Source organism: Glycomyces sp. NPDC048151 (genome assembly GCF_043202775.1).
GTDB lineage: Bacteria > Actinomycetota > Actinomycetes > Mycobacteriales > Micromonosporaceae > Glycomyces.
This window is the reverse complement of sequence record NZ_JBIDBB010000005.1, coordinates 456763-512441: the sequence shown is the minus strand read 5'-3', so window position 1 is coordinate 512441 and position 55679 is coordinate 456763. Positions and strand designations below refer to the sequence as shown.

At 72.0% G+C, this 55679-nt stretch carries 51 protein-coding genes (2 of these 51 only partly in view); 20 read left to right on the top strand and 31 right to left on the bottom strand.

Going from position 1 to position 55679, the window contains the following annotated elements; all coding sequences use genetic code 11:
• The 4 genes from ACGGCP_RS14865 to ACGGCP_RS14850 form a co-directional block, all read right to left on the bottom strand.
• Positions 1-806, bottom strand: the 5' portion of a protein-coding gene (locus ACGGCP_RS14865; RefSeq protein ID WP_392966178.1) for a helix-turn-helix transcriptional regulator. It extends 64 nt beyond the left edge of the window; 806 of the gene's 870 nt are visible here — the first part of the coding sequence; it begins with the start codon at positions 804-806; its stop codon lies off the left edge, out of view.
• A gap of 167 nt (positions 807-973) precedes the next feature.
• Positions 974-2014: a type III polyketide synthase gene (locus ACGGCP_RS14860; RefSeq protein WP_392966175.1), complete on the bottom strand. Its 1041-nt coding sequence runs from the start codon at positions 2012-2014 to the stop codon at positions 974-976.
• Complete coding sequence (locus tag ACGGCP_RS14855; RefSeq protein ID WP_392966172.1) at positions 2008-3195, bottom strand: acyl-CoA dehydrogenase family protein; 1188 nt, start codon at positions 3193-3195, stop codon at positions 2008-2010. Before ACGGCP_RS14855 ends, ACGGCP_RS14860 begins: the two co-directional genes overlap by 7 nt.
• Before the next feature lie 47 nt (positions 3196-3242).
• A complete protein-coding gene (locus tag ACGGCP_RS14850) occupies positions 3243-4067 on the bottom strand; it encodes a UbiA family prenyltransferase (RefSeq protein WP_392966169.1) in 825 nt (274 codons plus the stop codon).
• A 25-nt stretch (positions 4068-4092) separates the two neighbouring features.
• On the opposite strand from ACGGCP_RS14850, the gene ACGGCP_RS14845 reads away from it, so the two are divergent.
• The 4 genes from ACGGCP_RS14845 to ACGGCP_RS14830 all read left to right on the top strand — a co-directional run bounded on the left by ACGGCP_RS14845 (position 4093) and on the right by ACGGCP_RS14830 (position 8684).
• Positions 4093-4803 (top strand): methyltransferase domain-containing protein, encoded by a 711-nt coding sequence (locus tag ACGGCP_RS14845; protein ID WP_392966167.1) that lies wholly within the window; start codon positions 4093-4095, stop codon positions 4801-4803.
• A 340-nt stretch (positions 4804-5143) separates the two neighbouring features.
• A complete protein-coding gene (locus tag ACGGCP_RS14840; protein ID WP_392966165.1) occupies positions 5144-6814 on the top strand; it encodes an extracellular solute-binding protein in 1671 nt (556 codons plus the stop codon).
• Entirely contained in the window at positions 6811-7797 is a 987-nt protein-coding gene (locus ACGGCP_RS14835) for an ABC transporter permease (RefSeq protein ID WP_392966162.1), read from the top strand. Before ACGGCP_RS14840 ends, ACGGCP_RS14835 begins: the two co-directional genes overlap by 4 nt.
• Positions 7794-8684 carry a carbohydrate ABC transporter permease gene (locus ACGGCP_RS14830; RefSeq protein ID WP_392966160.1) on the top strand — a complete coding sequence of 297 codons (891 nt, stop codon included), beginning with the start codon at positions 7794-7796 and terminating at the stop codon, positions 8682-8684. Before ACGGCP_RS14835 ends, ACGGCP_RS14830 begins: the two co-directional genes overlap by 4 nt.
• Here ACGGCP_RS14830 and ACGGCP_RS14825 read toward each other — a convergent pair.
• The 4 genes from ACGGCP_RS14825 to ACGGCP_RS14810 all read right to left on the bottom strand — a co-directional run bounded on the left by ACGGCP_RS14825 (position 8681) and on the right by ACGGCP_RS14810 (position 12088).
• A complete protein-coding gene (locus tag ACGGCP_RS14825) occupies positions 8681-9082 on the bottom strand; it encodes an arsenate reductase ArsC (protein WP_392966157.1) in 402 nt (133 codons plus the stop codon). The genes ACGGCP_RS14830 and ACGGCP_RS14825 overlap by 4 nt on opposite strands.
• Positions 9075-10151 carry an ACR3 family arsenite efflux transporter gene (gene arsB / locus ACGGCP_RS14820; protein ID WP_392966156.1) on the bottom strand — a complete coding sequence of 359 codons (1077 nt, stop codon included), beginning with the start codon at positions 10149-10151 and terminating at the stop codon, positions 9075-9077. The genes ACGGCP_RS14825 and arsB overlap by 8 nt, the downstream gene beginning before the upstream one ends.
• Positions 10148-10519, bottom strand: a complete 372-nt coding sequence (locus ACGGCP_RS14815) for an ArsR/SmtB family transcription factor (RefSeq protein WP_392966153.1) — start codon at positions 10517-10519, stop codon at positions 10148-10150. The genes arsB and ACGGCP_RS14815 overlap by 4 nt, the downstream gene beginning before the upstream one ends.
• 96 nt (positions 10520-10615) lie before the next feature.
• A complete protein-coding gene (locus tag ACGGCP_RS14810; protein WP_392966150.1) occupies positions 10616-12088 on the bottom strand; it encodes an FAD-dependent oxidoreductase in 1473 nt (490 codons plus the stop codon).
• 103 nt (positions 12089-12191) lie between these two features.
• Here ACGGCP_RS14810 and ACGGCP_RS14805 point away from each other — a divergent pair, with 103 nt between their 5' ends.
• The gene (locus ACGGCP_RS14805; RefSeq protein ID WP_392966148.1) at positions 12192-12545 is read left to right on the top strand and encodes an ArsR/SmtB family transcription factor; all 354 of its coding nucleotides are present in this window, start codon (positions 12192-12194) and stop codon (positions 12543-12545) included.
• Between the two features lie 53 nt (positions 12546-12598).
• Here ACGGCP_RS14805 and ribA read toward each other — a convergent pair whose 3' ends face one another.
• Positions 12599-13231: a GTP cyclohydrolase II gene (ribA, locus tag ACGGCP_RS14800; protein WP_392966145.1), complete on the bottom strand. Its 633-nt coding sequence runs from the start codon at positions 13229-13231 to the stop codon at positions 12599-12601.
• A gap of 92 nt (positions 13232-13323) precedes the next feature.
• On the opposite strand from ribA, the gene ACGGCP_RS14795 reads away from it, so the two are divergent.
• Complete coding sequence (locus ACGGCP_RS14795) at positions 13324-13803, top strand: MarR family winged helix-turn-helix transcriptional regulator (RefSeq protein WP_392966142.1); 480 nt, start codon at positions 13324-13326, stop codon at positions 13801-13803.
• A gap of 156 nt (positions 13804-13959) precedes the next feature.
• Positions 13960-15483 carry an alpha/beta hydrolase gene (locus tag ACGGCP_RS14790; protein WP_392966139.1) on the top strand — a complete coding sequence of 508 codons (1524 nt, stop codon included), beginning with the start codon at positions 13960-13962 and terminating at the stop codon, positions 15481-15483.
• A gap of 49 nt (positions 15484-15532) precedes the next feature.
• Here ACGGCP_RS14790 and ACGGCP_RS14785 read toward each other — a convergent pair whose 3' ends face one another.
• Positions 15533-16588, bottom strand: a complete 1056-nt coding sequence (locus ACGGCP_RS14785) for a glucose 1-dehydrogenase (protein WP_392966137.1) — start codon at positions 16586-16588, stop codon at positions 15533-15535.
• Positions 16589-16689: 101 nt separating this feature from the next.
• On the opposite strand from ACGGCP_RS14785, the gene ACGGCP_RS14780 reads away from it, so the two are divergent.
• Positions 16690-18306, top strand: a complete 1617-nt coding sequence (locus ACGGCP_RS14780; protein WP_392966134.1) for an acyl-CoA dehydrogenase family protein — start codon at positions 16690-16692, stop codon at positions 18304-18306.
• Here ACGGCP_RS14780 and ACGGCP_RS14775 read toward each other — a convergent pair.
• The 3 genes from ACGGCP_RS14775 to ACGGCP_RS14765 are packed head-to-tail and all read right to left on the bottom strand — an operon-like array spanning position 18303 to position 20979.
• The gene (locus ACGGCP_RS14775; protein ID WP_392966131.1) at positions 18303-19232 is read right to left on the bottom strand and encodes an alpha/beta hydrolase; all 930 of its coding nucleotides are present in this window, start codon (positions 19230-19232) and stop codon (positions 18303-18305) included. The genes ACGGCP_RS14780 and ACGGCP_RS14775 overlap by 4 nt on opposite strands.
• A 15-nt stretch (positions 19233-19247) precedes the next feature.
• Positions 19248-20399 (bottom strand): damage-control phosphatase ARMT1 family protein, encoded by a 1152-nt coding sequence (locus tag ACGGCP_RS14770; protein WP_392966127.1) that lies wholly within the window; start codon positions 20397-20399, stop codon positions 19248-19250.
• Positions 20392-20979 carry a TetR family transcriptional regulator gene (locus ACGGCP_RS14765; RefSeq protein WP_392966124.1) on the bottom strand — a complete coding sequence of 196 codons (588 nt, stop codon included), beginning with the start codon at positions 20977-20979 and terminating at the stop codon, positions 20392-20394. Before ACGGCP_RS14765 ends, ACGGCP_RS14770 begins: the two co-directional genes overlap by 8 nt.
• A gap of 98 nt (positions 20980-21077) precedes the next feature.
• On the opposite strand from ACGGCP_RS14765, the gene ACGGCP_RS14760 reads away from it, so the two are divergent.
• Entirely contained in the window at positions 21078-22235 is a 1158-nt protein-coding gene (locus tag ACGGCP_RS14760; protein ID WP_392966121.1) for an FAD-dependent oxidoreductase, read from the top strand.
• Here ACGGCP_RS14760 and ACGGCP_RS14755 read toward each other — a convergent pair.
• A complete protein-coding gene (locus ACGGCP_RS14755; protein ID WP_392966118.1) occupies positions 22232-22771 on the bottom strand; it encodes a TetR/AcrR family transcriptional regulator in 540 nt (179 codons plus the stop codon). The genes ACGGCP_RS14760 and ACGGCP_RS14755 overlap by 4 nt on opposite strands.
• 93 nt (positions 22772-22864) lie before the next feature.
• Between ACGGCP_RS14755 and ACGGCP_RS14750 the strand changes: the two genes are divergently transcribed.
• Entirely contained in the window at positions 22865-24220 is a 1356-nt protein-coding gene (locus ACGGCP_RS14750) for a carotenoid oxygenase family protein (RefSeq protein ID WP_392966115.1), read from the top strand.
• Here the strand turns inward: ACGGCP_RS14750 and ACGGCP_RS14745 are convergent.
• On the bottom strand, positions 24217-24876 hold the full coding sequence (locus tag ACGGCP_RS14745) for a TetR/AcrR family transcriptional regulator (RefSeq protein ID WP_392966113.1): 660 nt from the start codon (positions 24874-24876) through the stop codon (positions 24217-24219). The genes ACGGCP_RS14750 and ACGGCP_RS14745 overlap by 4 nt on opposite strands.
• A gap of 81 nt (positions 24877-24957) precedes the next feature.
• Between ACGGCP_RS14745 and ACGGCP_RS14740 the strand changes: the two genes are divergently transcribed.
• Positions 24958-25932 carry an alpha/beta fold hydrolase gene (locus ACGGCP_RS14740; RefSeq protein WP_392966110.1) on the top strand — a complete coding sequence of 325 codons (975 nt, stop codon included), beginning with the start codon at positions 24958-24960 and terminating at the stop codon, positions 25930-25932.
• A 100-nt stretch (positions 25933-26032) separates the two neighbouring features.
• Here ACGGCP_RS14740 and ACGGCP_RS14735 read toward each other — a convergent pair whose 3' ends face one another.
• The 5 genes from ACGGCP_RS14735 to ACGGCP_RS14715 all read right to left on the bottom strand — a co-directional run bounded on the left by ACGGCP_RS14735 (position 26033) and on the right by ACGGCP_RS14715 (position 33160).
• Positions 26033-27112, bottom strand: a complete 1080-nt coding sequence (locus tag ACGGCP_RS14735; protein ID WP_392966108.1) for a LacI family DNA-binding transcriptional regulator — start codon at positions 27110-27112, stop codon at positions 26033-26035.
• Positions 27113-27221: 109 nt separating this feature from the next.
• Entirely contained in the window at positions 27222-28001 is a 780-nt protein-coding gene (locus ACGGCP_RS14730; RefSeq protein WP_392966105.1) for an SDR family NAD(P)-dependent oxidoreductase, read from the bottom strand.
• Between the two features lie 136 nt (positions 28002-28137).
• Complete coding sequence (locus ACGGCP_RS14725; RefSeq protein ID WP_392966102.1) at positions 28138-29430, bottom strand: ABC transporter substrate-binding protein; 1293 nt, start codon at positions 29428-29430, stop codon at positions 28138-28140.
• 138 nt (positions 29431-29568) lie between these two features.
• Positions 29569-31260, bottom strand: a complete 1692-nt coding sequence (locus tag ACGGCP_RS14720) for a DUF2264 domain-containing protein (RefSeq protein WP_392966099.1) — start codon at positions 31258-31260, stop codon at positions 29569-29571.
• Positions 31261-31318: 58 nt separating this feature from the next.
• Positions 31319-33160 (bottom strand): hypothetical protein, encoded by a 1842-nt coding sequence (locus tag ACGGCP_RS14715; protein ID WP_392966096.1) that lies wholly within the window; start codon positions 33158-33160, stop codon positions 31319-31321.
• A gap of 180 nt (positions 33161-33340) precedes the next feature.
• Between ACGGCP_RS14715 and ACGGCP_RS14710 the strand changes: the two genes are divergently transcribed.
• Complete coding sequence (locus tag ACGGCP_RS14710) at positions 33341-36091, top strand: Tat pathway signal sequence domain protein (protein WP_392966094.1); 2751 nt, start codon at positions 33341-33343, stop codon at positions 36089-36091.
• Positions 36092-36314: 223 nt separating this feature from the next.
• Here the strand turns inward: ACGGCP_RS14710 and ACGGCP_RS14705 are convergent, their stop codons facing one another.
• From ACGGCP_RS14705 to ACGGCP_RS14695, 3 genes are all read right to left on the bottom strand, one after another.
• Positions 36315-36905, bottom strand: coding sequence for a DUF2017 domain-containing protein (locus ACGGCP_RS14705; protein WP_392966091.1), 591 nt, complete (start codon positions 36903-36905; stop codon positions 36315-36317).
• The gene (clpS, locus tag ACGGCP_RS14700; RefSeq protein ID WP_392966331.1) at positions 36905-37207 is read right to left on the bottom strand and encodes an ATP-dependent Clp protease adapter ClpS; all 303 of its coding nucleotides are present in this window, start codon (positions 37205-37207) and stop codon (positions 36905-36907) included. Before clpS ends, ACGGCP_RS14705 begins: the two co-directional genes overlap by 1 nt.
• A 109-nt stretch (positions 37208-37316) precedes the next feature.
• The gene (locus tag ACGGCP_RS14695) at positions 37317-37538 is read right to left on the bottom strand and encodes a YHS domain-containing protein (RefSeq protein ID WP_392966089.1); all 222 of its coding nucleotides are present in this window, start codon (positions 37536-37538) and stop codon (positions 37317-37319) included.
• Between the two features lie 274 nt (positions 37539-37812).
• Here ACGGCP_RS14695 and ACGGCP_RS14690 point away from each other — a divergent pair, with 274 nt between their 5' ends.
• Complete coding sequence (locus tag ACGGCP_RS14690) at positions 37813-39231, top strand: MFS transporter (RefSeq protein WP_392966086.1); 1419 nt, start codon at positions 37813-37815, stop codon at positions 39229-39231.
• Between the two features lie 45 nt (positions 39232-39276).
• Here ACGGCP_RS14690 and ACGGCP_RS14685 read toward each other — a convergent pair whose 3' ends face one another.
• Positions 39277-40023, bottom strand: a complete 747-nt coding sequence (locus tag ACGGCP_RS14685) for an SDR family oxidoreductase (protein ID WP_392966083.1) — start codon at positions 40021-40023, stop codon at positions 39277-39279.
• A gap of 135 nt (positions 40024-40158) precedes the next feature.
• Here ACGGCP_RS14685 and ACGGCP_RS14680 point away from each other — a divergent pair, with 135 nt between their 5' ends.
• Together ACGGCP_RS14680 and aac(3) are read left to right on the top strand one after the other, a co-directional pair.
• Positions 40159-40989 carry a helix-turn-helix domain-containing protein gene (locus ACGGCP_RS14680; RefSeq protein WP_392966080.1) on the top strand — a complete coding sequence of 277 codons (831 nt, stop codon included), beginning with the start codon at positions 40159-40161 and terminating at the stop codon, positions 40987-40989.
• Positions 40986-41789 carry an aminoglycoside 3-N-acetyltransferase gene (aac(3), locus tag ACGGCP_RS14675; protein ID WP_392966077.1) on the top strand — a complete coding sequence of 268 codons (804 nt, stop codon included), beginning with the start codon at positions 40986-40988 and terminating at the stop codon, positions 41787-41789. The genes ACGGCP_RS14680 and aac(3) overlap by 4 nt, the downstream gene beginning before the upstream one ends.
• A 163-nt stretch (positions 41790-41952) precedes the next feature.
• Here aac(3) and ACGGCP_RS14670 read toward each other — a convergent pair whose 3' ends face one another.
• Positions 41953-43734, bottom strand: a complete 1782-nt coding sequence (locus ACGGCP_RS14670; RefSeq protein WP_392966075.1) for an ABC transporter ATP-binding protein — start codon at positions 43732-43734, stop codon at positions 41953-41955.
• Positions 43734-45434: an ABC transporter ATP-binding protein/permease gene (locus ACGGCP_RS14665; RefSeq protein WP_392966073.1), complete on the bottom strand. Its 1701-nt coding sequence runs from the start codon at positions 45432-45434 to the stop codon at positions 43734-43736. Before ACGGCP_RS14665 ends, ACGGCP_RS14670 begins: the two co-directional genes overlap by 1 nt.
• 149 nt (positions 45435-45583) lie before the next feature.
• On the opposite strand from ACGGCP_RS14665, the gene ACGGCP_RS14660 reads away from it, so the two are divergent.
• Genes ACGGCP_RS14660 through ACGGCP_RS14650 form a run of 3 tightly spaced genes read left to right on the top strand, consistent with a single transcriptional unit; the run spans position 45584 to position 48420 of the window.
• Positions 45584-46663 carry a FecCD family ABC transporter permease gene (locus ACGGCP_RS14660; RefSeq protein WP_392966071.1) on the top strand — a complete coding sequence of 360 codons (1080 nt, stop codon included), beginning with the start codon at positions 45584-45586 and terminating at the stop codon, positions 46661-46663.
• A gap of 30 nt (positions 46664-46693) precedes the next feature.
• Positions 46694-47665 (top strand): ABC transporter substrate-binding protein, encoded by a 972-nt coding sequence (locus ACGGCP_RS14655; protein WP_392966069.1) that lies wholly within the window; start codon positions 46694-46696, stop codon positions 47663-47665.
• Positions 47662-48420 (top strand): ABC transporter ATP-binding protein, encoded by a 759-nt coding sequence (locus ACGGCP_RS14650; protein WP_392966066.1) that lies wholly within the window; start codon positions 47662-47664, stop codon positions 48418-48420. Before ACGGCP_RS14655 ends, ACGGCP_RS14650 begins: the two co-directional genes overlap by 4 nt.
• Before the next feature lie 133 nt (positions 48421-48553).
• Here ACGGCP_RS14650 and ACGGCP_RS14645 read toward each other — a convergent pair whose 3' ends face one another.
• The 5 genes from ACGGCP_RS14645 to ACGGCP_RS14625 form a co-directional block, all read right to left on the bottom strand.
• The gene (locus ACGGCP_RS14645) at positions 48554-49333 is read right to left on the bottom strand and encodes a class I SAM-dependent methyltransferase (protein WP_392966065.1); all 780 of its coding nucleotides are present in this window, start codon (positions 49331-49333) and stop codon (positions 48554-48556) included.
• Positions 49334-49455: 122 nt separating this feature from the next.
• The gene (locus tag ACGGCP_RS14640; RefSeq protein WP_392966063.1) at positions 49456-50304 is read right to left on the bottom strand and encodes a class I SAM-dependent methyltransferase; all 849 of its coding nucleotides are present in this window, start codon (positions 50302-50304) and stop codon (positions 49456-49458) included.
• Complete coding sequence (locus ACGGCP_RS14635; protein WP_392966060.1) at positions 50301-51452, bottom strand: GTP-binding protein; 1152 nt, start codon at positions 51450-51452, stop codon at positions 50301-50303. Before ACGGCP_RS14635 ends, ACGGCP_RS14640 begins: the two co-directional genes overlap by 4 nt.
• Positions 51453-51507: 55 nt before the next feature.
• On the bottom strand, positions 51508-52542 hold the full coding sequence (locus ACGGCP_RS14630; RefSeq protein WP_392966056.1) for a CobW family GTP-binding protein: 1035 nt from the start codon (positions 52540-52542) through the stop codon (positions 51508-51510).
• Between the two features lie 30 nt (positions 52543-52572).
• Positions 52573-54432: a heavy metal translocating P-type ATPase gene (locus tag ACGGCP_RS14625; RefSeq protein WP_392966053.1), complete on the bottom strand. Its 1860-nt coding sequence runs from the start codon at positions 54430-54432 to the stop codon at positions 52573-52575.
• A 56-nt stretch (positions 54433-54488) separates the two neighbouring features.
• Here ACGGCP_RS14625 and ACGGCP_RS14620 point away from each other — a divergent pair, with 56 nt between their 5' ends.
• Together ACGGCP_RS14620 and ACGGCP_RS14615 are read left to right on the top strand one after the other, a co-directional pair.
• Complete coding sequence (locus tag ACGGCP_RS14620; protein WP_392966051.1) at positions 54489-54827, top strand: ArsR/SmtB family transcription factor; 339 nt, start codon at positions 54489-54491, stop codon at positions 54825-54827.
• A 170-nt stretch (positions 54828-54997) separates the two neighbouring features.
• Positions 54998-55679 carry the 5' portion of a class I SAM-dependent methyltransferase gene (locus ACGGCP_RS14615; protein ID WP_392966048.1) on the top strand. Its footprint extends 110 nt past the window's final position, so 682 of the gene's 792 nt are visible here — the first part of the coding sequence; its start codon is at positions 54998-55000; its stop codon lies off the right edge, out of view.

The following is a 55679-nucleotide window of genomic DNA, read 5'->3' as shown; positions in this document are numbered from 1 at the left end:
CCGCCGGGCTCGCCGTAGTAGACGACCATGCGCATCCCGGTGCCACCGGCGAGGTCGAAACCCTGGTAGCCCAAGGTGATGTCGCCGATGAGCGGGTGGTGGAAGGACTTGGTCCCGGTCGTGTGGCCCCGCACTTCGTAGCGGTCCCAGAGCTTCGCGAACGCCGGGCTCTTCACCGACAGCTCCCCCACGAGCGACTGCAGGTCAGGCGCGTCCGGCTCCGTCCCGGCCAGCGCCCGCAGGCTCGCCACGCAGCCGCGCACGTGGTTCTCCCAGTCGAGGATCGCGACCTGCGCGTTCGGGTGCAGGAACATGTACCGGGCGACGTTCCGCTTGGTCGCGGGCCAGTCCTCGATCCCCGGGAGCAGGCGCAGCCCGCCGGGGTTGGAGGCGAGCACGTCCATGCTGCGGCTCATCACGTACGCGGGGTTGGGGCGCAGGCGCTCAAGGATCTGCCCGATCCCGGGCGGCAGGGTCCGGCTGGGGGCCTTCGGGGTGTCGGTCGAGCGGCGGGCGGCGCTGGCGGCGAGGTCGCGCAGGTGCTCGTGCTCGGCGTGGTCGAGCTTGAGGGCGCGGGCGAGCGCGTCGACGACCTGCGGGCTCGGGCGGGTCTCCTTGCCGCGTTCGAGGCGCGTGTAGTAGTCGATGCTGACGCCCGCGAGGGTCGCGAGCTCTTCGCGGCGCAGCCCGGGGGTGCGGCGGATGCCGGGGCCGGTGGCGAGGCCGACGTCGGCCGGGGTGATCCCCTCGCGGCGGGCGCGCAGGAACCGCCCGAGCGCGGAGGCGGGCGGCGGCGTGGTGGTCATGCCTCCAGTGTTCCACCGCCGCGACCTGGGCCGCCGCCGCTTGAGGGGCCGCGCTGCACCCCGGGAGGGGCGGGTCCTCGCCGGAACCGGTCATCCGCGCCCAGAACAGTACGGTCGAGGCTGCGAGCGGCGGTCGCCGCACCCTTGCGCAGACGGTGACCCGCGGCTCAGGCGGGTTCGAGGAGCGCCGCGTAGAGGGTGAGGCCGGGGCCGAAGGCCAGGGCCACGACCGGGCCGTCCGGCGGGCCCGCTGCGAGGATCTCCTGCAGGACGAGCAGCACGGTGGCCGAGGAGCAGTTGCCGTGCTCCGCGAGCACGTTGCGGGACCAGGTGAGCGCGGCCGGGTCAAGGTCCAGGCTCTCCTCGACGGCGTCGAGGATGCGCGGGCCGCCGGGGTGGACGGCCCAGGCGGCCACGTCCCCGATGCCGTGGCCGTTGCGGCCGAGGAGGTCCTTGACGAGCGGGCCGACGTGTTCGGCGAGCGCGTCGGGGACTTCCGGCGAGAGGCCCATGCGGAAGCCGAGGTCGGTGATGTCCCAGGTCATCTGGTCGCGGCGGGCGGTGTCGGTGCGGGAGTCGACGTCCACGACGCGCAGGCCGGGCGCGGTGTCGGGGCGCAGGACGACCGCGGCGGCGGCGTCGGCGAAGAGCGCGTGGGAGACCATCTGCTCGGGGTCGATCGAGGCTGGCTGGAGGTGCAGGGACGTGAGTTCGAGGCAGAGCATCGCGGCCGGGCGGCCCTGTGCGGCGACGTAGTCGGCGGCGGTGGCCAGGGCCGGGAGCGCGGCATGGCAGCCCGTGTGTCCTATGAGGATTCTGCGGGCGTCGGCGGGGAGCGGGAGCAGCCGCGCGAGCTCGATGTCGAGGCCGGGCGTGCGGTAGCCGGTGCATGTGACGACGGTGAGGAGCCCGATCTCCTCGGGGTCCGTCCCGGCCGCTTCGAGGGCGGCTCGGACCGCTTGGAGGCCGAGCGGCGGCGCGATCTCGCCGTAGCGGGCCATGCGCTCGGCGGTGGTCCACTCGGCGACGGCCTTGAACTCGGCGGGGTCGGTCGCGGAGTGGCGGGCGCGCACGTCGGAGGCGGTGAAGATGCGCTGGGCGACGCGGCTGCGCGAGAAGTGCCAGCGGAAGACGTCCTCCCACAGGCGGTCCTGGGTGTAGACCGGCGGCAGGCCCGCGCCGATCCCGGCGATGCGGGCGGTCACCATCGCGGGACCTCCGCGTCGTGCTCGGGGTCCTCGCCGAGGGCGGCGACGCCGAGCCAGTCGGCGCAGACGTCCGAAGTGGCCGGTTGGAGGGCGCCGCAGCGGGCGTCGCGGTAGAGGCGTTCGAGGGCGCTGCCGCGCCGGGACGCGGAGGCCCCGGCCGCTTCGAGCAGCGAGGACGCGACCTGGACGGCGGTGTCCCCGGCGGTGAGCTTCGCGCGCCAGACCCACCGGTTGGTCTCGGGATCGCCTGGGGCGCGGTCGATCCGGGCGGCGGCCTCGGCGACGACGAGTTCGGCCGCGGCGGCGGCGTTGTCGGCGCGGCCGAGTCTCGCCCGCGCGGCGGGGAGGCGGCCGAGCCCGCGGGCGCGCAGGTGGTCGGCGGCGGCGTCCACGGCGGCGCGCGCGACGCCCGCGTAGACGGCGGAGTAGGAGGCGACGAGCCACTGCGGCATGGCCTCGGCGATCATGAGCGTGAGTCCCTCGACGCCGCCGAGGAGCGCTCCGGAGTCCACTTCGATGTCGAAGTGGACGTCGTGGCTTCCCGTGGCGCGCATGCCGAGCGAGTCCCAGGTCTCCTCGACCCGGATGCCGTCCCCGGCGGGGACGAGGAAGTAGGACACCTGCGGGTCCTCGGCGTCGGCCTCGCGGGCCGTCACGAGGTAGGCGTCGACGTGCCCGGCGCCCGAGCAGAACGCCTTGCTGCCGGTGATGCGGTACCCGCCGTCGGTGCGGCGGTACTCGGTCTTCGTCAGCGAGAGGCGCGAGCCGGTGCCGCGCTCGCTCATCGCGACGCCGTACAGGGCGCCGCCCGCCGCGGCTTCGAGGGCCTTGTCGCGGGCTTCGAAGGAGCTCTTCGGCGCGCCGAGCAGGCGCATCAGGTCGTCCGGGGTCTGCGCGAGCGCGCCGGTGACCGACGCGTGCATGTTGAAGACGAGCGCAGTGGAGCCCGCGCCGCGCGCGAGCGCGGAGGCCACGCGCGTGTACTCGGCGAACGACGCGCCGAACCCGCCGAGGCGCTCGGGCACCATGAGGCCGTACAGGCCCGCCGCCTGCAGGTCCGCGAAGTCCGCCTTCGGGAACCGGCCGCGCTCGTCGTGGACGCCCGCGCGTTCCGCGAAGCCGGGCGCGAGGTCGCGGGCCAGCGCGAGCGCCCGTTCGCCGGGTCTCTCTGGTGCAGTCATGGGCATCAGTGTCCTCGGAACGACCGGCCCGATCAACCCTCACGCGCCTAAGTCGCGGATATTCCAATATGGAGCAGTAGGGCGACGTCGATCAGGGCCACGAGCATGACGGCGCGGAACGCCGCCCGCGAGCGGGGGCGGTTGTCCAGGAGGAAGCCGACGACGAGGATGCTCACCGCCACCGGGACGGTCGTCAGCGCGAGCGGCGAGGGCGTGCCGTCGGGCCCGAAGACCAGGAGCGTCGAGGTGGCCAGGACGAGCGCGGCGGTCGCGAAGCGGCTCACGGAGGGGCCGAGCCGGTGCGGGAGGCCGCGCACGCCGGTGGCGGCGTCGTCGGCGAGGTCGGGCAGGACGTTGACGAAGTGGGCGGCCGAGCCGAGGGTCGCGGCGGCGGCGACGAGCCACGGTGGCGGGAACGGGTCGCCGTTCGACAGGAACACGGGCAGCAGCCCGAAGGAGAACGCGAACGGGACGACCGAGAACGCCGTGGCTTTGAGTCCGAGGTCGTAGGCCCAGGCCGAGGCGAGGGCCGCGAGGTGCGCGGCGGCCGCGAGCGGGGCCGAGAAGAGCGTGAGGACCACGGCGGCGAGGGCGGCGGCGATGAACGCGGCGCGGACCGCGGCGGGCGGGATCTCCTTGGCGGCCAAGGGCTTGTCGGTGCGGCCGACGCTGGCGTCGCGGGGCGCGTCGACGAGGTCGTTGAGCCAGCCGACGGAGAGCTGCCCGGTGAAGACGGCCGCCGTCGCGAGCACCGCCGACGCGAGCGGGCGGTCCGAGCCGACCGCCAGTCCCGCCGCGACGGCCGTGACCGCGGCGGCGGGCAGCGGGTGGGAGGTCATCACCAGCGCGCGGCTCGCCGTCAACTGCTTCACCGCGCCAGTGTGCCACCCTGGCGGCATGAGCGGAAGCCCCGAAACACCGAACGACCCGGCCCTCTACGACCGGCTGGCGGGCGAATGGTGGCGGCCGAGGGGCGTGTTCGCGATGCTGCACTGGCTCGCGGCGGCACGAGGCGGGTTGGTTCCGGCCGCACAGCGGGAGGGCGCGGTCCTGGTGGACCTCGGCTGCGGCGCGGGCCTGCTCGCGCCGCACCTGGAAGGCAAGGGCTACACGCATGTCGGCGTGGACCTCTCGCGCGAGTCGCTGAAGCTCGCGGCGGCGCACGGGGTCCTCGCGGTCCGGGGCTCGGTGCTCGCGGTGCCGCTGCCCGACGCGTGCGCCGACGTGGTGGCGGCGGGCGAGATCCTCGAGCACGTCACGGACCTGCCTCGGGCGGTCGCCGAGGCGTGCCGCCTCCTGCGGCCGGGCGGACTGCTGGTGATCGACACGCTCGCGGCCACCGCGCTGTGCCGCTTCCTCGCGATCGACGTCGCCGAACGCCTCCCGCGCGTCGCCGTTCGCGGCGTCCACGACCGCGCGCTCCTCGTCGACCGGGCCGTCCTCGTCAAGGAGTGCGCGAAGCACGGTGTGGCCCTTGAGCTTCAGGGCATCCGGCCGTCGCTGTGGGACTTCGCGCTGTGGCTCGCCCGCCGCCGCGACACGGTCCGCATGGTGCCCGTGGCGACGACGGCGGTGCTCTTCCAGGCCCGGGGCCGCCGCGCGGGCTGAGGTCGGTTCGAGCGGGCCTTCGAGTGCTTCCACCGGTCGCTCGAACTGAGACGCCGCGCGCGTCGCTGGGCTCCTTCCCGGCCCGGCCAGAACCGCCGACCACAGGAGGAAGACCGCAGAGCTCAAGCCCTGAGTCACTGTGGATTCCCGGTTCGGGACGGCGCGGCCTGGAGTGCACTTCTGGGAGGGGTGTTGCGCGCGTCTCATCGATGCAGTTATATTTGTTTGGTCATACCTTTAAAGCAACGGCCACGGCAGCCAGCGAATACACCGGCCTTGGCGAAGCTTGCGAGCCATAAATGAACCCGGCAGCCTGTATCCCCCAACGAAAGGCATCGCCATGGGCGACACCTCACGCAACGTCCCCACGTTCCGAATCCAGCGCCGCGGACTCTTCCAGGCGGGCGCGGCAGGCGCGGTCGCCGCGTCGCTCGCCGGATGCGCGGCCCTCGACGAAGGGCCCGAAGGCACGGCGGCGGGATCCGACGAACTGGCCGACCTCCTGCCGACCTACACGCCGTACGACGGCGGCGTCGAGCCCGACCTCCCCGGGCAGCCCGACGGCACCGTCTCCCCCGGCTACCTCTCGCGGCCGGAGTCGCCGGTCCAGGCCGTCGCCGAGGCGCCGATGACCACCGGCGAGGAGATCACCGCGATCACTCCCCTGTGGAACCCGGCCCCGCCCGGTCTGCCCGACAACTCCTACTTCACCGCCGTCAACGAGGCGCTCGGCGGCACCGTCGTCTTCAACATCGCCGACGGCAACAACTACCTCGACAAGATCACGACGACCCTCGCCAGCGGCGACGTTCCCGACATGTTCCAGATCCCCGGCTGGGAGATCATCAAGCTCTCCGACTTCAGCGAGGCCGCGAACGAGCTGTTCGCCGACCTCTCGCCCTACGTCGCCGGGGACAAGGGCGCCGAGTACCCGATGCTCGCCTCCTACCCCACCGCCGCCTGGGCCATGGGCGTCTTCGGCGGCACCCTCCTCGGGATCCCCTGGGAGCGGGCGCCCTACACGAACACCATGTTCGCGCGCCAGGACATCCTCGACGAACTGGGCCTGGAGCACCCCACCAACCTCGAAGAGCTGCTCGCCATCGCCGAGGAGGTGAACGACCCGGCCAAGAACCGCTGGGCGTTCGCGAGCCTCGACCAGACCATCCAGGAGGCCATGGGGGTCCCCACCCTCTGGAAGGTCGAGGACGGCAAGCTGGTGCACAAGTTCGAGACCGAGGCCTTCGCGGCCGCGATCGAGTTCACCCGCACCGTGTTCGACAAGGGCCTCGTGCACCCCGACTACGTCGCCGACCGCTTCACGAACACCAAGGAGATCATCGGCTCCGGCCAAGCGGTGTTCTATGAGGACGGCCTCGGCGCCTGGCACGAGATGCTCGGCACCTACAAGACCGTCGAGGGCTTCGACCTCCAGGCCGTCAACCCGATGGCCCGCGAGGCCGGAGGCACGCCCACCATCTGGCGCGACGACCCGGCCGGCATGTTCACCTTCATCCGCAAGGACCTCTCCGAGGAGCGGATCAAGGAGTGCCTGCGCGTCGCCAACTGGTGCTCGGCCCCTTACGGCACCAAGGAATGGGACCTCGTGTGGGACGGCGTCGAAGGCGTCCACTTCACCGTCGACGCCGAAGGCGTGCCCCAGCGCACCGACCTCGGCCAGGCCGAGGTCGCCAACACCTACCTGTTCCTCTCCGGCCGCGCCAACGCGAACTTCAAGTTCCAGTACCCCGGCCTGGTCGAGGCCCAGCACGCGTGGGAGACCAACGCCGCCGCGTTCCTCGACGACCACACGTTCCAGGGCCTGCGCATCGAGATGCCCTCCGACCTCTCCGCCGAGAACGAGCCCATGACCGACGCCCACCACGAGATCTACCGCGGCCAGCGCGAGGTCGCCGACTGGACGACGCTGGTCGAGGACTGGCGCGCGAAAGTGGGCGACTCCGCCCGCGAGTACTACACCAAGGTCGCAGAGGACAACGACCGCCTGTGACCGCGTTGACCGACAAGGCGTCCCCGGTCGAGCAGGCCGGGGACGCCCCGAAGCGGAAGGCGAAGCCGAAGGCGCACTGGCGGGAGCGGCTGCGCCGCGACTGGCCGCTGCTGGCCATGGCCGCGCCGATGATGCTCCTGGTGTGGGGGTTCTGGTGGATCCCCGCGCTGGGCAACGTGATCGCCTTCCAGGACTACAAGCCGTTCACCGGCGGGATCCTCGAGTCGCGCCTGGTCGGGTTCACGCACTTCCAGATGCTCTTCGGGGACCCCGAGTTCCTGCGGGCCATGGTGAACACGCTGTCGATCACCGCGTTCCAGCTGGTGTTCTACTTCCCGGTGCCGATCGCTCTGGCGCTGCTCATGCACTCGATCGCGTCCGAGCGGCTGCGGTCGATGCTGCAGAGCGTGGTGTACCTGCCGTACTTCTTCTCGTGGGTGCTCGTGGTCGCGATCTTCCAGCAGATGCTGGGCGGGGCGGGCCTGCTCTCGCAGGTGCTGCGCGCCAACGGGTTCGAGGGCGTGGACTGGATGACCGATCCGGACACGTTCATCCTCCTGGTGACGTCGCAGGCGATCTGGAAGGAGGCCGGGTTCGGGGCCATCATCTTCCTCGCGGCGCTGGCCGCGATCGACCCGAACCAGTACGAGGCGGCGGCCGTGGACGGGGCCGGGCGCTGGCGCAGGCTCTGGCACATCACGCTGCCGGGGATCCGGCCGGTGATCGTGCTGCTGCTGATCCTGCGGCTCGGCGACGCGCTGAACGTCGGGTTCGAGCAGTTCTTCCTGCAGCGCAGCGCTGTGGGGTCGCAGGCCTCGGAGGTCTTCGACACGTTCGTGTACTACAGCGGCATCCGCACCGGCGACTTCGACTACGGGGCCGCGGCGGGGCTGTTCAAGGGCGTGGTCGGGCTCGTGCTGATCCTGGCCGCCAACAGGTTCGCCCACATGCTGGGCGAGCGGGGGGTGTATTCGAAGTCATGAGTTCTCCGAAGCGTCCCGCTTGGGAAGAGAAGCCGACCGCCGCGGGGCTGGCCGCCAAGGGCGCGAGCATCGTGGTGATCGCGCTGCTGATCCTGTTCCCGCTGTATACGATCGCGTTGACGAGCCTGTCGAGCGGCGAGACGGTGAACCGGGTCGGCGGGCTGGTGATCTGGCCGGGCGACGGGATCACGTTCAGCGCGTACGAGCAGATGTTCCGCAACCCGGTGGTGCTGCGGTCCCTCGCCGTCTCGCTGGGGATCACGGCGGTGGGGACGGTCATCAGCGTGGTCGTCTCGATCCTGGGCGCGTACTCGCTGTCGCGGCCGGGGTCGTTCGGGCACAAGACGATCCTGTTCTCGGTGCTGCTGATGTTCGTGATCTTCCCGGGCCTCATCCCCGTGTACCTGTGGGTGAGCGCGGTGGGGCTGCGCGACAACTACCTGGCGGTCATCCTGCCGATGGCGGTGTCGGCGTTCAACGTCGTGGTGCTGCGGGCGTTCTTCATGAGCATCCCGCAGGAGCTGTTCGACTCGGCGCGGATCGACGGCGCCGGGGAGTTCCGGGTGCTGTGGCAGATCGTGGCGCCGCTGTCGAAGGCGGTGATCGCGGTGGTCTCGCTGTTCTACGCGGTCGCGTACTGGAACAACTGGTTCAACGCGTTCCTGTACCTGGACGACACGTCGAAGTGGCCGCTCGCGCTGGTGCTGCGCACGTACGTGGTGGAGTCGGCGCCGCTCCCGCAGGCCTCGGGCCTGCAGGACGCGCCGCCGACGCTGGCGGTGAAGATGGCGATCGTGATGATCGCGATCGTCCCGGCGCTGATCATCTACCCGTTCGTGCAGAAGCACTTCAAGAAGGGCGTCATCATCGGCGCGGTGAAGGGCTAGCGCAGCAGTTCCTTGATCAGGCCTTCGACGCGGGTCCTGATCTCGTCGCGGATGACCCGGACGGGCGCGATGCCCTGCCCGGCCGGGTCGTCCAGCGTCCAGTCGAGGTAGCGCTTCCCGGGGAAGACCGGGCAGACGTCGCCGCAGCCCATGGTGATGCACACGTCGGAGGCCTCGACGGCGTCGACAGTGAGGACCTTGGGCGTCTGGTTCGCGATGTCGATGCCGACCTCGAGCATGGCCTCGACGGCGACCGGGTTCACCTGGTCGGCGGGGGCCGACCCGGCGGAGCGGACCTCGATGCGGCCTTCCGAGAGGTGGGCGAGCCACCCGGCGGCCATCTGGGAGCGCCCGGCGTTGTGGACGCACACGAACAGGACGGACGGCTTGTCAGACATTGACGGTGTTCCTTTGCGTTGCGGCGGTGCAGAAGCGGCGGGCCCACAGGCTCACGTAGACGAGGCCGACGAGCACGGGCACCTCGATGAGCGGTCCCACGACTCCGGCCAGGGCCTGGCCGGAGGCGGCGCCGAAGGTCGCGATGGCGACGGCGATGGCGAGTTCGAAGTTGTTGCCGGCTGCGGTGAACGCGAGCGTCGTGGTGCGTTCGTAGCCCAGGCCGACGCCCTTGCCGAGGGCGAAGGACCCGGCCCACATCACGGCGAAGTAGACGAGCAGCGGCAGAGCGATGCGGACGACATCGAGCGGCCGCGCGATGATCGCCTCGCCTTGCAGCGCGAAGAGGACCACGATGGTGAACAGCAGGCCGTAGAGCGCGAACGGGCCGATCCGCGGGAGGAACCGGTCCTCGTACCAGTCGCGGCCTCTGCGGCGTTCGCCGAGCGTGCGGGTCAGGTATCCGGCGGCGAGCGGGACGCCGAGGAAGACGGCGACGTTGCGCGCGATCTCCCAGCCGGAGACGTCCAGGCCCGCGGTGTCGAGGCCGAGCCAGCGCGGGAGGGCGTCGAGATAGAACCAGCCGAGGCCGCCGAAGGCGAGCACCTGGAACACCGAGTTCAGGGCGACCAGGACGGCGGCGGCTTCGCGGTCGCCGCACGCGAGGTCGTTCCAGATGATGACCATGGCGATGCAGCGGGCGAGGCCGACGATGATGAGGCCGGTGCGGAACTCCGGCAGGTCGGGCAGGAAGGCCCAGGCGAGGGCGAACATGAGCGCCGGGCCGACGAGCCAGTTGAGGACGAGCGAGGAGACGAGGAGCCGCTTGTCGCCGGTGACCGAGTCGAGCCGGTCGTAGCGGACCTTCGCGAGGACCGGGTACATCATGAGCAGCAGCCCGGCCGCGATCGGCAGGGAGACGCCGCCGATCTGGACCGCGTCGAGCGCTTCGCCGACGGCGGGCGCGAACCAGCCGAGGGCGAGGCCCGCGAGCATGGCCGCGCCGATCCAGACGGGCAGGTACTTGTCGAGGGTCGAGAGGCGGGCGCGCGTCCCGGTCGCGGCGGTCACGCGGCGGCCTCGGCCGGGGCGGCGAGGAGGCCCGAGAGCAGGTCGAGGGCGGTGCGCTCGGCGCGGTAGTAGACCCAGGTGCCGCGGCGCTCGGCGGTGACCAGGCCGGTGTCCTTGAGCACCTTGAGGTGGTGGGAGATGGTGGGCGCGGTGAGGTCGAACGCGTCGGTCAGGTCGCAGACGCAGACCTCGCCGCCCGCGTGGGAGGCGATGAGCGAGAGCAGGCGCAGCCGCACCGGGTCGCCGAGCGCTTTGAAGGACGGGGCGAGCCGCTCGGCCTGGTCGGCGTTGAGCGGCTCGCTCACGAGGGGGACGCGGCAGTCGTCCAGATCGCCGCGGACGGCGAGGTGAACAGGTTGCTTCGACATGCGCCTATTTTGGCAGACGTCGAATCAAGCGGCAGAGCGGCCCGTTACGCGGCCGACTCAGGCGACGTATCCGGGCCTCTTGCCGGGCCCGGCTGATCAGCCGCAGCAGCTCGACTTCAGTTGCGGCAGTTCGATGAGCTGCCCGGCGCGGCCGTGGAGGACGCCAGTGGCGAGGCCGCGGGACGGCGCGGTCTCGGCCGCAGGGGTGCCGCAGCCCGAGGCCTCGGTGCCGCATCCGGCGTCCGACGCGGTCGTCCCGCAGCAGCCGGAGGACTCCTCGGCGTCGCCGATGCTCGTCGCGTCGAGCGCGCGGCTCGAGGAGCAGACGCCGGTCTCGGGCAGTTCCAGCTCGACCCGGTCGGCGGCCTCGCGGTCCCCGGCCAGCGCGGCGGCGATGGAGCGGACCTGCTCGTAGCCGGTGGCGAGGAGGAACGTCGGGGCGCGGCCGTAGCTCTTGACGCCCGCGATGTAGAAGCCCTCGTCGGGGTGGGCGAGGTCGGCTTCGCCGTGGGCGGGGACGGTGCCGCAGGAGTGGAAGTTCGGGTCGATGAGCGGGGCGAGCTTCACCGGGGCCTCGACGGTGGCGTCGAGGTTGAGGCGCAGTTCGCGCAGCAGTTCGAGGTCGGGGCGGAAGCCGGTGGCGGCGGCGACGCTGTCGGCGTCGATCTGCACGGCGTGGCTGCCGGTCTTGCCGTGGACGGTGACCGATCCGTCTGCGGCCGTGGTGAACGCGTCGATCTGGAAGCCGGTGACGAGTTCGACCCTGCCGGATTCGACGAGGGCCTTGAGGCGGGTGCCGATCGTGCCGCGGGCGGGCAGCGCGTCGGCCGAGCCGCCGCCGTAGACCTTCGCGGCGCTGCGGCCGCGGATGGCCCAGGTGATCGCGGTGCCGGGTTCGGTCTCGGCGAGTTCGGCGAGGAGCAGGAGCGTGTTCGCGGCGGAGTGACCCGCGCCGACGACGAGGGTCCGCTTGCCAGCGAAGCGTTCGCGGTCGCGGCCGAGCACGTCCGGGAGCGGACCGGCCTGCCAGGGGGCGTCGGCGGTCTCGCCCGCGGCGGGTAGGCCGCCTGAGCCGAGCGGGTTGGCGCGGCCCCACACGCCTGAGGCGTCGATGACGGCGTCGGCGACGACATCGGACCATCCTGCGGCGGTGACGGTGCGCAGCAGGTAGGCGCGGCCTTCGCGGCCGAGGCTGTGGGTCTTGTCGGCGCCGAGGCGGGCAACGCCGGTGACGCGGGTGCCGTAGCGGATGTGGGGGGCGAGCGCGGCGGCGAGCGGTTCGAGGTAGTCGCCGACGAGTTCGGCCCCGGTGGGCAGGCCGTCCGCGTCCGGTTCGGTCCAGCCGGTTCCGGCTAGCAGTCGCTTTGCGGCCGAGTCGATGTCGAAGCGCCACGGGGAGAAGAGGCGGATGTGGCCCCACTGGCCGATCGCGGCTCCGGCGCTGGGCCCGGCTTCGAGGACGACGGGGGTGATGCCGCGTTCGCGCAGGTGCGCGGCGGCGGCGAGGCCGACGGGCCCGGCGCCGATCACGGCGACGGTCTTGGAGAGGCGGCGGGTGGCGTGCGACATGGTGACCTCCTGGCGGGTGCTCGCTCCGATCGCGAACACATCAACAGAGATAATTAATACCAGTGATTGCTGTTGATAGCAAATTCCGTGGTTTACTTGTTCCATGAGCCGCCTCATCGAGATCGAGCTGACCGACGTCACCGCCACCTCCGACGAGCACCTGGTCGAACGCGCCCGCGACCTCGCGCCCCAGTTCAAGGCCCTCGCCGACGAGAACCGCCTCGCGATCGTCATGCTCCTGTCCGAGCGCGACCGCACCGTGCGCGAGCTCACCGAGGCGACCGGGCTCGCCCAGACCCTCGTCTCCCACCACCTCGCGCCGCTGCGCGAACTCGGCCTGGTGACCGTGACCCCGAAGGGCCGCAGCAACGTCTACGCCCTGTGCTGCGACGCCTTCACCGGGCCGATGCGGGCGCTGGCCGGGCTCTCGACCTCCGCGGAGTCCAAGGGCTGCTGAGACACGCGAAAGGGCCCCGCATCGAATGATGCGGGGCCCTTCTTTTGTATGCGTCAGGCCGCGACGCCCGCGAGGGCGATCGTGTGGCCGGTGTGCTGGACCTTGGCGCTGAGGTAGCGCACGTTGCTGTCGGTCGCGAACACACCCGTCGGGACCGTGGCGGTCACGTCGGCGCCGAGGTCGCGCAGCTGGCGGGCCTTGTCGGGGTTGTTCGTCAGGAGCTCGAACGGGCCGGTGCCGAGGGCTTCGAGCATCTGGGCGGCGGCGGTGTAGTCGCGGCCGTCCTCGGGCAGGCCCAGGGCGGCGTTGGCCTCGTAGGTGTCGAGGCCGTCGTCCTGCAGGGCGTAGGCGTCGAGCTTGTTGTACAGGCCGATGCCGCGCCCCTCCTGGCGCATGTAGAGGAGGACGCCGCCGCGCTCGCTGATGCGCTCGACGGCCTCGCGCAGCTGGGGGCCGCAGTCGCAGCGGGCCGAGCCGAAGACGTCGCCCGTGAGGCACTCGGAGTGGAGCCGCACGAGCGGCGCTTCGCCGGGGGCGGGGCGGCCGAAGACCATCGCCACGTGCTCCTGGCCGTCGGCGAGGCCCTTGAAGGTGACCGCCTCGGCGGTGGTCTGGTAGCCGTCGGCGAAGGTCAGCGGGATGGTGACGCGGGTGCGGACCGCGGCGGTCGCGTGAACGTGTTCCATGTCGTCTCCGATACTCCTGGCGTTTCAAATTTGAACCGCCTCGACTAAGGTACAGTTGAGTTCAAATTTGAACAAGGAGATAGGCTGGAGGCATGGGTCACACCAATTGGCTGAACGACGAGGAGATGCGGGCGTGGATCGCGTTCGTCTCCTCGGCGACGCTCGTCGACCGCGAGCTCGATCAGCAGCTCAAGGAGGACATGGGCCTCTCGCACCTCCAGTACCAGATCCTCATGGTCCTCAACGGCGCCGAGTCGGGCGCGATGCGCATGACCGAGCTCGCCGAACGGCTCATCAACTCCAAGAGCGGCCTGACCTACCAGATCGGCCAGATGGAGAAGGCCGGGCTCGTCACCCGCCGCCAGTGCGAGTGGAGCAAGAGCGGCGTCCTCGCCGAGATCACCCCCGAGGGCCGCGCGACGCTCGAACGCGCCGCGCCCGGGCACGTGGAGGCCGTGCGGGAGATCCTCATCGACGTGCTCACGCCCGAGGAGCGCAAGGCCCTCGCCGACGGCCTCGGCCGCGTCCGCGACCGCATCGCCGAGCGCAAGCAGGGCGGCACCTGCTGGTAGTCGCGAGACAAGCGATCCCTAAGGGGCGCAGTTGAACGAAAGGGACAAGTCTCGGGAACCCTAGTGGACCAAGACTTTTCATAGAATCACGGGTGGAAACGAACGCCCGGCACGCGTCCGCGCGGCCGGGTTCACTTCAGGCAGAAGGAATCCTGCATGAAAGCATCCACCCGCAATCTGACCGCCGCCGCATCGGCGGCGGTCCTCGCCATCACCCTCCTCGCGGCCGCCCCGGCCGCCGCGGGCAACTCCCACCACGGCATCGACTGGCAGCCGTGCCCCGACGTGGACCCGGCCGAAGCGGTCGAGTGCGCCACCATCGCCGTCCCCCTCGACTACGACCGCCCCTGGGGCGAGAAGATCGAGATCGGCCTCGCCCGCAGGCAGGCCGCGAACCCGGACGAGAAGATCGGCACGATCCTCATGGACCCCGGCGGTCCCGGCGGCTCGGGCGTCGACTCGATCAAGGGCGGCAACCCGCTCACGGGCGAAGCCGCCGAGAAGTTCGACATGGTCGGCTTCGACCCGCGCGGCGTCAACACCAGCACGCAGGTCGTCTGCGGCGCTGAGGCGTTGGACGCGGTGTACTCCGTCGGCATCCCGAGCGACCAGGAGTCGTTCGAGGCCCTCGAAGCGGCCAACGCGGCCCTCACGGAGGACTGCCGCGACCGCACCGGGAAGCTCTTCGACCACGTCTCCAACCTCGAGACGGTCGAGGACATGGAGCGCATCCGCCGCGCCCTCGGCGAGGGGAAGCTCAACTACCTGGGCTACTCGTACGGCACTCTCATGGGCCAGCAGTACGCCGAGGAGTACCCGCGCAAGATCCGCACGATGGTCCTCGACGGGAACATGGACCACAGTCTTGAGTCCACATGGGACTTCATGAGCACGGAGACCGCGGCGGTCGAGGAGAACTTCGGCGCGTTCGCCGCCTGGTGCGAGGCCGAGGCCGAGTGCGCGCTCCACGGCGAGGACGTCGAGACCGTCTACGCCGAGCTCAAGGCGCGCGCCCGCGCGGGGACGCTCACCGATCCCTACCTCGGCGAGCCGCTCGGCTTCTACGGCCTGGCGGAGAACTTCACGTTCAGCGCCAACTTCCCGCAGTTCTGGCCCTTCCTCGCCGACGAGTACGAGGCGATGCGCAACGGCGAGCTGCTCCCCGGCGTCTCGGCGTTCCAGGAGGAAGAGGAGTTCGAGAACCTCTACTACCCGGCGTGGTGCCAGGACTGGGGCTTCGAGATCGACGACTACGCCGAGTTCGACGACCTGCTCGGCGGGCTCGCCGAGGAGTACCCGAACGTCGAGTGGACGCCGTACAACCAGCACGCCCTCACCTGCGTCGGCTCCGGCATCGAGCCCGTCAACGAGCGCGACGAGCTCGACATCGACCACGCGCCGCCGATCGTCTTCATCGGCAACGAGCACGACCCGGCGACGGTGTACGACTGGTCCCTGGCCTCCTCCGAGCAGGCCGGCGGGCACCTCATCACCTACGAGGGGTACTGGCACACGGTCTACGGCGGCCTCTCGGAGTGCATCGACGAGTCCGTGAACGCGTACTTCGTCGACAAGACCGTCCCGGAAGCGGGCCTGAGCTGCCCGAACCTGGACTTCCCGGGTGAGATCGAGGCGCTGTCCGGGCCCCGGGCGCCGCGCACCGGACCCTACTCCTTCTAGACGGCAGGCAGCGGCGGCCGGGCCCCCCAGCCCGGCCGCCGCTTTTCCCTTACCCCCCAGTGAGGTCGATGACGGTCTTCACATCTCCGGGTTGACCTTCGAAGGCCTCTTCAAACCTCTCCAGCGGCACCCGGCGCGTGATGATGCTGCGGAGCCAGCCCCGGTCGGCCTCGGCGAGGTACCGGGCCGCGTCGGCGTAATGGCCGAGGTTCGCGTTCACGGTGCCGAAGACCACGTCGTTCTCCAGCACGATCCGGCGGTTCACGCCGCCCGCGTCGACCGGGACCGAGCGGCCTTCCGGCGAGACGCCCGTCAGGCACGTGATCCCGAAGGCGCCGGTCGCGCTGATCGCGTCGAACACGAGCGAGGAGGCGCCCGTGGCCTCGATGACGATGTCCGGTTCGGCGGCGGCGACCGCCGCCGCCATGCTCTCGGAGTGGTAGGCCGCGCCCAGCTCGGCGACGAGCTTGGGCTTCGGGCCGCTGTCGTTGTGGTCGTAGACGTGCACGTCGAGCCCGCGCCGGGCGCCGATCTCGGCCGCGAGCAGCCCGATCGGGCCAGCGCCGGTGACCAGGACGGTCTTCGGGTCGAACCAGGAGCGGGAGCCGATCCTGTCGATCTGGTCCCAGGCCTTCGCGAGCACGCTCATCGGTTCCATGAGCACGCCCACATCGGACAGCTCCGGGTCGAGCCTGACGGCGTACTCGGCCTCGACGGTCCACAGCTCGCTGGCGTACCCGTCGAGCTGCTTGATGCCGCGCTCCAGGTAGTCGCCGTTGCGGCACGCGTCGAACTCGCCGCGCGCGCACGCGCCGCACGGCAGCGGGTCGGGCCGCCGCACCACGCCCACCACGAGGTCGCCGGGCGCGAAGCCGCTCCCTTCGGGGGCGGACCGGACGCGACCGAGCGACTCGTGGCCGATGACCATCCGCTCGGCGCCGTCGGGCGCCCACCCGTACTCGCCGTTCGCCAGCTCCTTGTCGGTGCCGCACACGCCGAGCGCGATCGCCTCGACCAGCAGCTCGCCCTCGCCGGGCGACGGGTCCTCGATCTCGGCAAGTGCCAAGGTGCCCCCGCTGCCGGGCGCAAAAGTCAAGGCGCGCATCGCGATCCTCTCCGTCTCGTCGGTCGGCGGACGCGATCGACGCTTCCCCGGGCGCGTCATCGGTACTACCATGTGGGATCTGCCGAGCAAGGGAGCGCGCGATGACCGGTGCCGCCGACACCCACACTGTCACGAATCAGGCCCCGCCGCTGGTGGATCGCAACCTGTTCGAGGCGAACGCGCCCCTGCGGGAGGCGGCCGAGTGGGCGGGGGCCGGTGCGATCGCGCCGCGCGCGAGGGCCCTCGGCGACGCCCTCGCGGGCGCCGATGCGGCGCGGTGGGCCGACGAGGCGCACCGCTACCCGCCCGTGCTGCGCACGCACGACCGGTACGGGAACCGCGTCGACGAGGTCGACTTCCACCCGTCGTGGCACCGGTTCATGCGCCTGGCCGTGGAGCACGGCGCGCACGCCATGCCGTGGGCCGAGCCCGGTCCGGGCGCGCACGCCGGGCGCGCGGTGCTCCTGTCGCTCCTCGCGCAGACCGAGCCGGGGCACTGCTGCCCGATCTCGATGACCTACGCGGCCGTCCCGGCGCTGCGCGCCAGCCCGGCGCTCGCGGCCGAGTGGGAGCCGCTCATCACCGCGCCCGAGTACGACCCGGGGCTGCGACCGCCGCAGGAGAAGGCCGGCGTGCTCGTCGGGATGGCCATGACCGAGAAGCAGGGCGGCTCGGACGTGCGCGCCAACACCACGGCCGCAACGCCTTCCGCCGACGGCACCTACACGCTGCGGGGCCACAAGTGGTTCTGCTCCGCGCCGATGAACGACGCGTTCCTCGTGCTCGCCCAGGCGCCCGGCGGGCTCTCGTGCTTCCTGCTCCCCCGCGTCCTGCCCGACGGCACCCGGAACGCGATCCGCTTGCAGCGCTTGAAGGACAAGCTCGGCAACCGCTCGAACGCGTCGGCCGAGATCGAGCTGCACGACGCCGTCGCCCACCTCGTGGGCGAGGAGGGCCGCGGGGTCGCCACGATCATCGAGATGGTCAACCACACCCGGCTCGACTGCGTCATCGCCACCGCCGCGGGGATGCGGCAGAGCACGGCCGAGGCGGTCTGGCACGCGGCGCATCGCAGCGCGTTCGGCGCCGCCCTGATCGACCAGCCGCTCATGACGCAGGTCCTCGCGGACCTCTGCGTGGAGTCCGAGGCGGCCACCGCCACGATGATGCGGCTGGCCGCGGCCTACGACGATCCCGGGCAGGCCGCGTTCCGGCGGCTGGCGACGGCGGTCGCGAAGTACTGGGTGTGCAAGCGCGGCCCGGGGCACGCCGCCGAAGCACTGGAATGCTTGGGCGGCAACGGGTACGTCGAGGAGGCGCCGCTCGCGCGCCGCTACCGGGAACAGCCGCTCCTGTCCATTTGGGAGGGTTCGGGGAACGTGATCTGCCTCGACGTGCTGCGCGCGCTGGCGACCGCTCCCGAGGCCGCCGAAGCGTTCCTCGCCGAGGTCGCACCGGCGGCCGAAGCGGACGCCCGGCTCGGCGCGCACCTCAAGGGGCTCAAGTCGCGCCTCAAGGACGCCGAACCGGCCGGGGCCCGCCGCCTCACCGAGGACCTCGGGCTGGCGCTCCAGGCGTCACTGCTGATCCGCCACTCCCCCGCCGAGGTCGCCGACGCTTTCTGCGCCACGCGCCTCGGTCCCGACCGGGGACTCAACTACGGTGCGGGGCAGCGCAAATCGGCGGCAGCGATCGTCGCCCGGCACCTTCCGGCCTAGGCCTTCAGGCCCTTCGCGAAGAAGTCGAGGGAGTTCGCGACCTCCGGGATGTCGGACGTGTGGTTCATGTGCCCGTGCGTCATGCCGAGGGCCAGGTACGACTCGACCGGGACGCCGACCTCGCGGAGCTGGCGCTCAAGCAGGTCGGCAGAGGCGCGCAGGTCGTCGTACTCGGAGACGACGATGCGGACGGGCGGGAGCCCGTCGAGCCGGGCCGCGCCGGGGAGGGCGTCCGGCGGCACGTCGCTGATGCGGCCCACGTAGTTGCGGACCATCTCCTCGACGCCCTCGGGCTCGAAGCGGAACGGCAGGGCCGCCATCTCGACGCTCATGGCCGGGCTCAGCGACGGGTTCGGGTAGTGCGCGAACGGGTAGGCGAGCAGCAGCACGTCGGCCGCGCGGCCCCCGGTGTCCCTGGTGCGCAACGCGGTCGAGAGGGCGAGCGCGGCTCCGGCGCTCGCGCCGCCGAGGGCGATCGGGCCGTCGGTCCCGGCGTGCGCGGTCCACCAGTCCCACGCGGTGTGCACGTCGTCGATCGGGACCGGGTACTGCACGGTGCCGTCGGCGAGCCGGTAGTCCACTGAGGCCACCGCGACGCCCGCGCGGCGGGCGAGCTCGACGCTCACGCCGTGGCCCTCGAACATGTCGAGGTCGCCGTGGCGGAAGCCGCCGCCGTGGCACCACAGGACCGCGCCGTTGAGCGGGCCTTCAGGACGGTAGAGGCGCACGGGGATCGGTCCGTGCGGGCCGTCGACCACGGTGTCCTCGATGGCGACGCCGTCGCTGTTCCAGGTGGCGAGGGCCTGCTTGGCGTAGGAGTCGGCGGCCGCCCACCCGAGGGCGGCCTTCTCCTCGTCGGTGGTCCCCGCCGCCGCAGCGGCCTCGAGCCGCTGGTGCATCGTGGTGAAGTACTCGTCGACCGGCATCGTCGCCTCCTCGGGTCAGTGCAGCACCTGCATCATCGCGTGCGTGCCGCTGATGCGCCACTGCGGGGAAGCGTTGTCCAACTCGGTGAGACGGGCCGGGTCGATGCCGACCGCGAGGTCCGACTTCGCGGTGCGCAGCGCGGCCACGTCGCCCGGGAAGTAGGAGACGGCCTCGGCGAAGGGGGTCGTGGGGTCCCAGTGCCGGTCGCCGACGAGGCGGCGGTAGTTCAAGTCGCCCTTGAGGATCACGAGCCGCGCGGCCGCGAAGTCGCGGGCGAGGTCGGCCGGGAGCCGCCGGTAGGTCGCGGGCAGCGCGTAGAACCCGTGGGTGCGGACGACGAGGGACTCGTCTCGGATCGCGTCGCGCAGGCGCTGGGCGAGGGCCTGCACGGGCTTGTTCGGGTCGGCGGCCAGCGCGTCGAGGGTGGCGAGGAGGTCGTCTCCGGTGGCGTCGGAGACGAAGTACGGGTGCGGCTTGAGGTGCAGCTCGACCTTGCCGGTCTCCAGGAGCGCGTCGACGAGGGCGAGGTCGGCGGTGAGTTCGCGGCCCGCGTTGTCGGCCACCACGATCACGGGTCCGCTGCCGGGTCCGTCGACGAGGTCCCAGATCGCGGCGCTGTCGTCGGCCACGATGTCGCTCTGCCCCGCGATGGAAGTGGTGGTGCGGAAGCCGAGGTCGGCCTGGTTGCCCCACAGGCTCGCGTGGAGCAGGGCACGGCGGCGCTCGCCCGGCTCGCGGTCGCCGAGCGCGGCGTAGGCGTCGAGGTCGGACCGCAGTTCGTCCCCTGCGAGCTGCGCGCGCTTCTGCGGGCCGAAGAGGTCGACGCCGCGCCAGGGGCTGTCGGCGTCGAAGTACTCGGTCGCCTGGAGCAGGCGGCGGTAGAAGTACGACTCGGCCCACAGGTACGGCAGGCGGCTCCAGGGCGTGCCCGCGCAGGAGGCGATCTCGGCTTCCCAGAACGCGAGGTTGGGGCCGGGCGGGACCTCGCGGGGGACGACGCCGTTCAGGGACTCGTCGAGGAGGCCTTCGAGGCGGGCCCGGATGCGCGGCGGGTACGGGAGGTCGGCCAGGAGGTTGGCGATGAGGACCGGGTGGCGCTCGTGGAAGCAGGCCCGGCTGAAGGAGCCGGGTTCGTCGATGCCGATGCGCGGTGGCAGGTCAGCCATTGCCGCTCCGTTCGTTCGCGGTGGAGCCGACCAGCGCGGTGAGCGCTGGCCGGAGGCGGTCGTCCGGGTCCTCGGCGGTGAGCACCAGGTGGTGGAGGGCGGCGGTGGCGGCCAGCGCGACGGCGCGGGGGTCGGCGGCGGTGCGGCCGAGGCGGCGTTCGGCTTCGAGGTAGTCGGCGGCGGCCTGTTCGACGGCGTCGAGGGCGGTGTCGCCGCCGAGGACGTCGTGGACGCGTTCGGCGAGTTCGGGGCGGAGGACGAGGAGGCGGGCGAGCGCGGCGAGGGCGTCGCGGGGGATGTCGAGGAGGGCGCTCGCGAGGTTGGAGGCGGGGTCGCCGGCGCCCGCTCGTGCGGGGAGGGTCTTCGCGGCGACGGTGACGACGAAGGAGCGGTCGACGGCGTAGGCGGCGAGGAAGTCGTCGAGGTCGGTGAAGTGGGCGTAGAGGAGTCCGGCGGCGACGCGGGCTTCGGCGGTGACGGCGCGGCCGCTGAGTCGGCCTGGGCCGTCGCGGAGTATGACCTGCTCGGCGGCGGTGAACAGCTGCTGGCGCAGCTCGGGTATGGCGACTCCTCTTGGCACGGGGCCAGTGTAACGGGCGGCGGAGGGGGCGCCGCAGGGAGTTTGAGCGATCGTTCATACTCGTGATGAACGCGTGTTCAAACTTTTCTGGAGGGCAGATGGCTGGGAAACGCAAGGCGATCGTGGTCGGCGCGGGGATCGCGGGACTGGCGGCGGCACTGCGGCTGCACCGGGCGGGCTGGGAAGTGGTCGTGGTCGAGCGCGCGCCGGAGCGGCGCAGCAGCGGGTACATGCTGAACCTGCTCGGGAGCGGATACGACGCGGTCGAGGCGCTAGGCCTGTTGCCGGAGTTGGGGAAGCGGGACCTCGGGGCCTTCACGTCGGTGCTCGTGCGGGCGGACGGGTCGGCGAAGTTCACGGTGCCGCAGGCGATCGTCGAGGCCGCGCAGGGCGCGCGGGCGATGTCGGTGTTCCGGGGCGACCTGGAGACGGCCCTGTTCGAGGCGGTCGAAGGCAAGGCGGCGTTCAGGTTCGGCACGACCGTGGACACGATCGCGCAGGAAGGGGACGGTGTCGTCGCGACACTGAGCGACGGCACGACCGAGCGGGCCGACCTGCTCGTCGGCGCGGACGGCCTGCATTCGAGCGTCCGGAGGCTGGTCTTCGGCGACGAAGCGCGGTTCAGGGTCGACCTGGACCACATGGTCGGCGCGTTCCCGCTGCGCCGGTTGCCGGACGGGCTCGCCGAGGGCAGCGGCACCACGTTCATCGGCCCGCACCGGACGGCGGCCGTCGTCAACCTGGGTCCGGGCCGGTCCTCGGCGTTCTTCGCTTATCGCGGTCCTGCGACCGACCTCGAACGCGACCCGGCCGCAGCACTCAGTGAGGCCTTCGAAGATCTGGGCGGCGGCGTCCCGGACGCGTTGGAGCAGTTCCGGAAGGACCCTGGCGGCGCCTATTTCGACTCGGTGAGCCAGATCCGCATGGACGCCTGGAGCAGCGGCCGGGTGGTGCTCCTCGGCGACGCGGCCTGGTGCGTGACGCTGTTCGCCGGTTACGGTGCGGGCCTTGCGCTGTCGGGCGCGGACCGGCTCGGCGCGGCTTTGGAGCAGGGCGATGTCGACGCGGCGCTGGCGGGCTGGGAGGCGGGGATGCGTCCGGAGGTCGTGAAGCGGCAGGCGTTGGCGCGCAAGGGGATCGCCCGGTTCGCGCCGCCCACGCGGTTCCACGTGTGGATGAGCGACGCGATGATGCGCGCCGTCACGCTCCCGGGCGTCAGCGGGATGGTGCGGCGTTCGATCGAGAAGGCGCGCTAGGCGGCGGCGACGGCGCGCAGGCCGCGCACGACCTCCTCGGCGCTGGGGGCCCGGTCGGGGTCGAGGAGGTGCTGGGCCATCACGCCCATGATGAGGGCGTAGTGGATCGAGCCGGCGGCCCGGGAGGCGTCCGCGGCGGTCGGGGTGAGGTGCCTGCCGAGTCCGTCGCGGGCGCGTTCCTGCGTGTCGGCGAGGCTGGTCCGCAGCTCAGGGTCGTGGAGGGTCTGGACGAGGATCTCGAGGTTGGCGCGCCACAGGCCCGGATCGGCCCGGAACGAGGCGATCATGCCCTCCCAGAAGCGGAGCAGGGCCGCCTCGCCGTCGCCGGGGTCGACGGCCATCATCCGCTCGGCGAGTTCGCCGGACATCTCGACCATGGCCTGGAGGAGCAGCTTGTCCTTGGTGCCGTAGTGGTAGCCGATGGAGCCCAGGTTGGTGTGCGACGCCTCGACGATGTCGCGCGCGGTCGTCCTGCTGTAGCCGCGCTCGATGAGGCAGCGCTTCGCGCCTTCGAGCAGGTCCTCTCGGTGTCCCATGCGGTGATCCTAGCGGTCGCCTCGATTTATACATTCGTATGATACGTTTGTATAAATCGACGCGCAGCGCGTCGCAGCAGAGAGGACCCCCTTATGCGCCTTCAGCGGTACACCCGCGGCAACTTCGCCCCCGTCACCGAGGAGGTCACCGCATTCGACCTCCCCGTCACCGGCGCGATCCCGGACGACCTCGACGGCCGGTACCTCCGCATCGGCCCCAACCCCCTCGGGATCGAGGACGCCTCGGCCCACATCTGGACCCTCGGCGAGGGCATGGTCCACGGCGTGCGGCTGCGCGACGGCCGCGCCGAGTGGTACCGGAACCGCTGGGTCCGTTCGGCCTCGGTGGCCGACCGGCTCGGCGAGCCGCGCCGCGGGCGGCCGGTCGACGAGCGGTTCGACTTCGCCCCGAACGTCCAGGTCGCCGGGCACGGCGGCCGCGTCTGGGCCCTCATCGAAGGCGGGCTCGCGCCCTACGAGCTCACCCCCGAGCTCGACACCGTCGGCCCCTCCGACCTCGGCGCGACCCCGGAGGGGTTCTCGGCCAACGCACACACCAAGTTCGACCACCGCACCGGCGAGATGCACTCCCTCGCGTTCCGCTACGGCGTCGACTTCATTCAGCACATCGTCTTCTCCCCCAATGGCGGCGTACAGCGGACCGTGAACGTTCCCGCACCGACGCTGCCGTACATGCACGACTTCGGACTCACCGACCACTACGTGCTGATCTACGCCTCCCCCATGGTGTTCGACCCGCAGCAGCTGGCGACCGGCGTGCCGTTCGGCTGGAACCCGGACCTGCCGACGCAGGTCGGCGTCATGCCCCGCGAAGGCGGCCCCGTGCAGTGGATCGACCTGCCGGAGGGCATGGTCGGGCACACCCTCAACGCCTACGAGGAGGCCGGGACGATCGTGGTCGACGTGGCCTGGCACGCGGGCAGGTTCGACCTCGCCGACATCGGGGCCGGGCGTCCGGTGCTCGAACGCTGGACCCTCGACCTCGCCGCGGGCAAGGCCCGGACCGAGCTCCTGCACGACCGGCCGCAGGACTTCCCGCGCCTCAACGGGCGCTACTCCGGCCGCCCCTACCGGTACGGGTACTCGGCCTCGACGGAGCTCTACGCGGCACCGAGCACTGTGGACGCTGACCGGCCGGACGAGGGCTTCTCGAACGCGGTCCTCAAGCACGACCTGGTGGCGGGCACGACCGAGACCCACGAGTTCGGGCGCGACGCCGCCGCCGGGGAGACCGTGTTCGTGCCGTCCTCAACGGCTGCAAGCGAAGACGACGGGTACAACCTGCTCTACGTCCACAACCCCGAACGCGGCGCGGCCGACCTGGTGATCCTCGCGGCGCAGGACTTCTCCGGCGAACCGCTCGCGCGCGTCCACCTGCCCGCGCGCGTGCCGCTCGGCCTGCACGGCAACTGGATCCCCGAGGCCTAGCGGAGCAGCCCGGACAGCATCGCCGCCAAGGCGGCGACGCGGCGGTCGCGCGGGGACCCCTCGGCCGCCGGAGGGCCGTCGAAGAGGGCGGTGACGCGGGGCCGCTCGCCGCTGGCCGCCACGTGCGCGAGGTAGGCGACGGCCCGCTGCGCGTGGTCCGGCGACGCGAGCTCGTTTCGGGCGAACGCGGCCACAAGCGCGTTGAGGAGGCCGAAGACCTCGAGCTTCGCGGCCCCGTCGCCCGGGTGGTCGGCGAGGACCTCGAGGACGTGGTCGAGGACCCCGACCACGCCGGGGCCCAGCGCCGGGCGCGTGACCACGAGGTCCGGGAGCCACCGGTGGCGCATCATGACCTCGTGCAGGCCCTCGGCCACCGCGACGAGGTCGGCGACCTGGTCACCGGTGGGCGGCTCCAAGCGGCATTCGGCCGCGGTCGAGTCGACCATCAGGTCGAGGAGGTCGTCGCGCCCGGTGACGTAGCGGTAGAGCGAGGCCGCGCCGGTCCCGAGTTCGGCGGCGACGTTGCGCATGGACACCGCGTCGATGCCGCTGCGGTCGGCGAGGCCGATCGCGGCAGCCGTGATCTCGGCGCGGTCATGCACCGCGGGGCGGCCGGTGGCGGCCCGTTCGGGCCGCAGCCAGATCACGTCGGTCATCGCACTCCTCCAGGATTTGCGAACAGTGTACTCGAACGACTATAGTTCGGGAACACTGTTCGCGAACCCCGAGGAGGAGCCATGGGCCAGACCCCTACCGGCTACGCCCGCAACGGACCGGTCAGCCTCGCCTACGAGGACCACGGCGGCGCGGGAGGCGAACCGCTGCTGCTCGTCATGGGCTCGGCCGTCAGCCGCCACTGGTGGCCGCCGGGCCTCATCGCGGCGCTCCTCGGACGGGGATTCCACGTGGCCTCCTTCGACAACCGCGACGCCGGGCAGTCCACGCACTTCCCCGCCGAGACCGCCCACCCGGTGACCGCGCTGTTCCGCAAGCGCGTCCCCGCCTACACCGGCGAGGACCTCGCCGACGACGCCGCCGCCGTCATGGACGCCCTCGGCTGGGGCTCCGCGCACCTCTTCGGGCACTCGAACGGCGGCCTGCGGGCGCAGCGCATCGCCCTGCGCCACCCCGGGCGGGTGCGCAGCCTCGTCTCCTCGGCGGCGGTCTCCAGCGACGCGGGGCCGCTGCAGCTGCTGCGGTACATCAGGTTCGGGACCGTCGCGAAGCTCGCGCGGCTCGAGTTCCCCGAAGGACGCGAAGGCGACCTCGCGCTGTCGATGGCGGTGTCAAGGGCGCTCGCCTCCCCCGGCTACCCGTTCGACGAGGCGGAGACGCTGGCTCGCATCGAGAAGGACGAATCCAGCGCGGTGCGGGACCCGAAGTCCATGGGCCGCCAGCTCGGCGCGCACTGGAGCGGCGGGTCGCTCGCTCGGCTGCGGGTGCCCGCGACGGTCATGCACGGCGAGGCCGACCAGCTACTGCGTCCCTCGGCTGCGCGCGACCTCGCGAAGGACCTTCCCGGGGCCCGGCTCGTCATCGTCCCGGGCGTCGGCCACGACATACCGCCCGCGCTGTGGGGCCGCTACGCGGACGAGATCCGCGCGACCGCCGACAGGGCGCATGACGCGGACATGGCAGCGGGTTTAATCGGCAGCCTCATCGCTTCGTGGGCGCTGGCGGTGCCGCAGTGGGGCAGGTCGGTCGGCGGCTGACGCCGCCGCCGGGGACGTAGGGGGTGCCCCTTACCCACCCGCTCTCCGCCTCCGACCAACCGAAAAGGACCACTCTCCCACGAGGGTCCGACAATCCGGGTCAGCTGGTGACGATCGGGCGGACCGAGCCTCTGAGCACGAGGTGGGTGCCGAGGATCGTGTGCGGGGGCGGGCCGCCTTGGCGGGCGTGTTCGAGGGCGAGGCGCACTGCGGTGCGGCCCAGTTCCTCGTGGGGCTGGTAGACCGTGGTGAGGTCGATGTCGGCTGCCGGGGGCAGGTCGTCGAAGCCGACCATCGAGATGTCCTCGGGCACGCGCAGGCCGTGCTCGAGGAGGGCCTGCCTCGCCCCGGCGGCGATCTGGTCGTTGCCGGAGAAGACCGCCGTGTAGTCGGGCGGCCCGGCGGCCAGGCGCTCCTTCATCATCCGGTAGCCCTCGAACCGCTCGTACGTGCCGTCGACCTCGAGCCCCGGGTCGGGTTCGACGCCGTACGCCGCGAGCGCCTTGCGGTAGCCCTCGATGCGCGCGTCGGCCGTGGTGAACCCCGGACGGCGGCCCAGGTACAGGATCCGCTTGTGGCCGTTGGAGAGCAGGTGGCTCGTCGCGGCGAACGCGCCGCCGGTGTTGTCGTACTCGACGACCACGGCTGGGACGTCGGGGCCGAGCGGCGGCCTGCCGCACAGCACCAGGCGCGAGCCGATCGCCGCCAGCGCGTGCGCGTACCGGCTCATGCGGGCCCGGTACTCGGCGTCGGCGTTGACGTTGCCGACGAGGATCACGGCCTCGGGGTGCTGCTCGCGCATGAATTGGACCATGGCGAGCTCGCGTTCGGCGTCGCCGCCGGTGGTGCCGATCTGGCAGAGGCGGCTGTCCTCGGCGGCCTGGGTCTGGACCCCTTGGGCCACATGGGCGTAGTGGGGTGAGATCACCGAGTTGACGATGATGGCGATGCTCTTGCGGGTGGTCCCCTGGAGGGCGCGGGCGTGGTGGTTGGCGACGTAGTCGAGCTCTTCGACGGCGCGCATGACCTTGCTGCGGGTCGCGGGCGCGGCGGGGTAGGTGCCCGAGAGGATGCGCGAGACGGTGGCGACCGAGACGCCGGCCCGTTCGGCCACTTCGCGGATGGTGGTGTGGCGCGTCCCGTCGCCCGAAGCACTCGCCTTGCGCGCCAAAGAATTCACCTCGGTTAAACAGTTTCAAGAACGGTTACTGAAACCATGATTCCCGGTTGGTGAGGGCGTGTCAAGTTCGGGGGTGCTTCGTGCGTGCCTGCGGGCGGGCCTCGGGCGTTCAGCCTCGCGTTTCGCGGACGGCCATGGGGCGTTTGCCGCCGCCGGAGTGGATGCGGAGGATCAGGCGCATCGGCAGGAGGCGGCTGAGGGCCGCGATGGTCTTGTTGTGCCAGCCGGGGATGCTCACGGCCTTGCCTTTGCGCAGGTCGCGCAGGGCGGCGGCCACGAGGGTGTCGGCTTGGAGCCAGAGGAAGGCCGGGACGGCGGTCATGTTCATGCGCGCGGTGTCGTGGAACCCGGTGCGGGTGAAGCCCGGGCACAGGACCATGACGTGGACGCCGTGCGGCCGGGCCTTGACGGCGGCGGACTGGCTGAAGTTGATGACCCACGCCTTGCTCGCGGAGTAGGTGGAGCTGGGGAAGAACCCGAGGACCGAGCCGGTGTTGACGATGCCGCCGTTGCCTCGTCCCATCATGGCGGGCAGGGCGGCGACGGTGAGGCGCAGGACCGCTTCGACGTGCAGTCGTGACATGGCGATCTCGGCTTCGATCGGGGTGTCGAGGAATTCGGTGGGGTGGCCGAATCCGGCGTTGTTGACGAGGAGGTCGAGGCCTGCGCGGCAGCGTTCCTCGATGCGGGCGATGTCGGCTTCGGCGGTGAGGTCGGCGGTGACGGTCTCGGTCTCCGTGTCGAGTGTCGCCGCGATGGCTTGCAGCCCTTCGGTGTCGCGGTCGACGAGGACGAGCCGGTGGTCGGGGGCGAGCGCTCGGGCGAAGGCGGCGCCGATGCCCGATGCGGCGCCGGTGATGAGAGCGGTGGGGCGGGGGGCGGGGCGCATCGGCCGATCCTAACGGCGGCGCGAGGACAGCGGGGTGGGGAGCGGCCCTCCTCTCAGGTGCCGCTCCCCCGCCGGGGTGGCGCTGCCGGTCCGGGCGGGGGGCGGTCCTCCTCAGGCCGCCCCCGCCCGGGCGGTGCTACTGCTCGCTCTGGAACAGGGTCTCGGCCTCGGTGAAGAACAGGTCGGCGGCTTCGGCGGGGGTCATCTCGCCGTACTGGACCTGGCCGTAGATCTCGGTGAACTTGGCTTCGATGGAACCGGCGGCGGCCGGGGGCACCACCGGGGCCTCGATGAGGTACTGCTCGACGGTGGCCTCGTAGTCGAGCACGACCTGCGAGGCTTCGTCGATCTCGACACTGGCGAGGCCGGTCTTGGTCGAGGGGATGCCCCGGTTGGTGCCGAGGATCGCGGCGGCCTCCGGGTCGGAGAGCAGGAACTCGATGAGTTTGGCGCTCTCGGCGGGGAACTCGGAGTTCGCGGCGATCACGAACTGCACGGACGGGCGCAGGTGGAGCGCGAGGTTGGTCGGGTCGGCGGAGGGCGGCGGGGCGAGGGCGAGGGTGCCGCCGCCTTCGGCCACGGCCGCCCAGTAGCCGCTCATCGCGGTGTCCCAGCGCAGTTCGGTGGCCATGACGCCGCCCGCGACACCGGGCGCGGTCGCCTCGGCGGCGACGTCCGGCGGCGGCATCGCGCCGGAGGAGACGAGCGCGGTGGTCGAGGACCACCATTCGACGAGCTGGTCCTTGGTGAAGGCGAGGCTCGCGGCGTCGTCGGCGTAGAACGCGCCGCCCTGCTGGCGCAGCCACAGCTCCATGAGGAGGTAGGAGCTGGCCCAGTCGCTGCCGCCCCACTTGTCCGCGCCGAGCGCGGTGGTCATCTGCGCGATGAGGGCGCCGTAGTCCTCCCAGGAGTATCCGGCCTCGGGGGCGGCGATGCCGTGCTCCTCGAACCAGTCCGGGCGGTAGATGAGGCCGAACATGTTGCTGCCCACGGGGACGGCGACGAGCTTGCCGTCGAGTTTGGCGGTCTCGAGCACGCCGTCGCGGAAGTCGTCGGTCGACACGACGCCGTCGAGGGGCGTCAGCATGCCGGTCGCGCCGAACTGGCGCAGGCGCGGGTAGTCCATCTGGAACACGTCGGGGAGGTCGCGCGAGGCCATGCGGCCGGTCAGGCCCTCCCAGTAGGCCGGGTAGTCGGCGAAGTTGGTGCGGACCTTGATGCCCGGGCTCTTCTCCATGAAGAGATCGACGGCCTGCTTGGTGACCTCGGCGCGGGCGTCGTCCCCCCACCACTCGAAGCCGATCTCGACCGGGTCGTCGGCGGTCCCGGCCGGGCCGTCGTCGCCGCAGGCGGCGGTCGCGCCGAGCGCGGCGGCCGCGGTCGCGCCCGCGAGCAGGCTCCGGCGGCGGAGGGGTTTGTGGATCGACATTGATGCACTCCTTCTGATGTGAGGGGAGGGATGGGGAAGCGGGGCGGGTGGGGCATCGGCATTGTTAAATCGTTTTAACTTTCGATGTGTCACCTTAGATCGCGCTTTCCAACGCTGTCAAGGTGCCCGGCCCGAGATTCAGTCCGTTCCGGCGAAGATCCGGGCGCGGAGCAGGTGGCGGCCCGGTTCGAGTACGCCGGTGAGCACCGGGAGCACCGTCGCGGGCCAGTAGAGGTGCGTGCCGGGCATCGGGGAGACGAGCCCCGCGCAGCGGTTCCCGGCGGCGTCCACGATCTCGCTGCGGATCCCTTGGGAGACAACGGCGACGCGGTCGTTCGCGACGGCGGCCTCGTGGCCGTCGCGCGGGACGCACCAGCCGCCTTCGCCGGTGTGGAGCCGCCGCGCGGTGTCGATCTCGTGGGTGCGGGTGTGCCAGCCGTCGAGCGACGCCTCCATTGTGGTGATCACCCGGACGTCCTCCCAGGGCTGCCAGGTGACGGTGACCGTGCCGTCGGAGCCGACGACGCCGTCGTCGGAGTCCTCGCGGCCCCGCCAGTGGCGGCCGTCCTCGGAGAAGACCAGGGCCCCGTCGGGAGCGGCCGCCTCCAGGCCGGGCCCGTCGACCGAGTGCGAGAACCCGGTGAGCGTCGAGTACGCGAGCCTGCCGTAGGTGTCCTTCCCGCCGCGCATCATCGCGCGCCAGGACTGGCCGTTCAGGCGGGTCACGTGGCCGCCGGCGTCGCGCACGTGGACGGCGCGCGCGGGCGGGTGCGGCTCGACCGTCGGGCCGGGCGCCTCCGCTTCGGAAGTCCAGAAGGGATGATCGGGCGGGGCGAGCAGGCCCGTGAAGACCTTCGATGCCCACCAAGGGGAACCGGCCGTCAGGTACTGCTCGACCAGGGCGCTGTTCGGATAGCCGTAGCCGACGCTGAGGCGTCCGTCCGGCTCCAGGATCGGCTTGTCCCACCACCAGGCGAGGTGTCGGCGCGCGAACCCGGCGGCCTCGGTCCACGGCACGGCCTCCACGTCGGCGGCGGCCAGCGCGCCCCACAGCGAGCCCTGCGCGAACCGGTAGCCGAGGCTGCGGCCGTAGGGGACGCCCGCGCCGTCGGCGGCGAACCAGGAGCGGAAGCGGCGGGCGAAGGCGGCAGCGGGTTCCACGAAGCGGTCGTCGCCGGTGATGCGGTAGTGGAGGAGGCCGTAGGTGTGGAAGGCGAACGGGTTGTAGTAGTCGACGCGGTTGCCGGGGCCGTCCTCGTAGACGCCGTCGCCGAGGTGGAACTCCCCCAGGCGTTTGAGGTGGGCTCCGGCGATCGCGGGGTCGCGTTCGACGCCGACGGCGTCGAGGCCGTGCCCGGCGAGCACGGGGAAGAACCGCCAGTTGCTGTCGATGACCTCGGTCCGGTAGGCCTGGGCTAGCCAGACGGCGACGTTGTCCTTGTCCTTGGGGGCCAGCGGGTCCCAGAGGCGTTCGGGGACGGTGTGGAGGGCCCAGCCGAGGGCGGCCGACTCCACGCAGCGCTGGTTGCGGGGGCCGACGTCGCCGATGTACCACTCGCCGCCGGGGTCGAGGGCGCGGGCGACGGCGTGGGCGAGGCGATCCCAGAGGTCGTCGGGCACGGCGTCCCCGGCGGGTGCGAGCCCCCAGAGCGGGCGGGTGAGCAGTTCGAACCAGTTCTCGCGGTGGGAGTGGTTCGACATGGTCACGGGCATCTCGTCCGGCCCGCGGGCGGCGAGGTCGACGGCGGGCCGGCCGAGGGCCGCCGCCGCCTTCCGCCAGCCGGTGTAGGTCGGTTCGAGCGGCCCGAAGGCCCGCAGTGGGGTGGTCACAGAGCACTCGCTATCGGTTCGTGGAGGGCGGGGCCGCCGGGGCGGCCCCGCCGGGCGGTCAGTAGGTGATGCGCGGCGCGGGCGGGGTGGCCATGCCCGAGCCGAGGAAGTAGTCGGTGTGGTGGGACTGCATGTACCCGTGGAGGGTCATGGCGTTGCGGTAGGCGGGGTTGTGCGCCAGGGTGTAGAGCCTGGTGGTCGTGGGTTTGTCGGTGGTGAAGACGATGAGCTGGTTATAGGCGGCGTTGGTGTAGACGACCTCTTCGCGCCAGTCGCCGAAGAGGTCGCCGACGAGGGTCGGGCCGCTCTGGGCGGCGGTGACGGCGCCGTAGTTCCAGGTGCTCTCGATGCGGGGCAGGCTGCCGGTGGGGGTCGGGTTGAGCGGGTCCCACTCCTCGATCTTGCCCGCGTTGAGCAGTTCCATGGTGAGGTCGCCGTCCCACCACAGGCCCAGTTGCGGCCAGGGCCGCAGCGAGGTGTCGGGTTCGGTGAGGCGGTTCTGGGACGCGTTGTAGAGGCCGTCGAAGGACCAGACCTCCATGCCGGGGAAGCGGGGGTCAACGTCGCCGGCCATGCCGCGGCCGACGTCGGCGGTGCCGCTGAGGGTGTGCTTCCAGATCATCTGGCCCGTGGAGGCGTCGTAGTAGTACTCGCGCAGGCCGCTGGGGTTGTTCTGCTGGACGCCGTAGCCTTCGAGGCCGGGCCGGGCGGGGTCGATGTCGGCGATGTGGAAGCGGTCGCCGTGGATGATCCCCTGCGAGGCGAGGGAGTAGCGGAGGGTGCCGTCGCCGTTGAGGACGAAGCCGATCTCGGCCACTTCGTCCTTGCCGTCGCCGTTGACGTCGACGATGCGGGTGTTGTGGCCGTCCGGGGCGTCGGTGGAGCCGCGCAGCCACTTCCATTTCTGCGTGAGGTTCTGACCGCTCCAGTTCCAGGCGGCGATCATGAGGTTGAAGGAGCCGTCGTCCTTGCGGTTCTTCATGAACGCGACGAGGCTGGGCGTGACGCCGTCGAGGTAGCCGACGCCGAAGCGGGCGGCCATGGGGCCGTCGGCGAGGTAGTCGGTGGGGACGGCCGAGTAGTTGCGCAGGGCCCCGGTCTGGCCGTCGAGGATCGCCATCCACTGGCGGTTGTCGTCGGCGTGGGTCCAGGTCGCGCCGTCGCCGAAGGTGACGCCGTCGGCGATCTTCAGGGCGACCTCGGCGCGGCCGTCCATGTTGAAGTCGTAGACGGTGACGCCGTCGTTGTGGCCCACGTCGATGGTGGCGGAACCGGGTTCGATGTTGTCCTGGTTGGTGCTGTTGGGGCCGAGGTCGACCTCCCAGAGGAAGGTGCCGTCGCTCTTGTAGGCCTCGATGGACTGGGGCGAGGTCTGGCGGTCGACGACGTAGTCGTAGGCGCCGTCACCGTCGAGGTCGCCGGTCCAGGTGAACTTGACGGGGCCGCCGTCGCGCAGCGGGATGCGGACGATCGGTTCCTCGGCGTGGTTGGCGCTCAGGGTGAACGCGGCGCTGGGCGACTGCTCGGCGCCGTTCACGACGGCGGTGACGCGGTAGGCGTTGGCCTGGGAGAGGTTCGCGGTGGAGTCGGTGTAGTTGGTGCCGCCGGTGAGGGCGGCGGCGTTGAGCTTCGTCCAAGCGCCGCCCGCGGTGGAGCGGTAGACGTTGAAGCCCGTGCCGCTCGGGTCGAGGCCGAGGAGGCGCCAGCTGACGAGGACGCTCGTGGCGCTGGACCGGACGGCGACGACGCCGCGGCCGAGGTCCTCCATGGGACGGACGGTCTGCTGGGCGGTGACAAGTTCTTGCGCGTGGGTTGTCGTGGTGTTCAGGGCGAAGGCGGCGGAGGCGGCCAGGAGGCCGACCACCGCCCCGGCGACCCGAACTCGCGTAAACGTTTCCATGACGGCTCCAAGTATGCCGGTTGGAACGGAAGCGCCTGCGGGCCGGTCGTCATGCCTTGATTCGACCGGTCTCGGCCACTTCCTCGGAGGCTTGACTATACATTGACGCATGGCTATATTGAACCCCCTGAGTTAAAACGATTAAACCCCTTGCGGTGCACCCATCCCACTGGAGGAACCTTGACCAGCCCTGCCCCAGAAACCGAGACGGCGCCAGGCGTTAGCCGCCGCGGCGTCCTCGCCACCACCGCCGGAGTCGCGGCCGCCGCCGCGCTCTTCGAAGCCGCTCCCGCCCACGCGCAGACCGCAACCGACGAGGGCGCGGGCCCCGACTCGGTGGAACTGCGCTGGCTCGAAGGCAGGCCCGCCGAGTCCCCCGGCTCGACCTGGGGCGTGCCCTGGGGCAAGGGCCGCTTCCCCGAGGACCAGCGGTTCCAGCTCGTCGCCGACGACGGCGCCACCGTGCCCGTCCAGACCTGGCCGCTCGCGTACTGGCCCGACGGCTCGCTCAAGTGGACCGCCCACGCCGTCGGCCCGGCCGCGACCGCCGAGAAGTTCACCCTCAGCGCCGGGGAGCCCGCCGCGCCCGCGTTCGCCGTCAGCGTCTCGGAGTCGAAGAACCACATCGACGTCAACACCGGCGTGATCACCGCCCGGATCGGCAAGGGCGGCAAGGACCTCGTCAAGCACATCAAGCGCGGCGACCGCACGCTCGTCAAAGAGGGGCACCTCGTCAACATCACCCAGGACGAGGCCCCCGACCCCGAGACCGGCTCGGTCAGCCGCGACCGCTACGTCAGCGACATCGACGAGGTCGTCGTCGAGCAGGACGGGCCCGTGCGCGCCGTCGTCAAGGTGACCGGGACGCACCGCAAGAGCCGCGGCAGCTCCTGGCTGCCGTTCACCGTGCGCCTGTACTTCTACGCGGGCGGCGAGTCCTTCCGCATGGTCCACACCTTCGTCTACGACTCCGACGGCGACGACGCCTACATCGCCGGGCTCGGCGTGCGCTTCAAGGTGGCGCTCACCGACGCCCTCTACGACCGGCACGTCCGGTTCGTCGGCGAAGGCCACGGCCAGCTCACCGAAGCGGTCAAAGGCATCACCGGCCTGCGGCGCGACCCCGGAGCGAACGTTCGCGCCGCCCAGGTCGCGGGCGAGAGGCTGCCCGACCCGGCCACGTGGGACCAGCGGGTCACCACCCGCCTGCACTGGATCCCGAACTGGGGCGACTATTCGCTCGCGCAGCTCAACAGCGAGGGCTTTGCGGTCAAGAAGCGCACCAAGGAAGGCTACGGCTGGGTACCGGTCGACCAGGGCCGCCGCGCCTCCGGGTTCGGGTACGTCGGCGGCGTCTCGGGCGGGTTCGGCTTCGGCATGAAGGACTTCTGGCAGCGCCACCCCACCGGCCTCGACATCCGCGGCGCCCACACCGAAGAGGCCACGGTGACCGTGTGGATGTGGTCCCCCGAGGCCCAGCCGATGGACACGCGGTTCTACCACGACGGGCTCGGCCAGGACACCTACCCGGAGCAGCTCGACGCCCTCGAGATCACCTACGAGGACTACGAACCCGGCTTCGGCACCCCCTACGGTGCCGCCCGCACCACCGAACTCCAGTTCTGGGTCACCGAGGCCACGCCCACCCACGAGCGGCTCGGCGCGATGGCCGACGTCGTACGCGCGCAGCCGCAGGTCATCGCCCCCACCGAGCACATGAGCGCGGCCGGGGCCTTCGGCGGCCTCTTCGGCCCCGTCGACCGGTCCCACCCGGTCAAGGCCGACGTCGAGGACACCCTCGACTTCCTGTTCGAGCACTACCGGACCGAGCAGGACCAGCGGCACTGGTACGGGTTCTGGGACTTCGGCGACTTCATGCACTCCAAGGACACCGACCGCAAGATCTGGCGGTACGACGTCGGCGGGTACGCGTGGGACAACTCCGAGATCTCCCCCGACCAGTGGATCTGGATGGCGTACCTCCACAACAACAAGCCCGAGGTGTTCCGCTTCGCCGAGGCCATGACCCGCAAGACCAGCGAGGTCAACTGCTACCACATCGGCGAGTGGGCCGGGCTCGGCACGCGTCACGGCGTCCAGCACTGGGGCGACTCGTCCAAGCAGGTGCGCGTCTCGAACGCCAACTACCGCAGGTACTTCTACTACCTGACCGCCGACGAGCGCACCGGCGACATGCTCCACATGCTCGCCTCCAGCGAGGAGACCGCGCTCGTCCTCGACACCGGCCGCAAGATCCGCGCCGCCGACGACCCGTGGGTGCCCGACCGGAACGCGATCGACATCGGCTTCGGCACCAGCTGGGCCGCCCTCGCCGCCGCGTGGCTCACCGAATGGGAGCGGCGCGGGCCCGACTGGGAGTTCTGCCGCGACAAGGTGCTCGGCACCATGGAGACCATCGCGGCCCAGCCGAACGGGTTCGCGCAGGGGTCGGGCCTGTACGACATGGACACCGGCCGGTACGCGATCGCCGAGACCCCGGTGACCGAGCGCAGCAACCTCTCGAACTCCTTCGGCCGCATCGAGATCTGCGCCGAGCTCATCCAGCAGGTCGACATGCCCGCGTTCGAGGCGGACTGGCTCAAGTACTCCCGGTTCTACACCGCGACCCGCGCCGAGCAGGAGGCCGAGTACGGCGGCCGCTTCGGCGACCTGTTCCTCTACTCCTACACGAGGGCGAACGCGTTCGTGTACAAGCGGACCGGCGACGAGTCGCAGGCGCGACTGGCCTGGGAGAGGTTCCGCGGCGCGAAGGACGCGCCCGACTACTCGCCGCGCGAGACCGAGGCCGTCGAGACCACCCTCAACCCGATCGCCTGGTGGCCCAACGGCGGCACCAACGACATCGCACAATGGGGCCTCGCCGCCATCCAGATCCTCCACATGGTCGGCGACTTCGCCCCCGACGCATAACCGACGGCCGAACCGGGACCCCGCAGCCCGGCAGACCAACGACGCGACGCAACCGGTCGAGGGCAGGCGAAAGCCTCCCCCGACCTGCGGATCCGCAGCGGTGTCATACCCCTGTGGGACAGTGGTCCTTTTCGGTTGGTCGGAGGCGGAAGCGGGTGGGTACGGGGCATCCCCTACGCCCACCCGCGACCCGCGCGGGACGCGCGGGACGCGCGGGACGCGTCTACAGCGAGCGCATCATCGCCTCGACCAGCGTGTCCTGCAACGTGGTCAGCCACCCGTAGACCAGCGCGAGCGGGTGGCGCGGGTCGTCTTCGGGGAGCTCCAGGAGCTCCTCGAAGTCGTCGTCGTCGTTGATCTCGAGGCGCGAGGCGATCACGAGCCGCAGGTCGTTCAGGGCGCCGAGCCAGTGGCGGCACCCGTCCGCGTCCAGGCGCAGCTGCTGACGCGCGCGCCCCTCCGGGGCCAGCGCCTCGAGCGAGTCGATCACGGCCTGCGCGTCGTCGCGTTTGCGGGCGCGCAGGTCGTTCTCGGTGTAGCGGCGGAACTCGGCCGAGGCCGCGGCGGCGTCGCCGTCCGGGCCGAGGTCGGTGTAGGCGTCCGGGAAGAGGCGGGCGAGCGCCGGGTCTTCGGGAAGCTCGGTCGGGCCTTCGCTGAACGCGGAGGCGATGAGGTCTTCGGCGGTGCCGCCGGCGCCGTCGCGGGCGTCGACGAGTTCGAGCATCTGGGCGGCGTAGGCGCGCAGGAGCCCGGCCTCGGTCTCGTCGAAGGAGGCGGTCGCGCCGCCGCCGTCGGGTGCGAAGAAGCGGCCCATCAGCGGTCCTGCCGCAGGGTGGCCCAGAGGCCGTAGCCGTGCATGGCCTGGACGTCGCGTTCCATCTCCTCGCGGGTGCCGCTGGAGACGACGGCACGGCCCTTGTTGTGGACGTCGAGCATGAGCTGGTTGGCCTTGGCCTCGGAGAAGCCGAAGTACGACTGGAAGACGTAGGCGACGTAGCTCATCAGGTTGACCGGGTCGTTGTGCACGAGCGTGATCCACGGGACGTCGGGGTCGGCTGTCGCGGCGGTCTCGGCGGCGCGTTCGGTCTCGACCGCCGCGGCGCAGCGGACGGGCATGGGCGTTCGGGCTGGCACACGCCAATGCTGCCATCCCGTCGCGGGGGGCCGGAGCGGAGTCGGGCAACTGTGGCGGCCCTGGGCCCGGTCGGGCCCAGGGCCGGCGGGGTCAGACGGCGAGGGCGTACTTGGCGGGGTCGGCGTCGAAGGCGGGGCCGCACCCGGCGCAGCAGAACCAGTAGCGCTGGCCTTCGTAGTCGCGGAAGAGGCCCGCGGCTTCGGCGTCGGCCTTGATGACCGTGGCGCCGCGCATGACGGGGCATTCGGCGGTCTCGGCTGCGGTGGCCCCGGCGGTGTCGGTGTGGCAGCTTGCGGCTTCGGAGTTGCACATGGCGGTGCTCGCTTTCTTTGCGCGGGTTGGGCTTCGACTTCGACTTCGGCTTCGGTGAGGCCGACGCAGACAATATATACCCCTGGGGGGTATCTTCGTCAAGCACGGATCAGCGTGGTCGGCGTCACTCATCCCGCCCTGTTGCATACCCCCTGGGGGTATGTTAAAAATGGCGGGCGGCTTCCGGGCCGCCGCCGCTTCCATCCCGGAACGGTTCGCCCCCAAGGGTGCAGTGCGTCAGCACTATACCCCCCACCGGTATTTAGGAGAGGTCATGTCACGCACATCGACGCCGCCCGCCTCGCGGCGCTGGGTCGCCCTCTGGCTCATCGCCCTAGCCCAGTTCATGGTCATCATGGACACCTCGATCATCGGCGTCGCCCTGCCGAAGATGCAGGCCGACCTCGGCTTCACGCAGGAGAACCTGTCCTGGGTCTTCAACGCCTACGTCGTCGTCCTCGGCGGCCTGCTCCTCCTGGGCGGGCGGCTCTCGGACCTCCTCGGCGCGAGGAGGGTCTTCAGCCTCGGCTGGATCGTCCTCGGCGCGGGCTCGCTCGCGGCAGGGCTCGCTACGAACGTCGCGGTGGAGCTGGCCGGCCGCGCCGTACAGGGCGTCGGCGCCGCGCTCATCGCGCCGTCAGCGCTGACGCTGCTCATGATGCTGTTCGGGGCCAACCCGAAGGAGCTCATGAAGGCCTTCGCGGTCTACGGCGCGGCCGCCCCGGCGGGCGGCACCGCCGGGGTGTTCCTCGGCGGCGTCATCACCGAGTACGCCTCGTGGCCGTGGGTGTTCTACATCAACATCCCCATCGCGGTCCTGGCCGTGGCCGCCGCCCCGGCCCTGCTCCCCGGCGGCGCGGGCACACGCGGCTCGATCGACTGGCTCGGCGCGGCCACCGCGACGCTCGGCCTCGGCGGCCTGGTCTTCGCGATCGTCCGCGCGCCTGAAGTCGGCTGGGCCAACGCCCAGACCTGGGGCGTCCTGATCGGGGCCGCGGTCCTGCTCGCCGCGTTCCTCGCGGTGCAGGCGAAGCGGCGCGAGCCGCTCATGCCGCTGGCGATCTTCCGCGCCCCGAACCTCGGCGCCGCGAACCTCGCCCAAGCGCTGCTCGGCGCGGCCTGGATCCCGATGTGGTTCTTCCTCAACCTGTACCTGCAGCAGGTCCTCGGGTACTCGGCGTTCCCGTCGGGGGCGGCGCTGCTGCCGATGACCGCGCTCATCATGCTCGGCATGGTCGTCATCGCCCCGCGCCTCGCCAACCGGTTCGGGCCCAAGGCGATGATCGCGACGGGCCTGGTGCTGCTGGCCGCGGGTCTGGGCTGGCTCTCGTTCGTCCGTCCTGAGGGGACGTTCGCGGTGGACGTGCTCCCGGCCTCGCTCGTCGCCGCGCTCGGCATGTCGCTCGCGTTCATCCCGTCGCTGCAGATGGCGATCTCCAGCGCCGCCCCCGAGCAGGGCGGCCTGGCCTCGGGGATCGTGAACACGAGTTACCAGATCGGCTCGGCGCTCGGCCTCGCCGTTGTCACCGCGATCGCGGTCCCGTTCGGCGCCAACGAACTCGGCGACCCTGAAGCCCTCACTGCGGGCTTCTCCGCCGCGTTCACCGCTGCGGCCGCCGTCGCCCTGGCCGGGGTCGTCCTGGCCCTGGTGACGGTCCGCTCGGCGAAGCGCGACCTGGTCAAGGCGGCCTGATCGCGCGCGGCGAAGGGGAGGCGGCGACGCCTCCCCTTCTCGTGTTCACAGCACCATGCCGCCGTTGGCCTTCACGACCTGGCCGTTGACCCAGTGGCCCGCGGCCGAGGACAGGAACGCGGCCAGTTCGGCGATCTCGTGCGGCTCACCCAGGCGCCCGAACGGGTTGGCCTGCGAGAGCCGGGCGATCTCCTCGTCGGTCTTGCCGTCGAAGAACAGCTCGGTCGCGGTCGGGCCCGGCGCGACCGCGTTGACGTTGACGTCGCGGCCGCCCATCTCGCGCGCGAGGACCTTCGTCAGCGCCTCCACCGCGCCCTTGCTCGCGGCGTACGCCGCGTAGGACGGGTGGTAGGAGCCGACCACGGAGGTGGAGAACAGCGTGATCGAGCCGCCCTGGCGGACCCGGCGCGCGGCCTCGCGAGCGACCACGAACGCGCCGCGGATGTTGACGCGGTGCAGGGCGTCCAGCCGGTCGAGGTCGAGTTCGGCCACCGGGGACAGGTACAGCGCCCCGGCCAGGTTCAGGACCGCGTCGACGCCGCCGAAGCGGGCCTCGGCCGCGTCGAACATCCCGGCGACCGCGGTCTCGTCGGCGATGTCCGCCTGGTACGCGATCGCCTGCGCTCCGGCGGCGGTCGCCTCCTTCACCGCGGCGTCCGCCTCGGCGGCGTTCCCCGCGTAGCCCACCACGACCGCGTAGCCCTGGTCGGCCAGGCGGCGTACGATCGCCCGCCCGATGCCGCGCGAACCGCCCGCCACGACGGCGACGCGGGTTCCGTTGTCGATGCCCATTGGTGCTCCTTCATTCGGTGTCGGAGCAATCCTGACCCTGAATGCCGAGGTCAGCGGCGGTAGCGCTTACCCCGGGGTCGCCAACCCCCCTCTCGGTTCGCGCACCCCGGACGCCGGAGCGTGGATGATGGAGGAGTGGACGCCACCGAACTCGCCGCCTTCCTCCACTCGCGCCGCGACCGGCTCAAGCCCGCCGACGTCGGCCTGGCCGGAGGGCCGCGCCGCCGCGTGCCCGGTCTGCGCCGCGAGGAGGTCGCGTTCCTCGCGAACGCCTCGATCGACTACTACATCGAGCTCGAACGCGGCCGCGGCGTCCAGCCCTCCGCGCAGATGCTCCTGGCGCTCGCGCGGGCCCTGCGCCTCACCGGCGACGAACGCGACCACCTGTTCCACCTGGCCGGACACCCGACCCCGCCGCCGCGCGAGCCCTCCCGCGGCACCGACCCGTCGCTGCTGGCGCTGCTCGACCGCCTCGACGGCACCCCGGCGCGGATCATGACCGACCTGCTCCAGCCGCTCGCCCAGAACCGGCTCGCCGCCAAACTCCTCGGCGAGATCGACCCGATCGGCGAACCGGCCTACGCGTCCAGCATGGTCTACCGCTGGTTCACCGACCCGTCCGTGCGGAGCCACTACCCGGCCGAGGACCATGCGCGGCACGCCCAGTCCTTCGTCGCCGACATGCGAGCGGTCGCCGCCCGACGGGCCCTCGCGGGCGGCGACGCCGAAGCGGAGAAGCTCGTCGCCGACCTCCTCGACCGCAGCGAGGCCTTCGCGCGGCTCTGGGCGGAGCGGGACGTGGCCGTGCGCCGCTTCCACCGCAAGCGCTTCGTCCACCCGGCGACCGGCGTGATCGAGCTCGACTGCCACCACCTCTTCACCGAGGACGGCACCCAGCGCCTCCTGTGGCTCGCACCGGTCGAAGGCACCAGCGCCGCAGCGCAACTGGCTAAGCTCGTCCGATGAGTTCCGACACTGCGACGCGTTCGAGCCTGGCCGCGGACCTCCGGCGGATAGGACTGGCCGAGGGCGACGCCGTGATGGTCCACGCGGCGTTCGGGAAGGTCGGGCCGGTGGTGGGCGGACCGGACACGCTGGTGGACGCCCTGCTCGACACGGTCAGTCCGAAAGGGACGATACTGAGCTATCAGGACTGGGAGCTGAGCGTCGACGTGTGGGACGAGCACGGCCGGGTCCTGCCGGAGCTGCGCGACCACGTGCCGCCGTTCGATCCGGCGACGGCCCGCCCGGCCCGCGACCACGGCGTGCTCGCCGCCGTGATCGGCACCCGGAAAGGCGTGCGCCGCAGCGTGAACCCCGGCGCTTCGGTCGCGGCGCTCGGCGCCCGCGCCGACGAATTCACCGCCGGTCATCCGCTCGACTACGGCTACGGCGAGGACTCCCCGTTCGCGCGCCTCGTCGCGGCTGGAGGCCGGGTCCTCATGGTCGGTGCGCCGCTCGACACCATGACGGTCCTGCACCACGCCGAGCACCTGGCCGACCTGCCCGGCAAGCGCCGCATCGAGGTCGAGTACCCGCTGGCGACCCCTGAAGGCACGGCCTGGCGCGTCGTCGAGGAGTTCGACACGAGCGAACCGGTCGTCCCCGGCCCGCCCGAGGACTACTTCCGCCTCATCGTCGAGGACTTCCTCGCCACGGGAGCCGGACTTCGCGGCCGGATCGGCGACGCCGAAAGCGTCCTCGTGGACGCACCAGCCATAGTGGACTTTGCGGTGGACTGGCTCGAGACCCGCTACGGCCGGTAGCGGTCCCCAGCGAGCAAGGCGATCACGAGAGCGCCAGGTCCACGCGAACGCGGTGGACACCGTGGCGTGGTTGTTCGAGTTCGGCGCGGGGAGCTTCTCCGCGGCGCGCTCGGTCGCGACCGGCTCGACCACGATCTTGTTCTGCTGCTTCATGATGCACCTCCTAATGCATCGTTGTCGCGGCCGGAGCGGGGGCTCCGGTGTCGGCGGCCCGGGCGAGCAGCGACCGGTAGGCGGCGCTGCGCTCGAGCAGTTCCGGGTGCGTGCCCTCGGCGGCGGCCGCGCCGTCTTCGAGGAGGACCACGCGGTCGGCGTGCCGGATCGTGGAGACCCGGTGGGCGATGACGATGGTGGTGCGCCCGGCCTGGACTTCGGCGACGGCGCGGGCGAGCGCCTGCTCGCCGACGGCGTCGAGGTGGGCGGCGGCCTCATCCATGACGAGGACGTCGGGTTCGCGGAGGAACGCCTGCGCGATGGCCAGGCGCTGGCGCTGCCCGCCGGAGACGGTGGATCCGTTCTCGCCGACCGGTTCGTCGAGGCCTTGGGGCCAGTCGCGGACGGTGTCGGCGAGCTGCGCGCTTTCGAGGGCCTTCCACATCGCGTCGTCGGTGGCGTCGGGCGCGGCGAGGAGCAGGTTGGAGCGGACGGTGCCGCGGAAGACGTAGGGCTGCTGGGGAATGAGGGCGATCCGTTCGCGGAGGTCGCTGGTGCGCATGGCGCGCGTGTCGGTGCCGTCGAGGACGATCCGGCCCGCATCGGGGTCCCAGAAGCGGACGAGGAGGTGCGCGACGGTGGTCTTCCCGGCTCCCGAGGCGCCGACGAGGGCGACCTGCTCGCCGGGCTCGACGGCGAATGAGAGTCCTTTGAGGACTGGCGTGCCGGGTTCGTACGCGAAGTCGACGGCTTCGAAGCGGACCGCGCCCGCCCGGGGGCCGGTCGCGGGCGCGTCCGCCTCCGCGACCTGCGCGGGGGCGTCGACGACGTCGAGGACGCGGGCGGCGGCGGCCGACATCTCCCCCAGGCGCTGGAACATCGGGAACACCCCGGCAGCGGGGGCGAACGCGGCGGCGAGGAGGACCACGGCGGCCGGGAACAGGGCCGGGGCCAGGTCCCCGGCGCGCACGGCGTCCGCCAGTGCCACGACGAAGGCGATCATGGTCGCAGCGACGACCAGGTCCGCGGCGGCGCTCTCGGCCCCGGCTCGCAGGGCGAAGGCGCGTTTGCGCCGCTGCACGCGCGCTGTGGTGTCGAGGAGGCGGCGACGCTGGTGGCCCGCGAGTCCGAGCGAGAGCATCTCGCGCAGGCCTTCGGCGCCTTCGAGGGAGATCGCCTTGAGCTCGGCGAGCTCGTCGCGGACGGCCTTGCCCTGGCGGGCTTGAAGGGGGCCCATGAGCCACGGGACGGCGAGGAGCGCAGCGACGCCCGCAAGGGCGATGAGGGCGGCAGGTCCGATGAGGACGAACAGTGCGGCGATGACGAAAGCGGGCCCGGCGACCGCGCAGATGGCGGCGCCGACGGTGTGCGCGTAGAACCATTCCAGGCTCTCGATGTCGGCCATGGCCGCGCCGGAGACCTCGCCCGCGCGGCGGCGCTTCATGCCGCCGGGGCTGACGCGCTCGATCGCGTCGTGCAGGCGCAGCCGCAGGGTGTCGAGGACCTTGTAAGCGAGGACGTGACTCATCCAGGACTCGCCCCATACGAACGCGCTGTGGACGACGACGGCGCTGAACAGTCCGATGAGGAGCGTCCAGGCGAGGCCGGCGTCGGCGGGGTCCTCGACGAGGACGGCCGCGGCGTAGGCGCTGAGACCGGAGGCGACGGCCGCGAAGACCTGGAACGCGGCGATGCTGAAGGTGGAGCGCCAGAAGAGGCCGCGGTGGGCGTCGATGACGCCGAGCAGGCGCAGGACCGGGCGCAGGAGCGCCGCGTTGCCGTCGTGGCGCATCAGACGCCGACCTCCGTTCGCTGGGCGCGTTCGAGCCGGGCGAACAGGCCGTCGCGCGCGATGAGGGTGTCCCAGTCGCCGGTCTCGACCACGCGGCCGCCGTCGAGGACGGCGATCCGGTCGGCGTCGCGTACGGACGCGATCCGGTGGGCGATGACCACAGTGGTCACAGGGATGCCGGTACTGGTCCGCCTGCCGGCGAGGGCGGCGTAGACCTCGGCTTCGCGGCGGGCGTCGAGGGCGCTCGACGCTTCGTCGAGGACGAGGACCGGGGCGTCCTTGAGCAGCGCCCTGGCGATGGCGAGGCGCTGGCGCTGGCCGCCGGAGAGCAGGGCGCCGCCGTCGCCGACGGGGGTGTCGAGGCCGCCCCGGCGCTCGTCGTCCACTTCGGTCGCTCCGGCGGCGGCGAGGGCGCGGCGCAGGGTGTCGTCGTCCGCGTTCGGTGCGACGAGGCGCAGGTTCTCGGCGACGGTGCCCGCGAACAGCAAGGGCGACTGGGAGACCACGGCGACCGCGGCGGTGCACTGCTCGCGCGCGAGATCGCGGGTGGGGACGCCACCGATGCGCAGGTCGCCCTCGTCCGGGAGGGCCAGGCGCAGCAGGAGGTTCGCGAGCGTGGACTTCCCGGATCCGGAGGGGCCGACGAGTGCGAGGGTGGCGCCGACCGGCACGGACAGGTCGACGTCGACGAGCGCGGGCGTCTCAGCTCCGGGGTAGGTGAAGCCGAGCCCTGCGGCCTCGATCGCGGGGGCGCTCGTGTCGAAGCGCGGGTCCGGGGACGGCGCGGCGGGAGCGTCCGGCCTGGGGGCGTTCAGGATCGGGAGGACGCGGCGTCCGGCGGCGACGCCGAAGTACCCGGCGTGCCAGTGGGTCGCGAGCTCCTTGAAGGGCCGGAAGGCCTCGAAGGCCACGAGGGCGACGGCGAAGAGCGCGGTGGCCTCGAGCGCGCCGGAGCCGACGCGGGCGACGCCGACGGCGAGGGCGATCGCGGGCCCGGCGAGGAGGAACACTGCGGTGAGCCCGGACTCGACGAAGGAGACCTTCATCTGGCGCAGCGTCGCGTCGAGCAGGCTCCGGGAGGAGCGTGCGAGGTCGTCGCGGCGGCGTCCGGCCGCGTTGAGGGTCTTCAGGGTCGCCATGCCGCGCAAGGAGTCCACGACGTCGGCGTTGAGGTCGGCGTAGGCCGCCCAGTGGGACTCGCCGCGGTCGGCGAGGAGCTTGTCCCACAGGCGCGGCGTGAGCGGCACGGCGAGTGCGACGGCGCCGGTCACGGCCGCCACGACCGGGTCGATGAAGGCGAGCAGTACGACCGCGCCGATGGAGGTGACGACCGTGACGACGAGGTGCGGGACGTACCGGCCGAAGTAGGGCTCCAGGTTCTCGACGGCGTCGGTCATGAGGGACTGGCGGTGGCCGCTGCGCTCGCGGCCGAGCGCGATCGGCCCCGCTTCGGTCTGGGCGTCGAGGAGGCGGGCGCGCAGATCGGACTTGAAGCGGGTGGCGACGGCGTGGACGGTGAGCTCGCGGGCGAAGACGAGGGCGGGGCGGGCGCAGAGGGCGGCGGCGAGCAGGCCGAGCCAGAGCGTCAGGTCGGCGAGGGAGCGCCCGGTGGTGACGCCGGAGAAGACCTCGGCGGTGACGAGGGCCTGGCCGATGGCGGCGGCGCTGACGGCCGTGCCGATCAGGATGAGCAGCGCCATGAGCTGAGCCGCGTTGCGCGCCAGGGGTATCAGCCGCAGATGGATCAACGGGGGCCCTTCGGTCGATGGGGCTACTGAGAACGATTTGCATTATGTTAACTTGTTGCAAATGATTGTCAATAGCTGGGTTGATCACCGAGAGGGGCCGGATGACGACGGTCGCTGAGGCGCAAGCGCAGGCCGAGACCCGTTCCGCGACACCAGGACGGCGACGCGCGGCACTCGGCGCGACGTGGATCGCCCTGCTGGCTTCGGCGCTGGTCGTGTCGATCCCGATCGCCGTCGGCCTCGGACCCGTCCCGATCCCCGCGGGCACCGTCGCCCGCGTCCTCGTCCACCACCTGCTGGACATCGGCGCCGCCGACTGGTCCGTCGCCGAAGACAACATCGTGTGGGGCCTGCGCGCCCCGCGAGCCCTGCTCGGCGCGTGCGTCGGCGCGGCCCTCGCCGTCGCGGGCGCGGCCGTCCAGGCCCTCGTGCGCAACCCGCTCGCCGACCCCTACCTGCTCGGCGTCGCCTCCGGTGCGTCCACCGGAGCCGCGGCCAGCATCCTCTTCGGTTTCGGCGCAGGCGTCTTCGGTCTCACCGGCTCCGCGCTCGTCGGCGCACTGGGCGCTATCGCGCTCGTCTTCGCCGTCGCCCGCACCGGCGGCACCCTCATCGGCGCGCGCCTCGTCTTCGCCGGGATCAGCGTCGCCTTCGCGCTCTCGGCGCTCACCAACTTCCTCATCTTCGCGTCCGACTCGCGCGACGGCGCGCGCGCCGTCATGTTCTGGTCCCTCGGCTCACTCGCCCAGGCGCACTGGGGAAACCTGCCGATCGCCGCTGCCGCCGCCGTCGTGATCACGCTCGCCATGACCGGGTGGGGCCGGAAGCTCGATGCACTCGCCATCGGCGACGACGCCGCCCACAGCCTCGGCACCGACCCGACCCGCTTCCGCGCCATGGCCGCGCTCCTCGTCGGCTTCGCCGTCGCCGCGGCCGTCGCGGTCGCGGGAGCCATCGGGTTCGTCGGCCTCGTCGTGCCGCACCTCGTGCGGCTGCTCGTCGGTGCGTCCCACCGCCTCGTCGTCCCCGCCTCCGCCCTCGCCGGAGCGATCCTGCTGGTGTGGGCCGACGCGTTCGCCCGCACGCTCCTCGCCCCCGGAGAGATCCCCCTCGGCATCCTCACCGCTCTCGTGGGCACGCCCCTGCTCATCGTCCTCGTGCGCCGCCAAGGCGCGCGCTGAACACCCGACCCTAAGGAGAACCCGATCCCGATGCGCCCCAAGCTCATCCCCGCCGCAACCGCTGCCGCCCTGACGTTGACCCTCGCCGCGTGCGGCTCCGGCCCCCAGACCGAGGAGACCGCCGCGGCCGACACCGGGTACCCGCTCACCGTCGCGAACTGCGGCGAAGAGGTCACCATCGAGGCCGCGCCTGAAGCGGTCCTGACCATCGGGCACAGCGCGGTGGCGCTGCTCGACGCGGCCGGGGCGACCGACCGGATCGTCGCCCGCTCCGGCGAGTTCTCCGCGCCGCTGCCCGAGGGGCTCCAGAACCCGCCGGACGACGTCGAGGTCGTCGACCCCGCCGACCCGGCCGCCGAGACGATCATCGGCACCGGCGCGGACATCGTCGTCGGGTACGGACTCTTCACGGCCGCACCGGAAGCGCTCGAAGCCGCCGGGATCCCGAACCTCGTCGTCGCGGGCGAGTGCAACCACGACGGGGCCGTGGTGGAGGCGATCGGCTTCGACTCGGTCTTCGCGGACATCGAACGCTACGGCGAGGTCTTCGGCACCCAGGAGGCGGCGGCCGCGAGCGTCGAGGACTTCCAGGCCGAACTGTCCGAACTGGAGGCACAGGCCGCGGCGGAGACGCAGACCGTCGCCTCGGTCTACTACTGGTCCGCCTCCTCGACGATGAGCGCCCACGGCGGGCTCAGCATGGCGCACGACGTGCTCGGCCGCGCGAACCTCGAGAACGTCTACGCCGCCGAGCAGTCGGCCTACTTCGAGGCGAGCGTCGAGACCCTGCTCGACGCCGACCCGCAGGTGATCGTTCTCAGCTACGGCGGCTACGGCGAGAGCTTCGAGGACGCGAAGGCCCAGCTCCTGGCCGAGCCGGGCGCGGCCGACCTCCAGGCGGTGCGCAACGACCGGATCATCGGCGTCGGCGCGACCGACCTCAACCCCGACCAGGGCGCGCTGCGCGGCCTCGAGACCGTGATCGCGGGCGCCGCCGCATGATCGAGACGAGCGGTCTGGCCGTCGCGTACGGCCGGACCGCCGCCCTCGGCGGGGTCGACCTCACGGCCGCCGACGGCCGCGTCACCGGTCTGGTCGGCCCCAACGGGAGCGGCAAGTCCACACTGCTCCGCGCCCTCCTCGGCGCGGTCCGCCGCGCGGGCGGGAAGACCACGGTCGACGGGGACGACCTGGCGGCACTGCGGCCCCGCGAACGCGCCGAGCGCCTCGCCGCCGTCGCCCAGGAAGAGCACAGCGAGTTCCCGCTGACCGTCTGGGAATCGGTGCTCCTCGGCCGCTCCGTGCACCGCGGCGGCTGGAGCTCCTACAGCGCCGACGACCGCGACGCCGCCCGAGAGGCCATGCGCCAGACCGGCGTCGACCATCTCGCGGACCGGCCCCTGGCGGCCCTCTCCGGCGGCGAGCGACAGCGCGCCCTCATCGCCCGCGCCCTCGCCCAGGCCGCCGGGCACCTGCTCCTCGACGAGCCGACGAACCACCTAGACGTGCGCTACCAGCACGAGATCCTGGCCCTCGTCAAACGCCTGCCGCTGTGCACGATCGCGGTCCTCCACGACCTCAACCTGGCGGCCCGCTACTGCGACACCCTCGTCCTGCTGGACGAGGGCCGCGTCGCCGCGGCGGGACCGCCGTCCGAGGTCCTGACTCCCGAGACGATCGAGCCGGTCTACCGCATCGCGGTGAGCCGCATCGACATCGACGGAGTGCCGCAACTCCTGTTCCGCCCCGCGGGCTAGAGGCGTCCCCCGCGAGTCGGCATCCGAGTCCATTCGCGCGCAAGGCGGCAGGGCCGCTGCATACCGGTGCTGTATGCAGCGGCCCGACAACGCGGCAATCGGGCAGATCGGTCGGGCAGCGGGTGAACACCCCTTAGCTTTTGGCCGCGAGCGTCTCCAGGTAGTCGACCGGGAGCGTGAAGCGGCCGGGCTCCTCGCGGCCGCGCGCGGCCAGGAGCGCGCGGAGGTCCCATTCGAGGTCGCTCCAGCGGCCGGTCGGCTCGACGGCGGCGCGGATGCCGAGCCAGGCGGGGTTGTGCTCGGTGATGTCGCGGACGGCGTGGTCGAGGCCGTCCCAGACGACGTCGACCGTGCGCACGGCGAACTGGAGGCGCACGGGCAGGCCCGCGAAGACCGCCCTCACGCTCGCGGGCCGGGCCCAGCGCTCGACCGGCGACGTTCCTCCGGGGCCCGGCAGGTAGGGGCCGACGAGCGGGGCCATCGCGCCGAACGCCGACTCGGGGGTCCAGGCGAGGACCGCGATGCGCCCGCCGCTGCGGCACAGGCGCACGAGTTCGGCGGCCATCGCCTCCGGGTCGGGGGCGAACATGCAGCCGAACGCCGAGGCCACGAGGTCGAACGCGTCGTCGCCGAGGGGGACGGCCGTCATGTCGGCCTCGACCCACGCGACCTCGGCGCCCGCGTCCCGGGCCCGGTGCCTCGCGGTCTCCAGGAGCGCCGGGGCGGCGTCGAGGGCGGTCACCTCCGCCCCGGCGAGCGCGGCCGCGATGGCGAACGGCCCTGGGCCGCAGGCGATGTCGAGGACCGTCTGCCCGGGCCGCACGAGCTCGCCGGCCAGTCGGAGGCTCGCCTCGGCCCAGCGGTCGCCGTTGGAGGCGTAGTCCCCCATGCTCCACAATGCACCTGGTTGCATCTCACTCCTTCGATCGGACGGCTCAGGTTGCCACGGGGACCCGCGCCGCCGCGGGAGCCGCGAGGCGCGTCCGCCCACGCAGTGTCGACGGCGGGCCCGCGGCGCTCCCGGGACGGGTGCGGTCAGGCCTCGGGCCTGCGGCCCAGGTGGATCGAGCGGACCTCCAGGTGGTGGAGGTCGTGCCTGCGGCCGAGCCAGTCCTGCGATTCGGGGTCGAGGAGGGTCTTCCAGGCCGCCTTGTCGTCCTCGTCGAGGAAGTCGGCGAACCAGCCGACGCGCGCCTCCAGGTTCTCCAGGGCCTCGTTCAGCGTGCCGCCGGTCAGCGGCGCGGGACGGTCGATGAACTCGTTCAAGGTCCGGATCTCGGTGAGGCCCGCCCGTTCGAGGGCCGCCGTCCAGCCGTACGGCATCGGCACCGCGCCGCGCTCGCGGTTCTCGGCGATCATCCGCTCGCTCCCGGCCGCCTCGAGCCGCGCCTGCAGGCCGGGCCTGCCGACGCCGACGTCCCAGGGCAGGACGCGGGCGCCGATGCCGCCTTCGGCCAGCGCGAGCCGCCCGCCGGGCGCGAGCGCCGACACCAGGGCGCCGAGCGCGGCCTGCTGGTCCACCGCGTGGTGGACGACGTGCCCGGCCCACATCAGGTCGACCGGACCGCCCAGCGCCGCAATAAGCGCGTCGGTGCCGGAGTCGATGTCGCCCAGCGCGAACGCGAGGTCCGCGCCGCACTGCGCCGCGTAGGCGCGCGCCGCGTCGAGCACCGCCGGGTCGGAGTCGAACGCGACGACCTGGGCGACCCGGCCCGCGAGCGCGACGGCCATGCCGCCGCCTCCGCAGCCGATGTCGGCGGCGCGCCGGTCGCCGGGTTCGACGAGGTCGGCGGCTATCCGCCGGTAGCGTTCGGCGTCCTTGAGTGCGCTGTCGAGCAGCCAGGCGGTGTGCTCGGCGTAGTCCAGTGCGATCTGCTTGCTCAATGCGCGCTCCCGGCGTGTGCGTGGTCGTGGTGGTCGTCGAGGCCGTGGGCGTCCCAGGGCTCGAAGGGGTCGGTGCCGATCGGTTCGCCTTCGCGGGCGAGGCATTCGCGGAGGGCGTGTTCGAGTGCGGCATGGTCGAGGGCGACGCCGATGAACACGAGTTCCTGGCCCTGGTCGGCTTCGCGGGCGGCGAAGGGGTCGAAGCGGGCGACCGCGCCGGCCTGGGACCAGAGGGCGGTCACGTGCGGGCGGGTCGCGAGCCAGAAGAAGCCCTTGGAGCGCAGGACGGTGCCGAAGCGGCCGGAGTCGAGGTCTTGGACGAGCCGCCACAGCCGCTCGGGGTGGAATGCGGCCGGGTCGCGGAAGAGGAGGCTGGAGATGCCGTACTCCTCGGTCTCGGGGACGTGCTCGCCGTTGATCTCCTTGACCCAGCCGGGGGCCTCCTGGGCGCGGTCGAGGTCGAAGCGGCCGGTGCCGAGCACTGTCGCGGCGTCGATGCGGCCGTGGGCGGATCTGACCAGGCGGGCTTCGGGGTTGAGGCGGCGCAGGACCGCTTCGACGCGGTCGGCCTCGGCGGCGGTGACGAGGTCGGTCTTGTTGAGCACCAGCACGTCGGCGAATTCGATCTGGTCGACGAGCAGGTCGGAGACGGTGCGGTCGTCGTCCTCGTAGGCGTCGAGGCCGCGCGAGGCGAGGTCGTCGCCGCGCTGGAGTTCGACGAGGAGGTTCGCGGCGTCGACGACGGTGGTCATGGTGTCGAGTTCGGTCAGGTCGGAGAGCAGGCCGCCCTGTTCGTCGAGTTCGCCGAACGCGAAGGTCGCGGCGACGGGCATCGGCTCGGAGATGCCGCTCGACTCGATGAGGAGGTAGTCGAAGCGGCCGTCGCGGGCGAGCTTCGCGGCTTCTTCGAGGAGGTCGTCGCGGAGGGTGCAGCAGATGCAGCCGTTGCTCAGCTCGACGAGGCGCTCTTCGGTGCGCGACAGGCTGCCGCCGTCCCGTACCAGGTCGGCGTCGATGTTGATCTCGCTCATGTCGTTGACGATGACCGCGACGCGCAGCCCTTCGCGGTTGCCGAGCACGTGGTTGAGCAGCGTCGTCTTGCCCGCGCCGAGGAACCCCGACAAGACGGTGACCGGCAGCTTCTTCATCGACAACCCTTCACTAATGGAAATGGTTGTCAGTTTAACCGATGGGGGCGCGGTGTCAGCCGCTGAGGTCGCGGAGGCGCAGCAGTCGGCGGAGCCCTTCGGGGTCGGGGCCGTCGGGAGGGGCGAGCGCGGCTTCGATCCGCGGCCGCACCGCGTCCGGGTCGAGCCGGGTCCCGATCGCGACGAGTGCGCTGCCTGGGGCGCGCCCGGCGCTGTCGGCGATGTGGACCTGGTCGCCGACGACGTTCACCGTGAAGCGCTGGAGGCGGCGGCCGGTGTCGACGGTGACCGTGCCTTTCATGCGGTAGGCGCCCGGCGGCGGGTGCTCGCACAGGTCGACCAGGCGGCCCGGGTCCGCAGGGGTGCCGGTCTCGACGGTCACCGCCGCGGCGTGCCGGTGGGCCTCGTGGTGGTGCGCCTGCCTGGCAAGGGCCGCAAGGGGAAGCTCGTCCGGCGGGTCTTCGGCAGACGCGACGTCGTACACCAGTTCCGGGTCGACCCGCCCGCGCGAGGTGCGCACGATGTGGATGCCCGGGTTGACCTTCCGGATGCGCTCCTCGATCGCGGCGACGGCGGACTCCGCCCGGTCGGCCGGGAGGCGGTCGATCTTGTTGACCACCGCCAAGGTCGCGACCGCGAACCGCGCCGTCGGCAGGCTGTCGAGGTCCACTGTGTTGAAATGCTCGACGGCGTCCACGACGTCGACCACGCCGCCCGGCCGCACCCGCTCCACCTTGCTGGCCCGGATCATCCAGGCCAGTGCCCCGGGTTCGGCGATGCCGCTGGCCTCGACGATGACGGCGTCGAGGCGGCGGCGCGGGTCGGTCAGCTTCTCCAAGGCGTCGTCGAGACCGCTGACGTCGTCCAGGCAGCACAGGCAGCCGCCCGCGATCGAGACCGGTTCGTCGATCTGCCCGGTCACGAGCGCGGCGTCGACGTTCACCGCGCCGAAGTCGTTGACCACCACGCCGACCCGCGCGCCCGGGCGGCTGAGCAGGTGGTTCAGCAGCGTCGTCTTTCCCGCGCCGAGGTGGCCGGACAGGACGATGACGGGCACCCGGTCGGTGCTGGCGCTGGCGAGGCTGTTCACCCGCAGAGGGTAGCCGGACGCGGCAGGCCGCTACCGCACCCGTTCGTTCCAGTGGCGGCGGCTGAGCAGGCGCAGGCCGTTGAGGCCCACGATCACCGTGGAGAGCTCGTGTCCGGCCACGCCGAGCACCAGCGGCAGCTCGCCGACGAGGTCCCAGGTCGCGAGGACCGCGATCACCGCCGCGGCGAAGACCAGGTTCGCCCGCGCGACGCGTCTCGCCTTGCGCGCCAGGTCGACCGCTGCCGGGAGCGCGGTGAGCCGCTGGCCGACCAGCACCACGTCCGCCGATTCGAGCGCCAGGTCCGAGGCGGTGCCGCCCATCGCGGCGCCGACGTGCGAGGAGGCCAGCGCGGGCGCGTCGTTGACGCCGTCGCCGATGTAGAGGGTGCGGGTCCCGGCGAGCCGCTCGGCCTTGTCGCCCGGCAGGAGCGCGGCCTCGGCGTCGCGGATGCCGACGGCCTCGGCGACCCGGCGTGCGGCGGCCGGGTGGTCGCCGGTGAGGAGCCTCGGGTCGGTGCCGAGGCGGGATTGCAGGGCGTCGACCGCTTGGGCGGCATCGGGTCTGACGGCGTCGGTGAGGCCGATGACGCCGATGGGCCGCTTGTCGGCGATCACCACGGCCACCGTGAGGCCTTCGGCCGCGAACTCGCCCACGGTCTCGCGTGCCTTCGGGTCGTCCTCGGCGTCGTCGAGCAGGACCGGATGTCCGACCAGGACCTCCGTGCCGTCGACGACGGCGCGCACGCCGCGGCCGGGCATCGCCTGGAACTCGCTCGCGTCGGCGTGGGGTGCGAGTCCGGCGAGGACGCGGCCGACGGGGTGCTCGGAGCGGGCTTCGGCGGCGGCGGCGAGGCGGCGGATCCGGGCCGGGTCGCCGTCGAAGGCGGTGATCCGCTCGACCTCGGGCCGCCCGGTCGTCAGGGTCCCGGTCTTGTCGAACGCGGCGCGGTCGACTTCGGCGAGACGCTCCATCATCAAGGCGCTCTTGACGAGCACGCCCTGCCTGCCCGCGAGCGCCACGGCGGCGAGGAGCGGTGGCATGGTCGCCAGGACGATCGCGCAGGGGCTGGCGACGATCATGAACGTCATGGCGCGCAGCAGGGTGGGCTCGAAGGCGGCCCCGAAGGCGAGGGGGAGGCCGATGAGCGCGAGGGTCGCGGCGACCACGGCCAGCGAGTAGGGCTGCTCGACCTTCTCGATCGTCAACTGGGTCTTGGACTTCGCCTCGGAGGCCTCCTCGACCTGGCGAGCGATGCGGGCGAGCACGGTGTCGGCACTGGCGCGGTCGACGCGCACTTCGAGCGCGCCGGTGCCGTTGACGGTCCCGGCCAAGACCTGCGAGCCGACGGCTTTGCGGCCGGGCAGGGCCTCGCCGGTGAGGGCGGACTCGTCGACCTCCGATTCGCCGGAGACGACCGCGGCGTCGGCGGGGACGCGGTCGCCCGGCCGGATCAGGACGAGGTCGCCGACCGCGAGGTCGGCCGCGTCCACGTCTTCCTCGCGGCCGTCGCGCAGGCGGACGGCCCGGTCGGGGGCGTGTTCGAGGAGCGAGCGGACGGAGTCGGCGGTGCGTTCGGTGAGGACCGCCTCGAGGGCTCCGGAGGTCGCGAAGATGACGATGAGGAGTGCGCCGTCGAACCACTGGCCGATCGCCGCGGCGGCGACGGCCGCGATGACCATGAGGAGGTCGACTTCGAAGCGCGGCTTCAGGAGCGCGGTCAGGCCCTCCCATGCCGGGCCCCAGCCTCCGGCCGCGTAGCAGGCGAGGTAGGCGGGCAGCCAGACCCAGGTCGGGGCGCCGGCGAGCTGGGCGGTGCCGCCGGCGGCGAAGAGGGCGAGGGCGGCGGCGGCCCAGCGGACGTCGGCCAGCCGGAACATACTCCTGAACATGCGCATCATCTTATATTCGCAGATACGCAGATAGCAAGACGGGGTAAGCTGAGCCCATGCACGAGGGGATCGAGGACTTCACGATGCCGGGCGACGAGCAGGCCCGCGTCGCCGCCGAGGCGCTGCGGATGCTCGCCGACCCGACCCGCCTCAAGCTCATGTGGGCGCTCCTGCAAGGCGAGGAGAACGTCGCGTGCCTCGCCGACCTCACCGGCGCGCGCCCCACCGCCGTCAGCCAGCACCTCGCGAAACTCCGCCTCGCCGGGCTCGTCACGACCCGCCGTGAAGGCACCTTCGTCTACTACTCGGTGTCCGACCACCACATCAGACCGCTCGTCGAGCAGGCCCTCTCGCACGCCGCCCACGTCACGGACGCGCCGGGCCCCGCGCGCTGACGGCCCCGGCCCGGACCGGCCAGGGAAGATGCACCGAGCCCGTCCGCATCCACCGTTCAGTGTGGACGCTGTAATACATTGACGTCCGCACTCGGACCCGAGGCCGTGCCCTGCGCGGCCGACCTCGACCGGCCCTGACTCCGCAAGCCCGCCTTCGCACCGGAGGACCCGTGAACCAGTACGCACTCGACAACGACGCCGCACAGACGCCCGGGCGGTTCAACGTCCTCGAGGACCGCTACGACCCCCACACCCGCGACTGCCTGGAGCGGCTCGGGATCGGCGCGGGCTGGCGGTGCCTGGAGATCGGCGCCGGCGGCGGGTCGGTCGCCGCATGGATGGCCGACCGGGTCGGCCCCACGGGGTCGGTCCTGGCGACCGACGTCAAACCCCGACTGGCGGCCGAGTCCGCACGCCCGAACCTCACCCCTGCACAGCACGACGTCACGACGGACGCCTTGCCGGACAGCGCATTCGACCTGGTGCACGCCAGGCTCGTCCTCATCCACCTGCAGGATCGCCGGGAGGCGCTGGCCAGGATCGTCGCCGCGCTCAAGCCCGGCGGGCACCTGCTGCTCGAAGAGTTCGACTGCTCGTGGACCCCCGTGCTCCGCTCCCCCTATCCGGAGGCGGAGGCGCTGTTCACGACAGTCAACGACGCGTTCGTGCGCCGCCTCGAATCGTTCGGCGCCGACCACCGGTGGGGCCGCAAGGTCTTCGCGGCGATGGCCGAGACGGGACTGGTCGAGATGGGTTCGCGCACGTTCGCCGAGGCCTGGGACGGCGGCGGGACCGGCATCGGCCTGTACCGCTACAACACCGAGCAGCTCGCGCCCGAACTCCTGCGCGACG

Coding starts and splice junctions, on each gene's coding strand:
- ACGGCP_RS14860 (WP_392966175.1), bottom strand. CDS start 2,014: ATGGTGACCGCCCGCATCGCCGGGATCGGCGCGGGCCTGCCGCCGGTC.
- ACGGCP_RS14855 (WP_392966172.1), bottom strand. CDS start 3,195: ATGACTGCACCAGAGAGACCCGGCGAACGGGCGCTCGCGCTGGCCCGC.
- ACGGCP_RS14845 (WP_392966167.1), top strand. CDS start 4,093: ATGAGCGGAAGCCCCGAAACACCGAACGACCCGGCCCTCTACGACCGG.
- ACGGCP_RS14840 (WP_392966165.1), top strand. CDS start 5,144: ATGGGCGACACCTCACGCAACGTCCCCACGTTCCGAATCCAGCGCCGC.
- ACGGCP_RS14830 (WP_392966160.1), top strand. CDS start 7,794: ATGAGTTCTCCGAAGCGTCCCGCTTGGGAAGAGAAGCCGACCGCCGCG.
- ACGGCP_RS14825 (WP_392966157.1), bottom strand. CDS start 9,082: ATGTCTGACAAGCCGTCCGTCCTGTTCGTGTGCGTCCACAACGCCGGG.
- ACGGCP_RS14815 (WP_392966153.1), bottom strand. CDS start 10,519: ATGTCGAAGCAACCTGTTCACCTCGCCGTCCGCGGCGATCTGGACGAC.
- ACGGCP_RS14810 (WP_392966150.1), bottom strand. CDS start 12,088: ATGTCGCACGCCACCCGCCGCCTCTCCAAGACCGTCGCCGTGATCGGC.
- ACGGCP_RS14805 (WP_392966148.1), top strand. CDS start 12,192: ATGAGCCGCCTCATCGAGATCGAGCTGACCGACGTCACCGCCACCTCC.
- ribA (WP_392966145.1), bottom strand. CDS start 13,231: ATGGAACACGTTCACGCGACCGCCGCGGTCCGCACCCGCGTCACCATC.
- ACGGCP_RS14795 (WP_392966142.1), top strand. CDS start 13,324: ATGGGTCACACCAATTGGCTGAACGACGAGGAGATGCGGGCGTGGATC.
- ACGGCP_RS14790 (WP_392966139.1), top strand. CDS start 13,960: ATGAAAGCATCCACCCGCAATCTGACCGCCGCCGCATCGGCGGCGGTC.
- ACGGCP_RS14785 (WP_392966137.1), bottom strand. CDS start 16,588: ATGCGCGCCTTGACTTTTGCGCCCGGCAGCGGGGGCACCTTGGCACTT.
- ACGGCP_RS14780 (WP_392966134.1), top strand. CDS start 16,690: ATGACCGGTGCCGCCGACACCCACACTGTCACGAATCAGGCCCCGCCG.
- ACGGCP_RS14775 (WP_392966131.1), bottom strand. CDS start 19,232: ATGCCGGTCGACGAGTACTTCACCACGATGCACCAGCGGCTCGAGGCC.
- ACGGCP_RS14770 (WP_392966127.1), bottom strand. CDS start 20,399: ATGGCTGACCTGCCACCGCGCATCGGCATCGACGAACCCGGCTCCTTC.
- ACGGCP_RS14760 (WP_392966121.1), top strand. CDS start 21,078: ATGGCTGGGAAACGCAAGGCGATCGTGGTCGGCGCGGGGATCGCGGGA.
- ACGGCP_RS14755 (WP_392966118.1), bottom strand. CDS start 22,771: ATGGGACACCGAGAGGACCTGCTCGAAGGCGCGAAGCGCTGCCTCATC.
- ACGGCP_RS14750 (WP_392966115.1), top strand. CDS start 22,865: ATGCGCCTTCAGCGGTACACCCGCGGCAACTTCGCCCCCGTCACCGAG.
- ACGGCP_RS14745 (WP_392966113.1), bottom strand. CDS start 24,876: ATGACCGACGTGATCTGGCTGCGGCCCGAACGGGCCGCCACCGGCCGC.
- ACGGCP_RS14740 (WP_392966110.1), top strand. CDS start 24,958: ATGGGCCAGACCCCTACCGGCTACGCCCGCAACGGACCGGTCAGCCTC.
- ACGGCP_RS14730 (WP_392966105.1), bottom strand. CDS start 28,001: ATGCGCCCCGCCCCCCGCCCCACCGCTCTCATCACCGGCGCCGCATCG.
- ACGGCP_RS14725 (WP_392966102.1), bottom strand. CDS start 29,430: ATGTCGATCCACAAACCCCTCCGCCGCCGGAGCCTGCTCGCGGGCGCG.
- ACGGCP_RS14715 (WP_392966096.1), bottom strand. CDS start 33,160: ATGGAAACGTTTACGCGAGTTCGGGTCGCCGGGGCGGTGGTCGGCCTC.
- ACGGCP_RS14705 (WP_392966091.1), bottom strand. CDS start 36,905: ATGGGCCGCTTCTTCGCACCCGACGGCGGCGGCGCGACCGCCTCCTTC.
- clpS (WP_392966331.1), bottom strand. CDS start 37,207: ATGCCCGTCCGCTGCGCCGCGGCGGTCGAGACCGAACGCGCCGCCGAG.
- ACGGCP_RS14695 (WP_392966089.1), bottom strand. CDS start 37,538: ATGTGCAACTCCGAAGCCGCAAGCTGCCACACCGACACCGCCGGGGCC.
- ACGGCP_RS14690 (WP_392966086.1), top strand. CDS start 37,813: ATGTCACGCACATCGACGCCGCCCGCCTCGCGGCGCTGGGTCGCCCTC.
- ACGGCP_RS14685 (WP_392966083.1), bottom strand. CDS start 40,023: ATGGGCATCGACAACGGAACCCGCGTCGCCGTCGTGGCGGGCGGTTCG.
- ACGGCP_RS14670 (WP_392966075.1), bottom strand. CDS start 43,734: ATGCGCCACGACGGCAACGCGGCGCTCCTGCGCCCGGTCCTGCGCCTG.
- ACGGCP_RS14665 (WP_392966073.1), bottom strand. CDS start 45,434: ATGGCGCTGCTCATCCTGATCGGCACGGCCGTCAGCGCCGCCGCCATC.
- ACGGCP_RS14660 (WP_392966071.1), top strand. CDS start 45,584: ATGACGACGGTCGCTGAGGCGCAAGCGCAGGCCGAGACCCGTTCCGCG.
- ACGGCP_RS14655 (WP_392966069.1), top strand. CDS start 46,694: ATGCGCCCCAAGCTCATCCCCGCCGCAACCGCTGCCGCCCTGACGTTG.
- ACGGCP_RS14650 (WP_392966066.1), top strand. CDS start 47,662: ATGATCGAGACGAGCGGTCTGGCCGTCGCGTACGGCCGGACCGCCGCC.
- ACGGCP_RS14645 (WP_392966065.1), bottom strand. CDS start 49,333: ATGCAACCAGGTGCATTGTGGAGCATGGGGGACTACGCCTCCAACGGC.
- ACGGCP_RS14635 (WP_392966060.1), bottom strand. CDS start 51,452: ATGAAGAAGCTGCCGGTCACCGTCTTGTCGGGGTTCCTCGGCGCGGGC.
- ACGGCP_RS14625 (WP_392966053.1), bottom strand. CDS start 54,432: ATGTTCAGGAGTATGTTCCGGCTGGCCGACGTCCGCTGGGCCGCCGCC.
- ACGGCP_RS14620 (WP_392966051.1), top strand. CDS start 54,489: ATGCACGAGGGGATCGAGGACTTCACGATGCCGGGCGACGAGCAGGCC.